The organism is Candidatus Zixiibacteriota bacterium (assembly GCA_040753495.1).
Taxonomy (GTDB): domain Bacteria; phylum Zixibacteria; class MSB-5A5; order GN15; family PGXB01; genus DYGG01.
The window spans coordinates 1-42,111 of record JBFMEF010000054.1 but is presented as its reverse complement, the minus strand read 5'-3'; the positions used below and the strand labels follow the sequence as shown (position 1 = coordinate 42,111).

The following is a 42,111-nucleotide window of genomic DNA, read 5'->3' as shown; positions in this document are numbered from 1 at the left end:
GGTTGAGATGTTCCTTCAGGTGCGCCCCGATTTTGATTCCAACCCAGCCCGGTATATTGGGACAGGCTCCGGCAACCTCTCCGGTGACATTGTTTATTATGCCGGGGGAACCGACACCTAGCCAGCGGACACTCATCTCTTCTTCCGCCGCGTGGAGAAGAAGATTCTCGCCGATATTGGTGACCAGATGCAATAAAGGGGTGGCTCCTTTTTCGACCAGAGCCGGTTTCTGGTCACGAAAGATGATTTTGCCGGTGGAATCAAACAGCCCATACTTGATATTAGTTGCCCCGATATCGATTCCGGCGTAGTGGTCAACGTTTTTCATGGGGAGTTGCTTAGTATATCTCTTGGTTTGTGCGGTTGATATTGATTGCTGTCAGGCGGGTCATATCCCCTTAGAATTATAGGCATCAACGCCCGCTTTCAGAAGCAGCATGGCGTCTTTAAGGTCATCAGTATTCAGCACATAGGCAATCCTGCATTCCTGCTGTCCCAAACCGGGGGTGGCATAGAATCCTGGTCCGGGGGCAATCATGACAGTCTTGCCATTGAGATGGAAATCAGTGAGAAGAAAAGAGGCGAATTTTTCGGCGTCATTCATAGGGAGCTTTGCCATAATATAGAAAGCCCCGCCGGGATTGATGCAAACGGTGCCGGGTATCTGCATCAAACCTTCATAGACGACATCGCGTCGCCGGCGATACTCATCGATAGTCTTGACAAAGTATCGGTCATCGAGGTCATAGGCGGCAGCGGCTCCGACCTGCTCCAGTGTTGGAGAGCAAAGCCGCGCCTGCCCGAGATGAAGCGCCGCTTGATAAACATCACGATTTCTGGTTACGAGATTGCCTACCCGGGCGCCGCAGGCGGAGAATCTCTTGCTAATGGAATCGAGCATTATGGCGCTGTCAGAGAGACCGTCAAGAGACATAACACTTCTATGTTTGCCTTCATAGATAAATTCGCGATAGACCTCATCAGCCAGTAGGAATAATCCATGCTTCAGGGCAAGGCGGCGAAGCATCTCCAGCTCTGAGTCGTAATAAACAGTTCCGGTAGGATTATTGGGGTTGCAGTAGAGAATGCCGCGGGTTTTGGCGGTGAGGGCGCTTTCAATTACAGATTCGGAAGGAAGATGAAAACCATCTTCGGCGCGGGTAATTAGGGGAACCAATCTTATTCCCGCCTGCACCGCAAAGCCATTGTAGTTAGTGTAAAACGGCTCAAAGACAATTAGCTCGTCACCTGGCTCGCAGATGATAGTCATGGCGAAGATTATCGCTTCGGAGCCGCCGGTGGTAACAATAATATTATCGGGTTCAATATCCAGTCCCCGCTGGCGATAATACTGCGACAGCTTCTTCAAGTAGTCAGCCATACCCTGCGAGTTGCCGTAGGCAAGGACTTTGTTGGTATAATTCTTGACAGCCGACCAGAATTCGGGCGGTGTTTCGATATCAGGCTGCCCGATATTAAGGTGGTAAATCTTTATGCCGCGGGCTTTAGCCTGCTCAGCAAGAGGAATCAGTTTTCGAATGGGGGAGGCGGGAAGCGCCTTGCCGCGGGCGGAGATATTTACAGCAGTTTTCAGACTCTTATTTTCAGACCCTACTGCCCCTCTCATATTTTGTTGCCTTTCATCTATTTGTCGCCAATCCGAAAAGGTCTATATTGTTCCTTCCAATCAGTTTGATGGGAACATAGCAACTGTTTGACAAGTTGTCAAACCGATTTTTCAGAACCTCAAAGGATGAAGTTGCTGAAAGTTGTCAGCTCTTGCCTGATTTTCTTTGAGAAGGAGGCTTATTGAATAGGGGGCTGCCGGAGATTTTCAGGTAGGCGATAAGAAGTAGAATCAGGTAAATGAGCGCCACCAGAAGCTCAAAGAGGGCAATGTCGAGGATTTTTTTCTGGACGAATACGATGAGATAGGCAGAGAAGGAATGGAGCGCAAAAAGGGCGATAAAAATCGATACGGTCCGGGGCAGAGAATGACACAGCGCCCAGCCGTACAGGGCTCCCGATGTCATTTGAAATACCAGAGCGGTGATTCGTTCGAACGCTCCCCAGGAGAGAAATTTCATTGCTCCCGCTTGATAGGCGTCGCCCGTCAGCGCGCCCGATTCAAAAATTCCGAAGCCGGCTCCGCAAAAGATGCCCAGGATATATAAGGGCGGCAGATTGGTCTTTCGGAGGTAGAAGAAGAGAATTACCGGCAAAATCTTAAGCAGTTCTTTTACAAGTCCCGTCAAAAGAGCATTGCCGACAGTGAAGGCATAAATTGAGCCGCCCTGCTGAATGGCCGGGAAAACGACACGATTGGAATACCATTCCTGCAAAGGGATATGGGTGACACCGACCAAAAGGTAAACAAGGGCTCCTGCTATAAAGGCAAAAAATATGCTTGTGTGGCGACGGTACCTGACCCAGAAGGGGGCGGTCAGGACGACACCGATTCCGAGAAAGAATAGATAAAGAGGAAGGCGGCGAACAAAATCGGATAGAGTGAAAGACTTCTTCGGCGGTCGCAGTCGGTCCAGGATGGTTTCATTGAGAACTATGGTGATATTCTGATATGGTTGCACCAATTTTATAAGCCGCCGGTCACGGGTGACATAGGCAGTCTGCTCCAGCGGTTCCAGAAAGCGGCATATAAAGGCGGAATCAACCATGTTGCCATATGGAATCCGAGCAAATCCCTCGACAATATAGCGCGCTGGCGAAAAGATGGCGGTCTGGGGAACGAAGAAGGAATCGGTGATGGTATCGCCAACATTAAGGTCGTGAAAAGCGAGGAAAAGCTCTAGTTGGTCAACCAGATAGTTATCCACGGCAAAAACGGGAAGGGGAACATCCCGTTCGATGTTATCTTTCTGGCGGTCACGTTCGAGATAGCCGGCAATTTTTCCATTCTTGTAACTGAGAAACAACTCCTGCGATACGTCATCTATTCGGAGGCTCATTTCATCACCCAGATATCGCCCTGAATCATCGCTGTAATGCTCATTCTCGATTGTGAGTTTATAAGGATTGGCGAAGGAAGAGAAGTCGAGATTCAGTTTTTCAATTAAGCGATGGCCACGGGAGCCTTTAAAGCGCGCCGTGCCGTCATATACCGACTCCAGAGTGCCGAACGGCTCCGAATTGAGAAGGAATTGATACGTGCGCCGGGAGTTTTCGGCGCGATATCGCTCAAATGACTTGACCCCTTCAGATGCCTGCGACTGCGCCAAATTCTGAGTAAAAATGAGTGGAAATATTGGTATCAGAAGCGACAGTAGTCGGAAGGTCTTTATTCGCATGGGTATATAATATTGCCCGAGTGGAAATAGTCAATGAAATTATAAGTCGGCAGTGAGAGCGGAGAGGGTCAATTCCACCAGAGTCAATCCTTTAATTTCGAAGAGGTCAAGGATGGAGGAGTGGTATTTATCGTTAAGGCTTTTCTCATCAATCTCATCAGAGCCAACCGCGACATCGATAACGGCGAAGGGAACGCTGTTGCGCCGACAAGCAAAGGCAAAGGCGGCGCCAGTCTCATCCGCCGCAATTATACCAAACTCCCGCTGGAGGTTTTTGACGCGCGCGGCGCTGACAGGGTCTGGTGTCGTTTTCGCGAAGGCGCCGAATATATGGGGGTTTCGTCCCCGCTGCGGAACAGCGCTTACAGTCCTGATTGTTGACAGCATTTTCTCATCGGCTTCAAACATAACGGTCCGGTCTGGTGAGGAACTTTCTATGAAATAATTGGCGATAATAAGGTCACCGTCATTAATGAATGGAGCCAGAGGAGATGCGATTCCGCTGAAAAATAGGCGGGTGACCTCAAAATGGTCCGCCAACAGTTGTGCCGCCAGAGCGGCTTCAAGTGGATTATTGGCGACTTTGGTGAAAATGATATTTTGCTCATTAAGGCGGCCGCGATAGAACTTAGCGCCGGCCCGCTTGATGATATCATCGACCAGGCTGTAGTCTTTGAGGGCGGCTAATTCATCATCGAAAACAGTGACTATGCCATTCATTTTCGCCTCCGTATCTATATGAGTTATCGGCAGAAACGGGGTAATAATGAGGCAGACAGAAGAGCGCTTATTGCGCCAGTTTTCGCTTGAGGTAAAGGATTAGCTGGGAGCGGTCAATCGTTTCCTGCACCTGCTCGGCCTTAAGCCATTCATCGCGGTCGGTCAGATTGCGGGCTCTTTCGGCGCCGGCGCGAAGGTCTTTAACCGTGACGGTGCCGGACTGAAATTCGTCGGAACCGGATATGACCGCCAGGGGAATACCGATACGGTCAGCATATTTGAGTTGCTTGTTCAAGTTCTTGGTTTCCCCTATAAAAAGTTCGGCGTTAATACCGGAGCGCCGAATTTCAGCCACAAGGGAGATATAGTCATCGATTAGCGATTTATCCATGGTAGTCACGAGCACTTGAGATGTCGCTTTCGTGAGCGTAACGGCATTAAGAGCGATAAGAGCGGCGAGCATTCTATCGACGCCAAAAGAGGAACCGGTGGCAGGAAGCGGTTTGCTGGAGAATCGCTCAATAAGGTTGTCGTATCGTCCACCGGAGAAAACAGAGCCATACTCCGGCAACTCCAGCAATGTGGTTTCATAAACCGGGCCGGTATAGTAGCCCAAACCACGAACTATGGTGATATCGATTCTTGTTTTATCAACCGGGACATTCATCCGAGAGAGATATTGCTCTATCTGACGCAATTCTTCCAAACCCTGTCGGGAAATTTCAATATCGCCCAATAGCTTTTCGACACTGTCGAGAAGGTCGCGAGGTTGGGTGGCGGCGATATCAATAAATCGCATCAAATAGTCAATCTGTTTTTTCTCAAGATTTAAGCCAGGAATTTTGTCGCCGGACTTATCGGTTCGACCAGGTCCAAGTTCAAGAACAACCGCCTCCCGTCCCTGTTTCTCCAGTTTATCGATGACACGGAAGACATCCTGCAGACGGCTATCGGGTATGCCGGCAAAGGCGGAGAGGCCGTTTATCAGTTTCCGATTGGAATAACGCACCAGGAAGTTTTTGATTCCGAGAGCGCTCATCACTTCGACCATAACGGCGATAATCTCGGCATCAGCCAGCATGGAAGAAGTGCCGACTATATCAAAATCACACTGCATAAATTCGCGGAACCGTCCCGGTCCCGGCTTATCGACCCGCCAGACCGGACCATATTGGTAGCGTCGGAACGGTAAAGCCAGTTCCGGATTGACCGCGATATACCGGGCGAGGGAGACGGTGAATTCATAGCGAAGAGCCATATCGACATCATCGGGACCGCGGAAACCGAAAAGTTCTTTGAGATTGTCGGCGGTATAGTCGGCGCCCAGAAGAGTCTCGGCATATTCCAGGGCTGGTGTTTGCAGCGGGAGAAAACCGTACCGCTCGTAAATGGAGCGGACTCTTGCAATGAGAGTCTGACGCGCCATCTCTTCTTCCGGCGGGTAATCGCGAAACCCTTTCAGCAGACGGGGTTCTATTTTGCGGTTTGATTTCAGGTTTCCCATACTTATTGCCAGTTTAAAAACTGGAATTTAAGAGATTTTTGGAAATCGGAAACAGTTTTTTTTGAATGATGGTGGGAAGTATGGAATCTCTGGGAAATTATTAACTACTGGGGGGGAGAGTCGAACTCCCGACCTCCTGATCCACAGTCAGGCGCTCTATACCAACTGAGCTACCCCAGCGTCTTGGGCTATTTTATACCGAATCGGCAGCAAAGTCAAGCGCTTTAAAGCGATTGGAAACGCCAGATAGAGCTATCGTCTCTGGCTGCGGATGAAGTTCATTAATTCCCAGGCCTGCTGGTCCTGGGGATTTAATTTGAGACCGGCTTCAATATAGACATAGGCGGAATCGAGTTGCCCAAGGCGGAGATAAGCCTGCCCAACGCTAAACATGGCGGGGTGAGCGGCCGGGTCAAGAGCCAGCGATGATTTGAAAGCGCTGATGGCGGCGGTATCGTTTTCGAGCCGGTAGTAAGCCTGTCCCAGAAGGTAGAAACTGCGGGCGGTCTGAGGACTCAATTCAACCGCCTTCAGAAGATGCGGTAGAGCTGAAGAGACGCTATCAAGGCGCATAAGGATAGTGCCGGTTACGGCGTGCAGAGCGCCGCTGCTGTCGAGCGGCAATCCCTCGCGGGCGGTCGCCAAAGCCTGATTGACCAGCCCCATCTCAAGTTGCATCTGGGCGATAGTTCCGAGAACGCGGGCGTTGCGTCCTTTCCCTTTAATGCTTTGGAAGAGCGCCAGCGCTTTGGGATTATTATTCAGTTTGTTACGATAATGAAAGGCGAGAAGTTCGGTGCCGTAATCCTGCCCCTTGGGACTCAGTTTTAGAATTGACTCGGCGCGCTCCAATTGCCGCGCTTCCGAGGCATTGACAGCGATCCAGAGAGAAAAGAAAAGGAGGGCAAAGTACCCAAGGCGGAACTGCTCCAATCTCCCCAGTTGACAACGATTGACCGCAAAAGCGATAACAACAAAAGCGAGCGATGCGGCGGGAGTGGCGAAAAGGTCCCAGTCGCGGGGCATGCCGAGTTTGGGGTCAACAAAGATGAGAAAGAAAAGAGAGCCAGCCAAAACTGCCCAGAGAAACCATCGAGTGCCGTCGGGCAATTTCATTTGGGAAGCGTCCCGCCGTAGCGCCAGATATATAAATAGTGGAGCCAGGGGAAATATCAGCAGGACAAGATTCGTCAGGTCGAGGAAGTGCATCAGTGATAAGGCAGGATACTCGCCCGAGAAAAGCGGCAGGAAATTCTCGCCAAAACTCTTGAGATATTCGGAATAATTAAGACGATTGTAAATTTCAAGCGCCAGCAGAATAATAAGAGAAAATGCAACTATAGCGGCAGGAAGAAGGCGGGGAAAAGCGGCATCGCTTTTTCGATAGTAGTGTAACGCCAGCAGGACGAAAGAAGGGAGAAGGAAGAGGGCGCTTTGATGTGAAAGAATGGCGATTGAGAGACAGACCGCTCCGGTAAGGATATTTCGTCCTCTCTGAAAATAGTTGAGCGAAAATACGAGATAGAGCAAGACGGCCGGATAATATAATGAATAAGATTCGACATAACCAAAAAAGAGGACAGCGCCGCACAATGTGGAAAGGAGAAAGGGAAATAGCAGCGTTGCCTGGTCTGATGACTTCACGGAAAAATACTGACGGTAAAGGACGAAGATAAAAACGGCGCCGCAGAGAATACTGAAGGCGACGTAGATTGATTCCGCGGACAGGGTTGTGAATAAACGAAAGAAACGAAAAAGCGCGGCATGAAGGAAAAAATCGAGAGCTTCAGTGAGATAAAAATAATATCCTCTCTCGATCTGATAGATTCGCTGATAGCCATCGCCCAGGGCATGAACCTTTACCCGCAGGAGATAGAAGAATCCCATGGCAGCCACTGTCAAGAGAATCAATCGCATTCTCAGGGAGAGAGAAGCAAATTTCCGTTTCAGAGATTGAAAGACGTTAAGCGTTGAGGACAAGGGGCTGTCAAGCACTCCAATCAGGATGGCCAATGCAAATATAAAAAGGGAGTAGCCGGGTAGATATTTAAGATGATTGACACCCCAGAGCATTTCCAGATGCAATGGTCCGGTAAACAGATATATCAGAGCAATAACCAGAATGATAAGTCGTCCGGTCGGAAAGCGGTCTTCTTTAGGCTTTTTCATCCTCTCTGATTATAGGTAAACTAAGCGCGCAATTCAATAACGATTATGAAAGGATAAGAAAATTGAATGAATAAGATGGACGACTGATTTTGACATTTGCGGCAGTATCGTATATAATAAGCAATCTTAAGAAAGGCGAATGATGATGGAGCGCGCGGATGCAGTACGCTTGATGGAATCTAAGATTGCCGGCAAGAATCTTCGGAAGCATATCTATTCAGTGGAAGCCGGAATGGTCCGCCTGGCGAGACACTTCGGCGAAGACGAAAACCTCTGGGGTTTGACCGGGCTGTTGCATGACCTTGATTACGATGTTACCGCCGAAAATGCTCCACAGCATACTTTCATTACCGAAGACTGGTTGAAGCCGTATAATTTGCCGTCAGAGATGATTTACGCCATCAGGTGTCATCCGGGGCATGCCCCCTGCCGTTCTCGTCTCGATTGGGCGTTGTATACCACTGACCCGACTACCGGGTTCATTGTCGCCTGCGCCCTCATGCACCCGTCAAAAAAACTGATTAATATTGATGCGGAGTTCATGCTGAGACGCAATAAGGAGAAACGGTTTGCGGCCGGGGCGACCCGTGAAAATATCGCCGCCTGTTCCCACCTGGGACTGGAACTGGCTGACTTTCTTATGCTGATTAGAGACGGAATGTTAAACATAGCGGATATACTCGAGCTTTGAGTCCATACAGAGATATTTTTCGCAAGGATGTAGTCGGCTGGTCGCTGTATGACTTTGCCAACACCATCTATTCGATGAATATCCTGTCGCTCTATTTGAAGCGGTGGATTGTGGAGGACCTGGGGCGCGAAGGGCTATATTATGATATTGCTTTTTCGGGTTCAATGCTTCTCACTGGTATCCTGATGCCGGCGCTGGGGGCTATCTCGGACCATTCCGGTAAAAAGAAACTGTTCTTGTTTCTGTTCACTCTTTTCTGCTGTCTGAGCACCGGCATACTGCCGCTGATTCCGCTATCAGCATTTGCGTTGCTTTTGATTCTATTTTCAGTCTCGAATTTCTTTTATGAGGGGGGGATGGTCTTCTATAATTCTCTGCTCTATTCGGTGGCGGAGGGAGAAAGAGCGCGGTTGATTTCAGGGGTGGGAGTGGCCTGGGGGTATCTTGGTTCGATTGTCGGAATGATACTGGTGCTTCCTGCTGTAACCGGCACAGTGTTTGGGCTGAAGATTCCGGGAATTAATGGATATGGGAAAGCCGGGGCATTTCTTCCGACGGCGGTATTTTTCTTTCTGTTCTCGATTCCTCTTTTTCTTTGGGTAAAAGAGCAGAAAAATCTCATCAAAAAGGGTAGTATCAGGATTAAAAAGGCGTACCAGGAGGTCTGGCAGGGAATTAAAGAGACCGGAAAATATCCCGGAGTGATGAGATTCATTGTTGCCGACTATTTTTTTGAAGATGCCGTCGCAACAGTGATATTGAATATCGGGATATTCTCGTCACTGGTGCTGGGATTTTCAGACGCCGATCTGACCGTCTTTCTGATTATTTCCACTCTATCGGCAATGGTAGGGTCGTTTCTTATAGGGAAGTTATCCCAGGGACGCAGCCTGAAGCGTATGATGTCCTCAATTATTTGGGGATGGCTTATGACCCTGGGGCTGTTTGTCGTAATTGAGAATCAGGTGGTCATTTACCTTCTGGGGTCGGCGTTGGGAATCTTTCTGGGTGGTTTATGGACTGTGTCGCGACCGCTTCTGGCGGAACGAGTGCCGAGGGAGGAATTAGGCAGGTTTTTTGGACTCTATTCTCTTTCAGGACGGGCCGCTGCGGTGCTTGGTCCGATAATCTGGGGAGTAACGGTCTATATCTTCTCGCCGGAAAGGACAGCCGGAAATGCCCTGGCAGCAATGTTTGATTTGAACGGAGCGAAGGCTGCCAAATTACCGTATCGATGCGCCGTAATTTCATTGATGATTATGATGGGTATCGGGTTGATAATCTTCCGGAAACTGCCGGAAAGGAATCAGGCGCTCCATGATAAGTAAGAGAAGCGACGGATATTTCGAGTACTGCGGCTGTATTCATATCCATACCACAGATTCGGACGGGACTAAGACTCTGGAAGAAGTGGCGGAAATCGCTTCCGCTACCGGGCTTGACTTCATCCTGGTGACCGACCATATGACCTTAAAGTCAAAGAAAGAAGGAAAAGAGGGGTATTACAAGAATACCCTGGTGCTGATCGGATATGAGCATAATGACCAGGAAGATTGCAATCATTACCTCTTGTTTAATACCGAAGATGTTCTGCCTTCCGAAATGTCTCCGCAGGAATATGTGGCGGAAGGGAGAAAACAGGGAGGGCTGGGGATAATCGCGCACCCCGATGAGATTCGCCCGAGACTGGGAAAATATCCCTCTTATCCCTGGCTCGCCTGGGACGCCGAAGGGTTCGACGGGCTGGAAATTTGGAATCAGATGTCGGAGTGGATGGAAAATCTGAAACCGTATAACAAGCTGAAGATGGTTTTCTCCCCGAGGAAGTTCATGCGTTCTCCGACCGACAGGATACTTCAGAAGTGGGATGACCTTAATCAAAAAAGAAAAGTGGCTGGACTGGGGGCAATCGATGTTCACGGGTACCCGTACAAAGCCGGTCCGATACGGATCACGATATTCCCGTACAAAGTCCAATTTCGCTCACTTCGGACACATATACTTCTGCCGGAGCCGCTTTCCAGGGACCTGAATCGCGCCAAACGACAGGTATATGACGCCATCCGAGATTGTCGGCTGTTTGTATCCAACTACCGCTGGGGAGATGCCACGGGTTTTGAATTCAGTGGTCATTACAGGAATGAGACGGTGATTTCTGGCGGCCGATTGGAGCCATCGCCTGACACCGTTTTGACGGTCAAACTTCCTGAAAGGGGAGGTATCCGGGTAGTGGTGAATGGAAGGACCATTTCGATGACCAATGGGAAGGCGCTGGAGCATAAAGCAACAGAACAAGGTCTATATAGGGTCGAGATATATAAGGGGGAACGGGGATGGATATTTTCGAATCATATCCGGGTGGGAATTTAAACAGCTGGCAGAGTCTTCTCGTAGATATTAGACGTTGAAATTGAAGATATATAAATTTGTGATTGTTAAAATTTTCACAAATAATTGTTGACTATGACAGGGCGCGATTTTATAATTGCCAATTAAATATTAAGGCGCATATATGTTTGAGACCCTTTTTCCGATATTTTTCATGGTTTTGCTGGCGACCATTTTGGCGGTCGCGATGGCTTTTATATCGGTAATTTTCGGACGGAGAAGTTCGGAAGGAGCCAAGGGGGAGCCTTATGAAAGCGGTATGAAACCAAAAGGGGATACCCGCGGGCGTGTGCCGGTAAAGTTCTTCATGATTGCTATCTTATTTATTCTATTTGACTTAGAAGTAGTCTTCCTCTACCCCTGGGCGGTCATTTACCAGAGTCTGGGGTTGTTTGGTTTTATTGAAATGCTGGTATTCATCGTAATCCTTTTAGTCGGTTACTTTTACATCTTGGGAAAAGGAGCCTTGAAATGGGAATAGAGGAGAAGATACCAGATTCAATTATACTAACCAGCCTTGATAAGATGGTAAACTGGGCGCGCACAAGGTCTATGTGGCCTTTGGGATTCGGGCTTGCCTGTTGCGCCATCGAGATGATATCGACATTTGCCTCGCACTTTGACCTTGCCCGTTTCGGGATGGAGGTTATGAGGCCCTCGCCGCGCCAGGCTGATTTGATGATTGTTGCAGGCCGGGTATCGGTGAAAATGGCGCCGGTTGTGAAGCGTCTCTATGACCAGATGCCGAACCCGAAATGGGTGATTTCGATGGGCGCTTGCGCTTCTTGCGGAGGAGTTTTCAACAATTATGCGATTGTCCAGGGAGTAGATAAGATTATCCCGGTTGATATATACGTGCCCGGCTGTCCGCCTCGTCCGGAGCAGTTAATGGAAGGGATTCTGAAGCTTTTTGAGAAGGTAAAGAAAGAATCGGTATCGAGCCGGAAATTGGAAAGGAAAGAGGCTTAATAGACCGGCTGGGCAGATGCGAGCGCTTCGGTGATTATTAACCTGATTTGTGAATTTTGGCACAAAGAACATGTTGGAAGATAAAGTTAGAGAATTTCTTAAGAAGAATTTTGAAGAGGCGATAGTCCGGGAAGATAATTTCCGGAATCAGCAGTCTTTTTATATCAAAAGAGATTATCTCTATGATATCTGCCGGGCTTTGAAAGCTGAGCCGGAGCTCGAGTTTGTAATTCTTTCCGATATCTGCTCTCTGGACTGGTTGGGGGATGTTGAGGAAAAAGAGGGACGATTTGAGGTTATTTACAATCTATACTCCCTCAAATCTAAATATCGATTACTTCTCAAAGTGCGGTTGGCGGAGAGCGATCCGACTATCGACACCGTGACGACTATCTGGCAAGGAGCAAACTGGATGGAGCGGGAAGTTTTTGACCTGATGGGGATAACTTTTGTGGGGCATCCTGACCTGCGGAAGATAGTCACGCCCGATGAACTGGAGGGATATCCGCTCAGGAAAGATTATCCGCTTACCTATGAAATGCCGCAGTTCTCCTACAACAAGAACGAACCACCGGAGGTGATATTGTGACAGAGACCGCCGGTAAGAAAACCATGACCCTGAATATGGGTCCGCAGCATCCGGCGACGCACGGAGTGCTTCGGGTGGAGCTGGAGCTTGACGGCGAAACGGTGGTCAAGGCTACACCGCATGTCGGATATCTGCATACCGGAATAGAAAAAACGGCGGAAGCGAAGCTCTATTACAAGGTGATTCCGATGACCGACCGGATGGATTATTTGGCGCCCATGTCGAACAATCTGGGGTTCTGTCTGGCGGTGGAGAAACTTCTGGGGCTGGAGATGCCGGAGCGTGTGGTATATGCGCGGGTCATTCTAACAGAACTGACCAGAATCGCATCACACCTGGTCTGGGTCGGAACCCATGCCCTTGATCTGGGGGCGATGTCGATGCTGCTTTATGCGTTTCGCGAGCGGGAAATGATAATCGACATATATGAGGCTTGCTCCGGTCAGAGGATGATGTCGACCTATTTTAGAGTTGGGGGGCTGGCATATGACCTTCCGGACGATTTTGAAAAGCGGGTGAAAAATATCCTAAAAGTGATTCCGGAGAGGCTGAAAGATTACGAGCGGCTCTTGAATGACAACAAGATTTTCCGAAGCCGGACAATCGGGGTGGGAGTGATATCGGCGGAAGATGCAATCAACTGCAGTCTGACCGGACCTTGCTTGCGCGGCTCCGGAGTTAATTACGATGTACGCAAAGCCAATCCGTACTGCGGTTATGAAAAGTTTGAATTTGACGTCCCTCTGGGAAAAAACGGTGATGTCTATGACCGGTACTTAATCCGAATGGAAGAGATGCGCCAGTCGCTGCGGATTATCAAACAGGCATTGGAAGGGATGCCGCCGGGACCTTATCGTGTCCATGCCCCGGGGATAGTGCTTCCGCCCAAAGAAGATGTCCTCTCGAAAATGGAGTCGCTCATATTTCATTTTAAGATAATCACCGAGGGATTCAAGCCGCCGCGGGGGGCGGTCTATCAGGCGATCGAATCCCCCAAAGGGGAATTGGGGTATTACATTTCCTCGGATGGAACCAATAAACCGCACCGGATGCGGGTTCGGCCGCCATCGTTCATAAATCTTTCGGCATTGCCCAAGATGGTAGAAGGACGGCTGATGGCGGATGTTATCGCCGTCATCGGTTCCATTGATATTGTGCTGGGTGAGGTGGACCGGTGATTCTTAATAAGACTTCGATAGCGGAGATAAAGGAGCGGATGGTGAAATATCCGCGACGAAAGTCGGCAATTCTTCCGGCATTGACCGTCGCCTACCGCCAGGTAGGGCATCTGAGTGACCGGATTTACCGAGAAATCTCGGAAATCATAGAAGTGCCCTATATAGAAGTCGCCGAAGCGGCCAGTTTCTATACCATGTTCCCCAAGGAGCCGGTCGGGAAATACCTGATTCAAGTCTGTCATAATATCAGTTGTGCTCTTCTCGGCGCCGATAGTCTGGTAGGTTACCTGGAACAAAAGCTGGGGATAAAGAAAGGGGAAACAACTCCGGACAATCTCTTCACACTGATTTCGGTGGAATGTCTCGGCAGTTGCGCCACGGCGCCGATGATGCAGATAAACGAAAAGTATTATGAGAATCTGACGCGCGAAAAAGTGGACAATATTCTGGAAGAGTTGCGGAGGCAGGGGTAAGATGGAAAAGCGGATTCTCTTCAAATATATTGATGACCCCGACCAGATTCATATCGACACTTATATCAAGCATGGCGGCTACAGGGCGTGGGAAAAAGCGCTCAAGAGTATGCAACCGGCACAGGTCATAGACGAAGCAAAAAAATCCGGTCTGCGGGGACGTGGAGGCGCCGGCTTTCCGGCCGGTATGAAATGGAGCTTTGTGCCTAAAGACAGCCCCAAACCGCGCTACCTGATTTGCAATGCCGATGAATCAGAACCTGGTACCTGCAAAGATAGAGTCCTGATGGAACAAGATCCACACGGCGTGGTGGAAGGGATGGCAATTGCGGCATATGCGATTGGGAGTCATCTGGCGTTCTGCTATGTGAGGGGGGAATTTGTCAAGCCGGCGACTCTTATGGAGCAGGCGATAAGAGAGGCGTATGACAAGAAAATGCTGGGGAGAAATATTTTCGGCACCGGTTATGATTTGGATATGGTCGTTCATACCGGCGGCGGCGCATATATATGTGGCGAAGAAACCGCACTCTTGAATTCACTGGAAGGGGAGCGGGGGATGTCGCGCATTCGTCCACCTTTCCCGGCTATTGAAGGGCTGTACGCCTGCCCGACCGTAGTCAACAATGTGGAGACGCTGGCGGCAGTGCCGCATGTCATCAACAATGGCGGAGACTGGTATGCCTCGATGGGGACGGAAAAATCAAAGGGGACCAAGATTTTTTCACTTTCGGGACATGTTAAGAAACCGGGCAACTATGAAGTGGAGATGGGAACACCGCTCTCCTACCTGATAAACGAATTGGGCGGAGGACCTCTCGATGGGCATAAGATTAAAGCGATTATTCCGGGAGGGTCATCAACACCGTTTCTCCTCCCTGAGCAAATAGATGTACCCCTTGATTACGAATCGATCGCGGCGGCCGGGTCGATGCTGGGGTCAGGAGCGGTAATTGTGATGGATGAGCGGACCTGCATGGTCTGGGTCATTGAGAGGCTGATACATTTTTATCGCCATGAATCTTGCGGTAAATGCACCCCGTGCCGGGAGGGAACCGGATGGCTGGAGCAGATGATTTCACGGATAGAAAAAGGCGAGGGAAAACCGGGAGACCTGGAAAAGATAGATTCGATTTGCGACAACATACTGGGGCGAACTATCTGCCCCCTGGGAGATGCGGCAGTGATGCCGATTCAGTCGGCGCTGAAGTTGTTCCGAGACGAGTTTCAATATCATATTGACCATAAGAAATGCCTGGTCAAATCGGAGTTTGAGTTTAAGTAATGTCTGATACGGTAGCGACAGTAACATTGACGATAAACGGCCGGGAAGTGACTGTGCCTAAAGGGACGACAGTGCTCGAGGCGGCAAAGTCGGTTGGGATAGAAATACCGACCTTCTGCTGGCATCCAAAACTGAAGCCGGTCGGGGCATGCCGAATCTGTTATGTCGAAATAGAAAAGATGCCGAAACTTCAAGTCTCCTGCGCCACTGAGGCTATGCCGGGAATGGTGGTGAACACCGAGAGTGAAAAGGTCAAGCAGGGACGCAAGGCGGTGCTGGAGTTTATACTTATAAATCATCCGCTCGATTGCCCCACCTGTGATAAAGGAGGGGAATGCGATTTACAGGACAACACTTTCGCGCACGGAATAGACGATTCCCGCTTTGACTTCAATAAATACCGCTTCATCCGCGACCGGAAATCGACCTTTGATGACTATCGCATCGGTCCGGAGATGATTAGAAATCAGAACCGCTGTATCTTATGTTTCAAATGCGTCCGCGCCAACAAAGAGGTATTCGGGGAATATGACTTGGGAGTTTTTCAGCGGGGGAATATCAGTGAAATAGATGCCGCTCCGGGGGAGAAGGTTGATTCCATTTACTCCGGCAATCTGGTGGAAATCTGCCCGGTGGGGGCATTGACCAATACTGACTGGCGGTACAAAATTCGGGTCTGGAAGACGCAGCAGGTCAAATCAATCTGCTCATATTGCGCCGATGGCTGCAATCTAACCCTCTGGAAAGAGCGCGACAAAGTCTACCGGGCGACCTCACGAAGGAATGACGCTATCGATGAAGGGTGGATATGCGATGTGGGACGTTATGGATACCAGATAGCGGCGGCGGAGGGACGATTAATGACCCCGCTGATAAAGAAAGGGGATAAGCAGGTAGCGGCGACCTGGGACGAGGCAATCGGACTGATTGCGCGAAAGTTCCGGGAGATTAAGGATAAAAAAGGGGGGGTCTGCATCGGAGGCTTGATTTCTCCACAACAGGATTGCGAGACCCTTGTGGCGTTCTCGAAATTTTTCCGGACGCAACTTCACTCCAATAATATCGATTTTCGCACCGAATATAAGATGCTGCCGGAAAAGGAAAATCCGTATTACGGCAATCTGACCTCCGCCCGATTTCGGATTGCCGATATAGAAAAATCGGACATGATTCTGGTGGTCGGTTCAAACTTGATAAAAGAGCATCCCATCGTTCATATCAGAGTGCGTAAAGCGGTCAGTCAGAGGGGCGCCAAGCTTTATACTATCAACCCCTTTGCGACCAAATCAGGGGACCTGTCCCAGGATGAAATGATTCATATTCCCGGCACTTTGGAGGCGCTTCTAAATGGACTATGTATAAGCATTGCCGAGAATGCCGCAAAGGAGACCAAGGTCCAGTTGGGAGAGATGAAATCCAAATTGGAGCCGCACACCATGACGAAAGCGGCGGAGATTTGCGGTATTCCAGAAACAAGGCTCCATGAATTGGCTGAGGCCTTGAGGAGCGCCAAGAATGTCAGCATAATTGTTGGTGAACTTGTCAGTGGCTCTCCGGCGCGCGAGGCGATTGCTGCCGCCATTCATAATTTGACGATAGTCTTAAACTTGAAGGGGCGGGGACAGGCGGCGATATTATCAAGGGCGGCCAACAGCAAAGGCGCCGAATTGCTGGGAGTCATGCCAAGTCTTTCAAAGGAACTCCAGGAAAAACTGAAGTCGTTGTGGGGCGCTTTCCCTGAGACGGAAGGGCGGGCGACCGACCGAATGATTTATGCGGCAAAGAAAGAAGAGCTGGATGCCCTTCTGATTATTGGCGCCAATCCGGTAGCATCATTTCCCGATGGTCAATTTGTCCGGGAGGGATTGGATAAACTCGATTTTACTGTCGTCGCCGACCTCTACGAAACAGAGACAACGGAAAAAGCCGATGTGGTGCTTCCGCTCTCAAGCTGGGTAGAGCAGAGCGGGCATTTCATCAATCTGGAAGGAACCATGCAGCATTTCGATGCGGCAATCAAACCGGTGGGGAATTCGCGTCCGGGACGACAGATTATAGAGGAAATCGCCCAGGAGTTCAAGGGGGCGCTATTTACTGACGTCAAAGATCTCGAGCGTGAGATGCTGGAGCTCCTGAAAACAGAATCGCTTCCGACTGTTTCGGATGCTTTGGCAGAAGTCAAATTTGTTGAAGAAAAAAGTGAAAAAGATTTTCCTTATGCGCTCTTTGTCGTGGATGAGATGCATCACTTCGGACATCTGACCGAGCGGACTCGTTCACTGGCGGCATTTGCCGCCGAGGCGCAGGCGGAAATTGCCCCGTCGCTGGCGGAAAAACTGCAGATAGAGAATGGTTCCCTGGTTCGTCTGGAATCGGAGACCGGCAAAATGGTATTGCCGGCGAAAGTATCGGAGCTGCTGGATAATGATGTGATTCTGGTAAGCAAAAATTTCTCGGGGACTGCCGCTAATATACTGCAGATGCGGAAGAAAAGAATCGACCGGGTGCGTTTGATTCGAGTGGAGGAAAAATGAGTTACACCGAAATCATGCTGATTTCCTCCATCAAGGTAATTGTAGTTGTGCTGGCGGTTCTGACCGGATGCGCATACAGCACCTGGTTAGAGCGGAAACTGGTCGGACATTTTCAGCATCGTATCGGACCCAATGTGGCCGGTCCGTTTGGCTTGCTGCAGCCGATAGCGGATGCGATAAAATTGGTATTCAAGGAAGATATAGTTCCTAATAACGTTGAGCGGATAACTTATGCTCTGGCGCCGATTGTGATGTTCATTCCTTCACTACTGTCCTTTGCGGTTGTGCCGTTCGGTGACACGGTAACGATGTTCGGATATCAGATTGATATGGTCATCTCCGACCTCGATATCGGCGTGCTCTTTGTTTTCGCGGTGACATCGCTGGGGGTCTATGGTATCGTTCTGGCGGGATGGTCGTCCGGCTCCAAATATTCACTGCTGGGGGGAATCCGGTCATCGGCACAGATGATTTCCTATGAAGTCGCCTATGGGTTATCTATTATCGGGGTTTTGGTTATGGCCGGGACTCTCTCGATGAAAGAGCTGGTGGCGCAACAGAGCTCGTTTTTTGACTGGTTCATATTCAAGCAGCCGGTTGGGTTTGTGCTTTATGTTATCTGCGCCATTGCCGAGACCAACCGCGCCCCTTTTGACCTTCCCGAAGCGGAATCGGAATTAGTGGCGGGGTATCATACCGAATATTCCTCAATGCGGTTTGCCATGTTCTTTATTGGGGAATATGCTAATATGCTGGCCGTTTCCTGTGTGGCGACGACTATATTTCTCGGCGGCTGGCAGGGTCCATTGCTGCCACCGGTGGTCTGGTTTGGAATCAAAGTGGCAATGTTTATGTCGTTCTATATCTGGCTGCGGGCGACTCTTCCGCGTTTGCGGTATGACCAGTTGATGAATTTAGGCTGGAAGGTCTTGTTCCCACTGGCGCTATTGAATGTGATGGTTACGGCGCTGATGTATCGTCTGTAGGACAATTATGGTTGATGTCATAAGAACAGTTTTTATCGCTCTACCGAAGGGTTTTTACACCACCCTCAAGCATCTCTTCAAGAAACCGGTGACGATTCAGTATCCGAAGGTGAAAAGAGAGATGGCTCCGCGCTATCGGGGACTGCACTATCTGGAAGTCTATGAGGACGGCACCGAACGGTGTGTCTGTTGTGGATTATGCGCGGCGGCCTGTCCGGCCGATGCCATTTACATGGAAGGAGCCGAAAATGAAAAAGGGGAACGATACGCCAAAATTTACGAGATAAATCTGCTCCGTTGCATTTATTGCGGCTTCTGCGAAGAAGCCTGCCCGGAGGAAGCGATTTTTCTGGGACATGAATATGAGTTTTCTAATGACAATCGGGATGTCTTTATATTTACTAAGGAGCAGATGTTAGCCAATCGCCCTAAGAAGGAGAAACCGTTCAAGCGGATTATCCGGCGCGTGCGAAGGATATTTTAATGCTTCTGGAACTGGTCATATTCTACATTGCCGCCGTCATGGCGATTGGGGCGGCGTTAATGATGATTTTGCAGCGCAACCCGGTGGCATCGGTGTTGTATTTGATTGTATCGCTTCTGGCGCAAGCCACTTTATATATTCAATTGAGCGCCATGTTTGTCGGCGCCATTCTGGTTATTGTTTATGCCGGAGCGATTCTGGTGCTGTTCCTGTTTGTAATCATGCTCTTGAATCTTCGGGGCGAGAGATTTGAGGAGCAACGTCCCCGGCTGGGGCGCGCCACCAAAATGCTGATATCCCTGGCGCTTATGATTGAGCTTCTCATGATAGTTAAACAGACCGCTTTTCCGGAGCGAATGGATAAGCTGATGGTAGAGGCGACGCCCGATTTTGGAAGTGTTAAGCCGGTAGCGGAGTTATTGTATACACAATATCTATATCCCTTTGAACTGACCTCAATACTGCTTCTGGTGGCGATTGTCGGCGCCGTGATAATGGCAAAGAGGGGTCGGACCGACCACGATGAGGAGGACAAATAAATGATACCGATGCCGCATTATTTGATAGTGAGCATCTTTCTGTTTTCCATCGGGGTCGCCGGCGTGATCCTGTCGCGCAATCTGATAATTATGTTTATGTCGATAGAGCTAATGCTGAACGCCGCCAATCTGGCGATTATTGTCTTTTCACGGTTCTTGAATCTGATGGATGGACATGTTTTCGTATTTCTGGTGCTGGCGGTGGCGGCGGCCGAGGCGGCGGTGGGACTGGCGATGATTATAACTATCTTTCGCAACAAGAACAGCATTGATGCTGACCGATTCAGCTTACTAAAATGGTAAGGCCGTAAACGGGATGGATTATTCGCTATATTTAATACCGATTTTTCCCCTGGCGGGATTTCTGCTCAATGGCCTGCTTTTGGGACGGCTGAATAAAAGGCTCATCTCCATTATCGGATGCGGTTCGGTGGGGCTGTCATTTATCTGGAGTCTAAAGACATTTTTCAATCTGCTGGCGCTTCCCGAGACAGAACGTCAGATAGAAGAAGTGCTTTTTTCCTGGATTCCATCAGGAGAGTTTTCCGTAAATTTCGGTTTTCTGTTTGACCCGCTTTCGGCGGTTATGGCGCTGGTGGTTTCGGGAGTCGGGTTCTTGATTCATCTCTATTCGGTCGGATACATGCACGATGACAAGGGTTACGGGCGATATTTTACCTATCTGAATCTTTTTGTGTTTTCGATGCTGACTTTAGTCTTAGCCAATAATTATCTGCTGATGTTTGTGGGGTGGGAAGGGGTTGGGCTTTGCAGTTACCTGCTAATCGGGTTCTGGTTTGAAAAGCAGTCGGCCAGCGATGCCGGGAAAAAAGCCTTTATCGTCAACCGCATTGGCGATTTCGGGTTTCTGCTGGGGATGTTCATTATCTTCTGGCAGGTCGGCTCCCTTAATTTCACGGCCGTCTTTGAGCGGGCGCCGGAAATATTTATTGCCGGAGGCGGATTGATTACGGCGGCGACGCTTCTGCTGTTTCTGGGAGCGACCGGCAAGTCGGCGCAGATTCCGCTATATGTTTGGTTGCCGGACGCTATGGAAGGTCCCACGCCGGTCTCGGCTTTGATACATGCCGCCACCATGGTTACCGCCGGGGTCTATATGATTGCGCGCTCCAATGTGCTGTATATGATGGCTCCGACAACTCTCATGATAGTGGCTATTGTGGGGATGGCTACCGCGCTTCTTGCCGCAACCATTGCCATGACTCAAAATGATATAAAGCGGGTACTGGCATATTCGACTATAAGTCAGCTGGGATATATGTTTACCGCCTGCGGCGTGGCTGCCTTTGCCGCAGGAATTTTTCATTTGATGACTCATGCCTTTTTCAAGGCGCTCCTTTTCCTGGGGGCCGGCTCGGTGATTCACGCCTTATCGGGACAGCAGGATATGCGATATATGGGAGGATTAAAAAGCAGACTGCGGACAACTTATCTCACTTTTCTGGTGGCGACTCTTGCCATTGCCGGTATTCCGGGACTGTCCGGCTTCTTCTCCAAGGATGAAATTCTCTGGAAAGCCTTCTCTTCCAGTTATGGCTCGCCCTGGTTATGGGTGGTGGCGGTCTTCACGGCGATGCTGACGGCGTTTTATATGTTCCGACTGCTCTATCTGACTTTCTACGGTTCGGAGCGAATGGATGCCCATACCAGAGAGCATATTCATGAGTCGCCCAGGATAATGACGGTTCCGCTGTCCATTCTGGCGGCGCTATCAATTATTGGGGGATATGTGGGGATACCGCATGTTCTGGGAGGTGGCAACCAGTTTGAGAAATTCCTGGAGCCGGTAATGGGCGCCAGCCATGCGGCGCCGTCGGAGGAGATTCATATGTCGGCAGGGCATAGCGCGACAACGGAGCTTCTTCTGATGGTCCTTTCGGTCGCATTAGTTCTCTTCTCTATATATATGGCGTACTACTTCTATTTGAAAAATACCGCCCTGGCCGGTCGGATGCAAAAGTCATTTTCAGGAATTTACCGGATACTCTACGGGAAATATTTTGTGGATGAATTATATGGAGCAGTGATTGTGCGACCTCTGGTAAGCGGGTCGATTTTCCTCTGGAAAATTGTCGACGTGATTCTTATTGACGGTCTTTTGAACGGTTTAGCCTATCTCGTGGGCGATATTTCCAAGGGATTTCGTCATATGCAGACCGGCCGGTTGCGAAGTTATGTTACCGTATTCGCGCTTGGTGTAATTATCATCATGGGGATTTTCATTTTCAGGTAAAATGGGTATAGATATACTGACACTGGTTACGTTTTTCCCGCTTCTTGGCGCGGCGCTCTTGGTGCTGGTTCCTAAAGAGGCAAAAGATTCCATAAAAGGGATTGCCATAATTGTCTCTTTCATCACCATGCTGATCTCCTTTTTCTTATATGTGCAGTTTGACCCCTTTGCCAATGGGATGCAGTTTGAAATCAATCTGCCATGGGTAGCCGCCTTTGGAATCAATTATCATCTGGGGATTGACGGTATTTCGCTGCTCTTGATTTTACTGACCACATTATTGGCGCTGCTGGCGATTGTTTCATCGTGGGGGGCGATTACTACCGGAGTCAAGGGGTACTATATATCGATGCTGCTGCTGGAGACCGGGATGCTGGGAGTCTTTGTCGCTCTCGACCTCTTCTTATTCTATGTCTTCTGGGAAGCGATGTTGATACCGATGTATTTCCTGATAGGTGTCTGGGGCGGACCAAGAAAAATCTATGCGGCAATAAAATTTGTTCTCTTCACGATGTTCGGGTCGCTTCTGATGCTGGTAGCGCTTCTTTATCTGTTCTTCATGTACCACGGCTATGCCGGGGAGTACAGTTTTGACCTGCTGAAGATATATCAGATGCCGATTCCGCTGGGAGCGCAGACCTACATGTTTCTGGCATTTGCGCTGGCGTTTGCCATCAAAGTGCCGGTCTGGCCCTTCCATACCTGGCTTCCCGATGCCCATGTGGAGGCGCCCACGGCCGGTTCGGTTATACTTGCCGGCGTGCTCTTGAAGATGGGAATATACGGCTTCATCCGCATCTGCCTGCCGCTATTCCCCGAGGCAACCTTAAAATTTGTGCCGCTAATATCGATTCTGGCGATTATCGGAATCATCTATGGCGCGCTGGTGGCGATGGTTCAGCGGGATGTAAAATCGCTGGTGGCATTCTCATCAGTGTCGCATCTCGGTTTTGTGATGCTGGGGATGATGGCGCTCAATGTGCAGGGGTTGGAAGGAGCCGTGATTCAGATGATTAATCATGGCATCTCCACCGGGGCGCTCTTCTTAATTGTCGGCATGATATACGAGCGGCGGCATACCCGGTTGATATCGGAGTTCGGCGGATTGGCGAAATCGATGCCGGTTTTTTCGGTGTTTTTCATGATTGTGGCATTGTCGTCAATAGGTTTGCCGCTGACAAACGGATTCGTCGGAGAGTTCTTAATACTCCTGGGAACCTTCAAGGCAAATGTCACTTACGCCGTTCTGGCGGCGACAGGAGTGATTCTTGCCGCCTGTTATATGCTCTGGATGCTGCAGAGAGTGATTTTTGGAAAGATTACGCAGACCGTAAATGAAAATCTTCATGACCTTTATGGGCGTGAAAAACTGGTCTTGATACCGCTGGTGCTCCTGATTTTCTGGATTGGAATTTATCCCAAACCGTTTTTTGTCAGGATGGAACCGGCTGTGAAAAATATTCTGGGTATGGTCCACCGCGCTGAGCGGTCCAGTCGGGACAGTGTGGATACCGCGGCGGAAAGAGTTGCTTTTCGCCTGGGAACGAAAGAGAGTTACACACTGAAAGTAGATGGAGGATGAAATGCCCGAGGTTACCATTTACACCAAGCCGGGATGCCCGTATTGCGCTGCTGCCAAGGAACATTACACCAAAGAGGGGATACCTTTTAAGGAGATAGACGTCTACTCTGTAAAAGGAGCAAAAGAAGAGGCAATACGAATTGCAGGCGGACAGGCGATTGTACCGGTCATTATTGAAGATGGAGCGGTCAAAGTAGGCTTTGGCGGAGGCTGAGGCATTTAGCAGGAACGCCCGGGTGGCGTTCTAAGGTAAAAGCGAATATGGATATAAAATCAGCGGCCCTCGATTTTGGAATTATTGCGCCAGAATTGGTGATTCTGGCAGTCGCCATGGCGCTGCTTCTCGCCGGCAATTTAATAAAGAATAAAGCGCTCATTGCCTATCTTGCCTTAGCGGGGTTGGCGGTGGCGCTTATATTGTCGCTGCAGCAATGGGATGAGCTCTCTTCAGGATTCTACGGCATGGTACAGGTGGACAACTTCGCCGTCTTCTTCAAGGTCATTTTCCTGATTGCCACGAGTGTCTCGCTTCTGATGTCGCGCGCCTATTTGATATCGCGCGGAATTGAGCGGTTCGAATTCTATCCATTGCTGCTGTTTTCGGCGATGGGGATGATGACGATGGCGGGAAGTTCCGACCTGGTGGTGATATTCCTGGGATTGGAAATAATGTCGGTGCCGCTATATGTGATGGCGGGCTTTGCGCGCCACAGCGACGAATCCAACGAGTCGGGAATTAAGTATTTCATGATGGGAGCATTTGCGACCGGATTTCTGCTTCTTGGGATTGCCTTCATCTACGGAGCAGCCGGAACCACTGATTTGCGCCGGATTGTGATGGATTTCGGTTTTCTGGCGACGCATTCGGGGCTCTTCCTGTATTCCGGGGCGGTTTTGGTGCTGATAGGATTTGGTTTCAAGGTGGCGGCAGTGCCTTTTCATATGTGGGTGCCGGACGTGTACCAGGGAGCGCCCACGCCGGTCACCGCCTTCTTCTCGGTGGCGCCAAAAGCGGCCGGATTTGCCGCGCTTCTGCGTATTTTTATTTTTGGTTTCGGTGGGATTGAGGAGCTGCAATGGCTCTTCTGGGTCGTGGCGGTGTTGACAATGACGGTCGGCAATATTCTGGCTATTTATCAGGATAATATTAAGAGACTTCTCGCATATTCTTCCATAGCGCACGCCGGTTATTTACTGGTGGCATTGACCGCCGGCGGCGAAGGGGCGGTCTCGGCCGCCATATTCTATCTTCTGGCTTATTCCTTTTTCAACCTGGGCGGTTTTGCGCTGGTAACGATGCTGGACAGCCGGGAGGGAAGCACGGCATCAATCGACGAAGTCAAAGGACTATCGGGGCGGCATCCTTACCTGGCGGCTCTCCTGGCATTCTTCATGCTCTCGCTAGCCGGTTTCCCACCGACGGCAGGATTTTTTGGGAAATTCTATATTTTCTCCGAGGCTATCAAGCAGGGTTATATCTGGCTGGCAATTATCGGCGTGATGAACAGTTTCATTTCAGTATATTATTATTTGCGGATTGTCGTGGCGGCATATTTTGGCAAGACTGACATGGAATTTATGCCGCTTTCGCTGAAGCCGGCAATGGCCGCGGTGCTACTGATTACAGCCATTGGCACCGTGGCGCTGGGATTATTCCCCCAATATTGGGTGGCTCTCACTCGCCTCAGTATCTTTTCCCTGATTTAATTTAAAGAAGACTAAAAAATCCGCCCACTTTAGCAGTGGGCGGAGATTTATATATCTGTCAATTCAGGAACCAGGCTTCAGTAATAGCATGGTTCAGCGCCGGACTTGTAGAGGTAACCAATCAGAGCGGTTACATCAAGAATATTAATCGCCCCGCTGCAGTTGACATCGCCCGCTTCCATCGGTATCGGCGCGGGACCACTTCGATACATATAGGCGAGCAAATAGGTGGCATCAAGAATATTTGTGATGCCGTTGTTATTGGCATCACCAGCCATAGCAAGATCCTGCCTCTCAAAGAGAACGGCATCGGCGTTCCCCACCAGGTGGTTCACCGGCACGGAATTGTCCAGGTATGGTGATGCCTGGCAGTCAATGGCGCTAAGGCCTATCAATGCAGTACTCTGCAGCCCCGAATTCCCGACCGAAAGATACTGAAACGTGATGTCGCCCCTCTTGGTGAGAATTATCTCAAAAGTTGTTAGAGTATCACTGGCGGAATTGAAGTTGCCGACTCGGTACCACTCAATGATGGCAGTGTCGTGCGTGGGGCTGAAATAATAGTAGATGTTTCCATGTCCCCCGCGCACGGAATCTATAGTCAGGTCATTCCAGAAGGCGGAGACAAAGGTGGAGAAAGGATTCCCCGGGATATTAAAACCGCTGAAATATCCGTTGCTGTTGACTTCCGAATCGGTGAAGGAAATGGCTCCATTCACCCCGACATAGAACTGAGTGTAGCTGCTCCCAAAGAATTTGAAGGTGAAGGGGAGATTGAATGGTCCAGCCGAGCCGTCATCCAGAGGAGTCGTCGGCGAAAAAGTATTGTAATAAGTATTCTTGGGAATCAAGGTCCCGATGCCGGTGATATCAACCCAGTTGAATGCCGGGCCACTGTCGTTGCTTGATTTGGCGGCGAAAGTGGTATCGGTGGCGCAGGGGACAGTCAAGAAGACCGGCAAGTACAGCATAGAATCAAGCGGATTGCCGCTTTGTCCCCAGGAGATTTCAACTATCCCTTTATATCTGGTCAGACTGGTAGGGATAACAGTGGCATCGATGGTTACGGTAATTACGACAGAATCAAGGGTAGGCACCGAGCCGACGCTGGGTGATGCGTTCAACCAGTTGCCGATGGTCATTTTGGGGAGTGAATCATTTCCGACCAGGTTGAAGTCGAGCGATGTCGAAGCAGAGCGGTTATGCAGCCAGACCGGAATATTGACCATAGTTCCGCCTTCCACAGAGGTGTCTATATAAATAGGACTGCTGTAAAGAGATGAAGGCGGGGCAATTGCCGGAAAGGCGGCAGCAAGGTCCGGTCGGGGACCGATATGCTGAGTAAGCAACCCCTGCTGTGGGGAACCGGTGGCATAAAGGAGATTGCGAGCGGCATCTGCCGTCATAGGAACGCCAAAAGTGGCTTTGTAGTAACCCTGCAGGCAAGCCACGGCGCCAGTCACAATGGGGGAAGCCGATGATGTCCCGGAAAAAGATGCCGTATAATGCTGATTGTAATCACCACCGCCATCAAAGAGCCCGCCGTAACCGGTGGTATAGACTCCGGCGCCATATCCCTGCAGATTAACTCTTTCGCCATAGTTGGAAAAGGAAAGGCGGGAGCGGTCGGTGCCATATGCGCCGCTGGGCGGAGCGCCGGCGCCGACGATAATGGCGCGGGAATTCCGATAGGTGGTATCAAATAACTGCCCGTAAAGCAACGGGTCATCAAAATTCTCGGCGCCGTTGCCGGCCGCCTCGACAACAATGACACCTTTCGCCCAGGCATATTGAATGGCGTCAAAATTATCCTGCCAGTATTCCATGCAGACATAACCGCGCTGGTCAGAACGAACCTGGAAATTGTAATGCGGGCCAGGGGCATGAAGCTCAATCAGAATCAGGTCGCCCGGCTGGAGATTGTCGGCGGCAACAAGAATCGCTTCGGCAGTGCTAATCGTCGCCACCGAGACCATGCCGATATCGGCGCCGGGGCAGATACCGGTGACGCCATAGCCGTTGTCTCCGGCAATCATTTCGCCAATCACCGCCGTGCCATGGTCGCCATAGGGAGCGCCTCCGCCGACAATGGTCCCGCCCAGAGCTTTCTCCAGGTCCTCATGAGTCTCGGTCCACTCAAACTCTATGTCGATAATCTTGACACCGGCGCCATCACCACCCGGCTGGGTCTTGGCATACTCGGCATCGACTCCTCCCGGGGCGGCAAAAAGATAATCCTGATAGAACTCATAATCAGGTGTTGGCGGAGCGATATCTCCGGCCGGTTCCGGAACCGGCTCGATATAGGCAATCTCCACAATATCGAGTTGATTGAGACGGTTGACTAAATCCTCCCCTTCCGCAGCCGAGTTCACCTGAATCCTATAATAGAGATTGAGGTCGGCAAGCTGGTGTTTAGAGGAAGCCTCGGCAATAATGCGGGCACGCTCAAGCTCATGCTCTGACTTTACCTTGAAATGTCTTTCAAATTGGCCGTTGATATAAGGCGCCAGCAGTCTCTCGGCTTGCCTGGCAGAGTTCAGATGGTTCGCCTCGGCCGTAAGATTATTCCCGCGCAGCCGAACCGAGGAACCCTCCTGAAACTTGACAACTACATAGCGGAAGGAGGCATCGGAGGCAATCTTGACGTTTTTCGGTTTTTCCGGGATAACACGCTGTTTAAGATAGCGAATCTCCCCCGTTGCCGGTCCCGTCGAAGCCATTTTGGGTCTGGCTGAACTTGAGAGTATGAGGACTGAGAGAAGCGCAAAGGCGAAAAACTGGGCGCGGTGTCTAAACATTATGCCTCCGGTTTTTATTCAGTAATACGTTTATATTCTTCCCAATGCTAAAGCAAACAGGAGTAAATAGATAACTTATTATCTAATATACCGAGATGTCAATTTCTGTCAACTATTCTTATTTTATCGGACAGGCAGGGAATTATTATACGCCAAAGTTGCGCAGCAGAATTGGCAAAAGGCGGCGATATTTGCTCGCCGCAGGACAGTAATCAACGATGCTGTCTCCGCTCAGAATGACTTGAGGGCATCCTCAACGGAGTCGTAAGACTTAAGAATCCTCTCAATCTGGACGATGTTAATCAGGTTTTGCACTTTTTTCGGGGTGTTGGCTATCCGCAGCTCCCCTTTGTTATTCTTGACGGTAGTGAGGATAGATATAAGCATGCCAATTCCGGAGGAGTTCATCCATTCCACATCACCCAGGTCAATCACAACTTTCTTCTTTCCGGCGTCGATCTGTTCATGAATCTGCCCGTGAAACAGAGTCGATTCTTCACCGCCCATGATTTTGCCGGAGAGGTGAAATACGACGGCGTCACCTTTAATTTCTGTTTTCACTTTCATCAGAAATCTCCTTATCAGATAATGAGCCAAATGATACGCTAATATATTCCCCGCCGTGATATTTGGCAATTGAGAATCAACTTAAAATTGAGACCGGTTGCAGGAGCTGTTAGACTTTCTCCAGACGGAGCTTGTCGTTTATCTTCTCAATCTTGACCGGATAGCGCCCGGAAAAACAGCTGACGCAGAAATTGTCGTGAGGGAGTGATGGCATAGATAACATCCCTTCAATGGAAAGATACCCCAGGGAGTCAACTTCAAGATAATCCTGTATCTCTTTCACCTTCTTTGATGAGGCGATGAGTTCCTTTTTGGTAGGCATGTCGATGCCGAAGAAACAGGGAGAGATAATGGGGGGAGAGGAGACGCGAAAATGAATCTCTTTGGCGCCGGCGGAGCGAATCAATTTGACCAGTTTCTTGGATGTGGTCCCCCGGACTATGGAATCATCAACGACTACAACCCTCTTGTCTTTAAGAACGCCTTTGACCGGATTAAACTTCACTTTAACATCCAGGTCGCGAATGGTCTGTTCGGGGTCAATAAAGGTGCGACCGACATAATGGTTCCGAATAAGCCCGATTTCGAATTTGATTCCTGATTTTTCGGAATACCCGAGGGCGGCGGTATTGGCCGAGTCTGGAATGGCGATGACGATATCGGCGTCAGCAGGATGCTCAATAGCCAGTTGACGTCCCAGTCGGCGGCGGACCTTGTCGACGTTTTCCCCGAAAATCATGGAATCGGGACGAGCAAAGTAGATGAATTCAAAAATACAGAAAGCGTGGCGCTGCTTTCTCTCAAACCGCACCGATTTTAGTCCCTTGGGACCGATTTCGAGGACTTCGCCGGGCTCGATATCGCGGACATATTTTGCTCCAATGATATCAAAGGCGCAGGTTTCGGAGGCGACAATGTAGCTTCCGTTATATTTGCCAAGGGACAGAGGCCGGAAACCGAATGGGTCGCGGGCGGCGATAATGGACTCATCAGTCAAAAACAGCAGGGAATATGCCCCTTCGACACGGCTGAGGGCTTCGCAAATCCGGTTGACCCAGTTTCGATTTCTGGATTGCGCCGCCAGATGAAGAATAATTTCAGTATCGGACGTTGTTTGAAAGATTGAGCCGGTTCGCTCGAGTTGCATCCGCAGGCTGTAGGAATTGGTGAGATTGCCATTGTGAGCGATAGCCAGTTTCTGACTCCGGTTAGTGATGAGCAAAGGCTGAATATTGGTCAGCGATGATGCCCCGGTGGTGGAATAGCGGGTATGGCCTATGGCAATGTTCCCTTTTAGACGATCGATATACTTTTTGTTGGCGAAGACCTCATTAACTTCACCCATCCCTTTATATATATATACCTGACCGTTGCCGGAGGTAACAATGCCGGCCGATTCCTGTCCGCGGTGCTGGAGAGAATATAATCCGAAGTAGGTCAGTTCGGCGGCGCGGTTATTTCCATAGATTCCAAAAATGCCGCAGTTGTCGTGCATCAGATGGGACTCTAACATACCACCCTACCTTTCCGAAAAGCGGACAATTTAATCGTCTTATAACGACTTGTCAAGGGTATCAATGGGTTCACTGTCATAAATGTGAAACAGATTGCACGGGATTTAAGTTTCCATTCATATAAACAAGACGGCGGCAAGTGCGCTATTTGTAACCTGTTGTATATTAATATAATATGGACTTGGTTGAATCTGGTAGGTCAAGTCCCGATAAAAAGTTGCTATTTGGGGCAAGGGCATATATTTTGCGGTATTACCTGCCAGGAATGATTATGCCCCGGGAATTTATGGAAAAGAAAGAGTTTCGCCAGTTTGAGATCATGCGCGATATAGCGCTGGCCGGCGCATCCGGGCGCAAGCCGCAGGAGACCGCCGAAGCGGCGCTCAAGGGAGCGATGAATCTGGTGGGGCTTTCGGCCGGCATGCTGACGATCTGGGATGAGAGCTTTACGCCATTATTGACAGTGACGCATTCGGAGACGCTTCAGGAGAGGGAAGCGTTGATGCAGTTGGAGGAGGAGTTATTTCTAAACTTGAGGCGAAAGCGACATCTGGTTTCGGCCTATCTTTCATTTGGGGGAGAGCGGCCGCTGGCGACTTTTACTTTGCCGTTAAGGAAAGGGGAAAAGATACTTGGGGCGGTGCTGGGGGTACAGCCGGGAAGCGGCACATTGGTGGGCGAAGGGGAATTTCTGGAGGCGCTGGCGGCAGCGCTTTCGCTGACTATGATTGCCGGTGGAGCGGTGGAGCCAAAAGCGACCGATATCGCTGCGCAAATCAGAAAAGAGCGTCTTGACGCTATCACCGAAATCGCGACAACTATAGCGCATGAAATTAATAATCCCTTGACGGCGGTTCTGGGGAATGTGCAACTGCTGTTGATGAAGCGGAACGACCTGGACGATGAATTGAAAAAGAAGTTAAAGGTGATAGAGGAATCGGCTCTCAGGATAAAGGATGTAACCCAGAAGTTGATAACTATAACGCAAGAGCGAGTGACGGAATATATCAACGGGACAAAAATGATCGACCTCACCGATGAGGAAAAGGCACCTTAGTTCCCCTCTTATCCCTACCTCACTCAGCGGGGCCGCTCGTTCTAGACGGGCGGCCTTAATTATTGGACTGCAGTATCACGGGCAGATGGGAGCGGGACCTCCTTTAAAGCGATAGGAGATGATGTAAGTGGCATCAAGAATATTTATAGTTCCGTTACCATTGGCATCCGCCGCCTCTACCGGATTTGGCGCCGGTCCGCCCTTAAAGCGATACGAGATAATAAAGGTGGCATCGAGAATGTTGACCGTGCCATTGCCGTTGGCGTCGCCGCAGACAAAGTTCTGGTATGGTCCGCTTTGATTGAAGATTACCGAAAATGTATGCGAGTCGCTATTTGCGACTGCCAAGTCGAAATCACCATCGCCATCGAAGTCAGCAGAACAAAGTGAATATGGGGTCAATCCGCCGGTGGAGTAAGCACCTTCTGACACAAACGCGCCGGTGCCGTTATTTAAGAGGATGGTGACGTCATCGGGCATCCTATTTGACGTTGCAATATCTATATCGCCATCACCGTCAAAATCAGCCGAGCAGCCGCCATATGCCCCGTCTCCCGCAGGATAATGAACCGGGGTTCCGATAGCCCCGCTACCGTCATTAAAGAAGATAGCGATATCATCGAGATTGGTATTTACCACAACGAGGTCAAGGTCGCTGTCTTTATCGAGGTCGGCGGAGAAGATGGCGGAGGGATATGAGTTTGATCCGGTTGAGTAATAAGATGTTGATGCAAATGTACCGTCGCCAAAATTAAGGGCAATGGCGATGTTATAACCCAAGAAATTCGAGGAAGTCAAATCAGGGTAGCTGTCACCGTTGATGTCAGCACAGTGAATACAGCGCGCCCCGTCTCCCGCCCAGTAATTAACGACAGATGCGAATGTACCATCTCCATAGTTGAACAGGAGAGAAAATTGGTCACTACTACTGCAGGAAGCGGCCAAATCAAGGTCGCCATCACCATCCAGGTCTGCTGCAAAGACGGAATAGGGATTATCCCCCACACCATAGTCGACAGAAGTAGCAAAGGTCCCGTCGCCATTGTTCATAAGGACGGATACGTTGTCTGTGGTCCGATTGGCGGTCGCCAAATCCTTGTCACCATCACCGTCCAGGTCAGCCGAAAAGACACAACCGGGATATGTTCCGACGGCATAGTTAACGGCCCCGGCGAAGGTGCCATCACCGTTGTTTTTCATAATGGAGACATCGTTAGTTCCGCCGTTTGCTGTTATCAAATCGAAGTCTGCATCACCGTCCAAGTCCGCTGCGGATATAAACCAGGGGAAGGTTGAAGCAGCGTAAATTGTATATACAGTAGCCATTCCGAAGAGCGGGTCGGGGGCGGCAGTTGCAGATGTTCCTATATCCTCTGCGGACACGGGAAAGATGACAGCAAACATTGAGGCGATAATGAGCTGAATTCCACAGGCTTTTGATAACAGTGCCATGCTGCCTCCTCAGAAGGTTGATGTTTTAGTGTGAGCAACGAAATTGCCTATTCAAACAATGAATAGATGATACATGAGCGAATTCCATGGGTTCTCGATACCATCTGCGTTCAATAAAATTTGAGCGTATCGGGTAACCGCCGGTGTGCTCGATCGGAATGCAAATTATATATGTCCTGCGGTGCTAATATATAACATAAATGGTGAAATTTGTCAATATTTAATTGCGGGGAAGCGTAGTGCATCGGTGGGATGATACCATGGTACAGGAAGTAATCATGATAGTTGCAGGGCGGGAGGAAATTGTGGTCCAATAACAAATTCACAGAAAGGAATTTATACTGCTGCGAAATTCGTCTGGGATGGGGCGGGATACTTTATCCTTGACTCTTGATGGTAGAAATCGTTAATTGATTGGCTATTATGATATTACATACAGTCGAATTTGTCGGCAGACCATAAATGAAAGGTGCGAGATGAAAGGGTTAGAATATATATTTAAACCTAAATCAGTGGCAGTAATTGGAGCCTCAACCCAGAAAGGAACAATCGGCCGGGAAATCCTTCATAACATCATTGTCAATGAATTCAACGGCAAGGTCTTCCCGGTCAATCCGAAAGCGTCGGTGATACATTCCATAAAATGTTACTCGACTATACTCGATGTTCCGGATATGGTAGATATGGCGATAATCGCCGTGCCGCGTGATTTTGTGCCGATGGTCGCGGAGCAGTGCGGGCAAAAAGGGGTGAAAGGATTGGTGGTTATTTCGGCCGGATTCAAAGAGGTAGGTGGCAGGGGGATTGAACTGGAGGACCAGCTGGTTGGAATTGTCAAAAAATATGAAATGCGGATGATTGGTCCAAACTGCTTTGGCATAGTAAATACTCATCCGGAGTACAGTCTCAATTGCACTTTCGGAAAAACGCGGGCATTGCAGGGAAGAGTGGGATTTATTTCTCAGTCGGGCGCGCTGGGGGAAGCGATTATGATTCATGCCCGGGAGTTGGGGTTAGGGTTCTCGATGGTGGCATCGATAGGGAATAAAGCGGATGTTTCGGCTAATGATGTCCTGGAATTCTTGAAAGATGACCCGGATACTGACATTATTCTGCTTTACCTGGAAAATTTCGGGAATCCGCGTCATTTCACCAAGATTGCGCGGGAGATTTCGCGCGGCAAGCCGATTGTAGCGGTGAAATCGGGAAGGACTCGACAAGGCGCGGCGGCGGCATCATCGCATACCGGCGCTCTGGCGGAACTTGATGTCGGAGTGGACGCGCTATTTGACCAGTGCGGGGTGATACGAGTATCCTCGATTGAGGAACTGTTTGATGTCGGCGCTGCTTTAGCCAACCAGCCGATGCCCAAGGGAAACAAGGTAGCCATAGTAAGCAATGCCGGCGGACCGGCGCTTCTGGCGACCGATGCCTTGATAAGCCTGGGGATGGAGCTTCCTCAGTACACTGGTGAAACAAAAGCCAAACTAAAAAAGGCGCTGACCGGTCAGGGAGAAGTGCATAATCCGCTCGACCTGGTGGCAGGCGCCGGCGGTGAGGCATTTAAGCGGGCTCTAAGCGTCGTAAAGGATGACAAGAATTTTGACTCAATATTCACCATTTGCGTGCCGCCGGTGACTATTAATCAGATGGAGGTTGCCAATTCAATTCTTGCCGGCATTGAAGGGTGCAAGAAGACCGTGCTGACATGTTTTATGGGGGCGGGCGAAGGGTCGGCGGCGGTGGAATATCTTAAGAGTCGCAATGTGCCGGTATATATTTTCCCTGAGGCGGTGGCGAAAACCTTGTCGTTGATAGACGGATATCGCAGGTGGCTGGAGCGACCGCGGGGACAGTTCAAGACTTTCCGAGTGGACAAAAAGCGCGTTCAGGAGATGATTGATAAAGCCCTGAAGAAAGGGGATAAGGCGATAGTCAGCCAGAATGCCCTGGAGATTCTGGAGGCGTATGGGATTCCCACCACCAAATGTGCCGTGGCATCTACTGAAAAAGAAGCGGTGGCGGCGGCGGAAAAGATAGGCTATCCGGTCGTCATTAAAATCAATACTCCGCAAATTCTGCATAAAACCGAATTTGGGGGAGTCATTGTCGATTTGCGAACGGCCAAAGAGGTTCGTGATGCCTTTAGCGCGCTTCGCAAAAAGCTTCCGGCGCTGAAAAAAGGGGAGAAGTATTCGGTTATCCTGCAGGAGATGGTAACCGGCGGGATTGAGACTGTAATTGGAATGACCACCGACCCATCTTTTGGGCCGCTGATAATGTTCGGATTAGGGGGAATTTATGTGGAGATTCTCAAGGATGTGGCGTTCCGGATTAATCCCCTGACGGACAACAACGTTGATGAAATGATGAAGAGCCTGAAATCATATCCGCTGCTGACCGGATTCCGCGGATCGGAACCGGTGGAGATGGATACGCTCAAAGAGTCGCTATTGCGACTGTCGCAGTTAGTGTCCGATTTTGACCAGATTTCGGAGATAGATATAAATCCCTTCATAGCCTGCTCGGCGAAAGGGAAGTCAAAGGCGGTCGATGCCAGATTCATATTGCGCGAGTCATAAACTAAGGATAGAGAGTTGACAGGAGGCGGCCATGAAATTCGAGTTGAAACATATCGGCTACTGGTCATTGATTAAAATCTCCTTTGTGGTGCATCTCATCGCCGGTTTTGCGATAGGGATTATTTTCGCGCTGTTCATTGGTTTGATGTTGTCGCTAATTGCCAATGTAGGGGAGCTGGGGGGAATGCCGCTTCCGATGGAGGAAATGCCGCCGCTGGGGATTCTTCTGGCAATGTATCCGATTATGCTCGGATTCGGCGGGGCGTTTTTCGGCACGATTTTCATGCTGATAATTGCTTTTGTTTACAATCTGACGGCGAAACTTATAGGAGGAATTGAGGTCGAATTAAGTCAGATGCCGGTGATGGTGCCGACGGCAGCGCCGCCGCAGGCATATGTGCAGTCTCATCTGTACCATCCGACCCCGCCGCCGCCACCGCCGCCGGTAGAGCCGCTGCCGCCTGATATAACACCACCGCCGGACGATAATGAACCGCGGAGACAGAGTTAAAGTTTGATGGGCCGGATTTTCTGTGACTGAAGTACGAGTAAGAATTGCGCCATCGCCGTCAGGATATCTGCATGTCGGCACAGCGCGGACGGCAATTTTCAACTGGCTTTTTGCGCGTCATCATGGCGGAAAGTTCCTGGTTCGAATCGAAGATACAGATACCGCTCGTTCTGACGCCGACCTGATTGGACCGATTATGGATGCCCTTAAGTGGCTCGGGCTTGACTGGGATGAAGAGCCGATATATCAGTCACAGCGACTGGACCAATATAAGATATATGTGAATAAACTACTGGAGTCGGGGCATGCCTATCGCTGTTTCTGCACGCCGGAAGAACTGGAAGCGGAGCGCAATAAAGCGATGGCAGAAAAACGACCGCCCAAATATGACCGAAAGTGCCTGAGACGCTCTGACGCCGAAATCAAGGCGTTGCTGGAGAAAAATACACCGTTTGCTATTCGCCTTCAAATTCCCGAAGGGGTGACAAGTTATAATGACTTGGTGCTCGGCAAGATCACTCGCCAAAACGAAGAGATTGAGGATTTGGTAATCAGCCGCGGAGACGGGCGGGCGGTTTACAATATGGCGGTGGTAGTGGATGATTTCGAGATGGGGATAACGCACGTAATCAGAGGGAATGACCATATCAGCAACACCTTCAAGCAGATTCATATCTATCGCGGATTGGGGCTGACTCCCCCGCAATTTGGACATCTGCCGTTAATCCTTCGCCCGGACCGGAAAAAAGTCTCGAAGCGTCTGGGGGATAAAGATGTCGCGGAGTACGGCAAAGAAGGGATTTTGCCCGAAGCGCTGTTTAATTTCCTCTGCCTTCTCGGTTGGTCGCCAAAGGATAACCGTGAGCTGGTAAGAAAAGAGGAACTGATTCAGATTTTCACTCTGGAAAATGTCAATGCCGCTAACCCGATTTTCAATGAAGAAAAATTGCTGGCGCTCAACAAGGAATATATAAAGTTGTATCCGGATTACAAGCTGGCGGAGATGGCCGCGCCGCTGATTGTCCAAGCCGGGCATACCTCCAAGTACTGGCTGGAAACAAGGTGGGAGTATTTCTTGAAGATTATCGGTTTGCTCAAGGAGCGGTGCCGCCGAATGACTGATTTTGTATCGCTCAGTGAATATTTCTTCCATGATGAGTTCAAATTTGAACCGGAGGCGCTGGAGAAGCAGAGGAATGAGAAGACCGCGGTGGCATTGAAAAAGCTTAAAGACCGCCTTGAAGCCGTAACCGACTTCCGAAAGGAAAAACTGGAAGAAGCTCTCGGCGAAGTTGCCGCGGAATTAGCGATAAAAAAAGGGGACTTGATTCATCCTACCCGGCTGGCTGTTTCGGGGATGACAGTAGGACCAGGGCTTTATGATATGTTGGAACTGCTGGGCAAGCTGGAGGTAATGAGGAGACTTCAAAGATTCATAGATACAATTGCGAAGTAAGGAGTTCAATTATGGATAAGAAGACCAAGCTGGAAAAAGAGATCGCGGAACTTGAAAAAAAGTTGGATAAAGACCACTTTGGGGGGCTTTTCGACCGCGCCACTCAGAAACGGAATATGAATCGGCTTCAAAAGCTCCGTAAAGAACTGGAAAATCTCGCCAAAAAGGGGAAAAAGTAAGGGATTTTGAGGGGGCGATTTGATATATTGAGACAGAATCGAAACATACATTCAGGAGTGGACTGATGCAGAGCGAGCAATATAAGGACAAAGCCGGGATACTCAAAAGCGCTATCAAAGGGGAGGAAGACGGTTATACCTTTTACAATCTCTTGGCGGAAAAGGCGACCAATCCGGAGGCAAAGAGACGTCTGGAGAATCTTCGCAACGATGAAAAACGGCATAAAGCGGTGCTGGTGAATCTTTATAAGAAGTTTGTCGGCGGCGAAATCGGGGAACTCCCGCCAAAGGGTATAAACGCTTTGGCGCAAGTATTTGAAAAGGGACGGCTAAAGAGACTTCGTTCCGAAATTGACTATATTAATCTTGCCATTGATGCCGAACTGGCGGCGACCAAGTTCTACAAAGAAGGAAAGCACTTAGTTGACGACAAAGATTTTAGGCAGATTATGGAGCAACTGGAGGACGAAGAGCACAGTCACTACGAGCTCTTGATGGCAGAACGGGAAGCGATGTCGGGAAACTACTACTGGTTTTCGACAGAAGACAGCGCTCCCATGGAAGATTAAGGGGGATGATGTTATGGAATGGGTTTGCGAAGTTTGCGGATATGTCCATAGCGGGGAGACCCCGCCGGAGAATTGCCCGGTTTGCGGTGCTCCATCCGATAAATTCTCAAAATTTGAGGGATAATTTTCCAGTGTTTGGCTTATACCGAAAAAAAGTGAAGGTGGGACAGAAAGCGCCCGACTTCACTTTGCCGTCCCACCTGGGTGGACGCGTTCGACTTTCGAGTTTCAGAGGCAAGAAAAACGTCTTATTGGCGTTTTACCCTCTGGACTGGACGCCGGTCTGAACTAACCAGATACCGTCATACGAGCGGGACTTGCCCGAGTTTGAGCGGTACAATACCCAGGTGCTGGGTATATCGGTTGATTCTATACCATGTCATCAAGCCTGGCAGAAAAGCCTGGGGGGGATAACCTATCCATTACTTTCCGACCAGTGGCCTTATGGAGAAGTCTGCCGCAAGTACGGGGTCATGACGAAGTCGGGATACAGCGAACGAGTCATAATCATTGTCGATAGGGAAGGAATCATTCGCGATATCGATGTCGTTGGGCTGGCCAATATTCCGGACAATTCCAGGACCATGGCGCAGCTGGCAAAAATTCAGGGGAGATAGCTGCCGACGGTCGCTATAAGCTCACTCCCCGGTTCTCTTTCCTGAGTATGAATACAAGGAATTTCGGGCTGAAGGTTTGCATCTGGAGGGGCACAATCGTATTATATGGAACCTCTCTGAAGCGTATAATGTTTACAGATTGAGGTAAAGAGAAATAAGTATGTATTTTGCGCTTCCCAAAGAGTATCGCGAGACCAGTGTCGAGGAATTGAAACTCCGGGCGCTGGCGGCAAAAGAACGTCTGGGGCAAAGGGCGATTATTTTAACCCATCATTACCAGCGTCTGGAAGTGGTGGAACTGGGAGATGCCGTGGGGGATTCGTATGGGCTCTCGAGGATTGCCGCTTCCCGTTCCGACGTTGACCTGATATTTTTCTGTGGCGTGCACTTTATGGCGGAAGCGGCATATGTGCTGGGGAAGGAACATCAGAGGGTCTTTCTACCCAATCCGCTTGCCGGCTGTCCGATGGCTGATATGGCGGAGATGGCTGATGTCTTCGAAGCCTGGGAAGTGCTGGAGAATTTCGGCGGCGACAAGAGGATAATGCCGATTTCTTACATGAATTCTGCGGCCGGACTGAAAGCGTTCTGCGGACGGCATGGGGGACTTATTTGCACCTCATCCAATGCCGATGCCGCCTACAAGTGGGGATTTGACAGACGGGAAAAGCTCTTCTTTTTTCCTGACCGTCATCTGGGATATAACACCGGAATCAAGTTTGGTCTTAAAGACTCCGATATGGTGGTCTGGGACTTTTCCAAAGAGAACGGAGGTCTCTCGGAAGAGCAGATCGAGAGGGCAAAGGTAATATTATGGAAGGGACATTGCCATGTCCATACCAATTTCAAGGAGGAGCATGTTTTTCAGGTTCGGGAGCAGTATCCGGGAGTTAAAGTAGTGGTTCATCCGGAATGCCCTTATGAAGTGGTCAAGCATGCCGATGCCGTTGGCTCAACCAGTTTTATTGTGAAATATGTCAACGCTCAGCCGCCCGGTTCAGTTCTGGCAATAGGAACAGAGATAAATCTGATTCATCGGCTGGCGCATGCCCATCCAGAGATGAAAATATTTGAACTCTCCGGACAGACCTGTCCGGTATGCGCCAATATGTATCGCACCACGGTGAACGACTTAACCTATTGTCTTGAAAACTTCGAGACGATGAAGCCGATTACGGTGCCGGACGACACCAAAACCTACGCCCTGATTGCCCTGGAACGGATGCTGGAAGTCCATTAGGCATCATCTAAGACGTCAAGTAATTCTCGTATTCTGATATATTGTAATATCTTACATTTTAGAGACAAAGGGCTTAAGCATCGCTCCGACTCTGATACGGGACAGGTAGTGGGAGAAGCTTACAAAAGTAGCGCCCAGAATGATTAAGCCACTGCCGAGCCATTCGGTCGGCGAGGGGAAAGTCTGCAGCAATAGAAAAGCGAAGAGGGCGGTGAAAAGCGGGGTGGTCTGGGTAATCAGGGCGGCGCGGGAGATATCAATCCGCTTAAGAGCCATCTGGTAAGTAGCCCGTCCGATAACCGGCAGAAGCAAGGAAGCCGCGATGATGAGAAGTAGAGTCTTTCCGTCAGGGACAAAGAACCGCTCGCTCTGGAAGAGGATGATGCCGAAAAGAATCGGAATCAGGAAGATATTGCGATAAAAAAGGAAACTTGCCGTCGATAACGAGGCGATATTTTTCTTAATGATTATCTCGGAAGCGGCGAAAAAGAATCCGGAGAGAATCATCAAGGTGGAGCCCTGTGAAATGACCAGATTAGTCTTGAAACGGAGGACGAAAACTCCAGACAGGGCAATAATGCCTCCCAGAATTTCCATGAAGCCCAGTTTCTCTCTCAGGATGAAGTAAGCCAGGGCGATGGTGAGAATTACTTCAAAGCGGGAAAGAAACGATGCGGTAGCCGGCTCCAGCAATTTCAAGGCGGTCATATTCAGGGTCAGGGCGGCAGCGAAAAGGAGGGAAAGGGCGAAAATCAGCGCCAGAGTCGTGGGCCGAATCTGGGCGATTTCGGCGCGGTAGCGGGCATTGAATAGAGGCAGGGCAGAAAAAACAGAGGCGGAAAGGAAGAGAAAGAAGTTGAACAGCTCGGGAGATACATTCTGGAGCCCCACTTTTGCCGGGATATTTCCAAGTCCGCAAGCCAGGGCGCATGTCAGAGCGGCCAGGTCGCCGCTTCGTTTCGGATTCATTTGCGCGGTGGCGTCCCCTTCGCCGGGGATTGGCGACTCAGCTTAAGATATAAAATCAATCCGGCCAAAAAGAGCGCAAGGGCTATGAGCTGATTGTAGGTCGGTTGAATGCCGTCAATTGTGAAATGCATCTCGCTCTCATAATAGCGGACATATTCAATGAAGAATCTGAAGACGGCTTCAATCATGAAGAATAGAGCCAGCACCTGACCGTCGAACCGTTTGTGCTGAAGCCGCCAGTGAAGAACCAGAAACAGCAGCAATCCATAGAGGGAGCTGTAGATTTGTGTGGGATGGAGATGCGCATCGCCGAAAATGTAGTATGGAATCGACTCCGGCGGGAAGGCTACACCCCATGGCAATTCGGTAGGAACGCCGAAACAGCAGCCATTCAGAAAACAGCCGACACGGGTAAACATTAAGCCAATACCGACCGTAGGGGCGAAGAGATCGAGTGTCTGAAGCAGCGGTAACTTCTTTGCCCGGATATAGAGGTAAGTGCAAATCACGGCAAGAACAATCCCTCCATACAGATTCAGACCGGCAATGCCAACCTGCCCTGATTGAAAAGGATTGATGGTATCAAGCCACCTCCCCTGGAATTCTTCGAGATGAAACAGCACATAAAAAAGACGGGCGCCAATGACACCGCTGAATATCATGATATAAGCGATGGTCATGAGCGGTTCAAAGGGAACTTTGTTTTTCCTGGCGGCGCGATAAACATAGTAAACGCCGAGCAAAAAGGAGATGGTCAGCATCAAGCCATAGCCGCGAATCGAAATCGGTCCTATATTGAAAAGCTCAGGATACATAAGGCGCAGTTTCCTTCATAATTGGGGTCTTAAGGGGAGAACTTTCGACTAAACGGTGGTGCCATCGCCTGGTAACGAATAAGACTCCCGCCGCGATAGCCGCGCCGACAACGACATCGGATACATAATGGAACCGTCCATATACTGTTCCGGCCGCAAGTAATATATTTATTGGGATGAGAAGATAACCTGCCACCGGTATATGTTTGAGCGAATAATAAAGGACAATGAGAGCGACGGCGACATGGGATGAAGGCATGCAGCCGCCATGGACCGCCCCTTTATTTATAGCCAGGTCAACCAGAGGGCGAAAGATGGGACCTGAAATAGTGTTAATATACTGTCCGGCAAAATGGTAGCGCGGACCTTCCAGAGGAAAAAGGGCGAAAAGAAGATAGGATATGAAAAAGGTAACACAGATAGCG

40 protein-coding genes and 1 tRNA gene are annotated in these 42,111 nt (G+C 49.7%); 27 read left to right on the top strand and 14 right to left on the bottom strand.

Going from position 1 to position 42,111, the window contains the following annotated elements; all coding sequences use genetic code 11:
• From AB1690_03510 to AB1690_03480, 7 genes are all read right to left on the bottom strand, one after another.
• On the bottom strand, positions 1 to 328 hold a 328-nt coding region (locus tag AB1690_03510; GenBank protein MEW6014371.1), incomplete at its 3' end, for an ROK family protein.
• A gap of 60 nt (positions 329 to 388) precedes the next feature.
• A complete protein-coding gene (locus AB1690_03505; protein MEW6014370.1) occupies positions 389 to 1,627 on the bottom strand; it encodes a pyridoxal phosphate-dependent aminotransferase in 1,239 nt (412 codons plus the stop codon).
• Between the two features lie 145 nt (positions 1,628 to 1,772).
• Positions 1,773 to 3,305: a hypothetical protein gene (locus tag AB1690_03500; GenBank protein MEW6014369.1), complete on the bottom strand. Its 1,533-nt coding sequence runs from the start codon at positions 3,303 to 3,305 to the stop codon at positions 1,773 to 1,775.
• A gap of 39 nt (positions 3,306 to 3,344) precedes the next feature.
• Complete coding sequence (locus AB1690_03495) at positions 3,345 to 4,025, bottom strand: hypothetical protein (GenBank protein ID MEW6014368.1); 681 nt, start codon at positions 4,023 to 4,025, stop codon at positions 3,345 to 3,347.
• A gap of 67 nt (positions 4,026 to 4,092) precedes the next feature.
• On the bottom strand, positions 4,093 to 5,529 hold the full coding sequence (gene hisS / locus AB1690_03490) for a histidine--tRNA ligase (protein MEW6014367.1): 1,437 nt from the start codon (positions 5,527 to 5,529) through the stop codon (positions 4,093 to 4,095).
• 105 nt (positions 5,530 to 5,634) lie between these two features.
• Positions 5,635 to 5,709: transfer RNA gene (locus AB1690_03485), tRNA-His, on the bottom strand.
• Between the two features lie 72 nt (positions 5,710 to 5,781).
• The gene (locus tag AB1690_03480; GenBank protein ID MEW6014366.1) at positions 5,782 to 7,698 is read right to left on the bottom strand and encodes a tetratricopeptide repeat protein; all 1,917 of its coding nucleotides are present in this window, start codon (positions 7,696 to 7,698) and stop codon (positions 5,782 to 5,784) included.
• Positions 7,699 to 7,870: 172 nt separating this feature from the next.
• Here AB1690_03480 and AB1690_03475 point away from each other — a divergent pair, with 172 nt between their 5' ends.
• The 18 genes from AB1690_03475 to AB1690_03390 all read left to right on the top strand — a co-directional run bounded on the left by AB1690_03475 (position 7,871) and on the right by AB1690_03390 (position 25,357).
• Positions 7,871 to 8,389 carry an HD domain-containing protein gene (locus AB1690_03475; protein ID MEW6014365.1) on the top strand — a complete coding sequence of 173 codons (519 nt, stop codon included), beginning with the start codon at positions 7,871 to 7,873 and terminating at the stop codon, positions 8,387 to 8,389.
• Positions 8,386 to 9,717: an MFS transporter gene (locus tag AB1690_03470; protein ID MEW6014364.1), complete on the top strand. Its 1,332-nt coding sequence runs from the start codon at positions 8,386 to 8,388 to the stop codon at positions 9,715 to 9,717. Before AB1690_03475 ends, AB1690_03470 begins: the two co-directional genes overlap by 4 nt.
• Entirely contained in the window at positions 9,707 to 10,759 is a 1,053-nt protein-coding gene (locus AB1690_03465; protein MEW6014363.1) for a histidinol-phosphatase, read from the top strand. Before AB1690_03470 ends, AB1690_03465 begins: the two co-directional genes overlap by 11 nt.
• Before the next feature lie 142 nt (positions 10,760 to 10,901).
• Complete coding sequence (locus AB1690_03460; protein MEW6014362.1) at positions 10,902 to 11,258, top strand: NADH-quinone oxidoreductase subunit A; 357 nt, start codon at positions 10,902 to 10,904, stop codon at positions 11,256 to 11,258.
• Positions 11,249 to 11,746, top strand: coding sequence for an NADH-quinone oxidoreductase subunit B family protein (locus tag AB1690_03455; protein ID MEW6014361.1), 498 nt, complete (start codon positions 11,249 to 11,251; stop codon positions 11,744 to 11,746). The genes AB1690_03460 and AB1690_03455 overlap by 10 nt, the downstream gene beginning before the upstream one ends.
• A 70-nt stretch (positions 11,747 to 11,816) precedes the next feature.
• Entirely contained in the window at positions 11,817 to 12,335 is a 519-nt protein-coding gene (locus tag AB1690_03450; protein MEW6014360.1) for an NADH-quinone oxidoreductase subunit C, read from the top strand.
• A 23-nt stretch (positions 12,336 to 12,358) separates the two neighbouring features.
• On the top strand, positions 12,359 to 13,513 hold the full coding sequence (nuoD, locus tag AB1690_03445) for an NADH dehydrogenase (quinone) subunit D (GenBank protein MEW6014359.1): 1,155 nt from the start codon (positions 12,359 to 12,361) through the stop codon (positions 13,511 to 13,513).
• Positions 13,510 to 13,986 (top strand): NADH-quinone oxidoreductase subunit NuoE, encoded by a 477-nt coding sequence (nuoE, locus tag AB1690_03440; GenBank protein ID MEW6014358.1) that lies wholly within the window; start codon positions 13,510 to 13,512, stop codon positions 13,984 to 13,986. The genes nuoD and nuoE overlap by 4 nt, the downstream gene beginning before the upstream one ends.
• Position 13,987: 1 nt before the next feature.
• Entirely contained in the window at positions 13,988 to 15,271 is a 1,284-nt protein-coding gene (gene nuoF / locus AB1690_03435) for an NADH-quinone oxidoreductase subunit NuoF (protein ID MEW6014357.1), read from the top strand.
• Positions 15,271 to 17,805 carry an NADH-quinone oxidoreductase subunit NuoG gene (nuoG, locus tag AB1690_03430; protein ID MEW6014356.1) on the top strand — a complete coding sequence of 845 codons (2,535 nt, stop codon included), beginning with the start codon at positions 15,271 to 15,273 and terminating at the stop codon, positions 17,803 to 17,805. Before nuoF ends, nuoG begins: the two co-directional genes overlap by 1 nt.
• Positions 17,802 to 18,791 carry an NADH-quinone oxidoreductase subunit NuoH gene (nuoH, locus tag AB1690_03425; protein MEW6014355.1) on the top strand — a complete coding sequence of 330 codons (990 nt, stop codon included), beginning with the start codon at positions 17,802 to 17,804 and terminating at the stop codon, positions 18,789 to 18,791. Before nuoG ends, nuoH begins: the two co-directional genes overlap by 4 nt.
• A 7-nt stretch (positions 18,792 to 18,798) precedes the next feature.
• Positions 18,799 to 19,275, top strand: a complete 477-nt coding sequence (nuoI, locus tag AB1690_03420; GenBank protein MEW6014354.1) for an NADH-quinone oxidoreductase subunit NuoI — start codon at positions 18,799 to 18,801, stop codon at positions 19,273 to 19,275.
• Positions 19,275 to 19,814 (top strand): NADH-quinone oxidoreductase subunit J, encoded by a 540-nt coding sequence (locus tag AB1690_03415; GenBank protein MEW6014353.1) that lies wholly within the window; start codon positions 19,275 to 19,277, stop codon positions 19,812 to 19,814. Before nuoI ends, AB1690_03415 begins: the two co-directional genes overlap by 1 nt.
• A complete protein-coding gene (nuoK, locus tag AB1690_03410; GenBank protein MEW6014352.1) occupies positions 19,815 to 20,117 on the top strand; it encodes an NADH-quinone oxidoreductase subunit NuoK in 303 nt (100 codons plus the stop codon).
• Positions 20,118 to 20,130: 13 nt separating this feature from the next.
• Positions 20,131 to 22,068 carry an NADH-quinone oxidoreductase subunit L gene (nuoL, locus tag AB1690_03405; protein ID MEW6014351.1) on the top strand — a complete coding sequence of 646 codons (1,938 nt, stop codon included), beginning with the start codon at positions 20,131 to 20,133 and terminating at the stop codon, positions 22,066 to 22,068.
• Between the two features lies 1 nt (position 22,069).
• Positions 22,070 to 23,650: an NADH-quinone oxidoreductase subunit M gene (locus AB1690_03400; GenBank protein MEW6014350.1), complete on the top strand. Its 1,581-nt coding sequence runs from the start codon at positions 22,070 to 22,072 to the stop codon at positions 23,648 to 23,650.
• Position 23,651: 1 nt separating this feature from the next.
• Positions 23,652 to 23,864 carry a Uxx-star family glutaredoxin-like (seleno)protein gene (locus tag AB1690_03395; protein MEW6014349.1) on the top strand — a complete coding sequence of 71 codons (213 nt, stop codon included), beginning with the start codon at positions 23,652 to 23,654 and terminating at the stop codon, positions 23,862 to 23,864.
• A 47-nt stretch (positions 23,865 to 23,911) separates the two neighbouring features.
• Positions 23,912 to 25,357 carry an NADH-quinone oxidoreductase subunit N gene (locus AB1690_03390; protein ID MEW6014348.1) on the top strand — a complete coding sequence of 482 codons (1,446 nt, stop codon included), beginning with the start codon at positions 23,912 to 23,914 and terminating at the stop codon, positions 25,355 to 25,357.
• 77 nt (positions 25,358 to 25,434) lie between these two features.
• On the opposite strand, the gene AB1690_03385 is transcribed toward AB1690_03390, so the two are convergent.
• From AB1690_03385 to purF, 3 genes are all read right to left on the bottom strand, one after another.
• Complete coding sequence (locus AB1690_03385) at positions 25,435 to 28,158, bottom strand: S8 family serine peptidase (protein MEW6014347.1); 2,724 nt, start codon at positions 28,156 to 28,158, stop codon at positions 25,435 to 25,437.
• A gap of 231 nt (positions 28,159 to 28,389) precedes the next feature.
• Complete coding sequence (locus tag AB1690_03380; protein MEW6014346.1) at positions 28,390 to 28,725, bottom strand: STAS domain-containing protein; 336 nt, start codon at positions 28,723 to 28,725, stop codon at positions 28,390 to 28,392.
• Between the two features lie 109 nt (positions 28,726 to 28,834).
• Positions 28,835 to 30,238 (bottom strand): amidophosphoribosyltransferase, encoded by a 1,404-nt coding sequence (gene purF, locus AB1690_03375; protein ID MEW6014345.1) that lies wholly within the window; start codon positions 30,236 to 30,238, stop codon positions 28,835 to 28,837.
• A 272-nt stretch (positions 30,239 to 30,510) separates the two neighbouring features.
• On the opposite strand from purF, the gene AB1690_03370 reads away from it, so the two are divergent.
• Positions 30,511 to 31,296: a histidine kinase dimerization/phospho-acceptor domain-containing protein gene (locus AB1690_03370; GenBank protein MEW6014344.1), complete on the top strand. Its 786-nt coding sequence runs from the start codon at positions 30,511 to 30,513 to the stop codon at positions 31,294 to 31,296.
• A gap of 75 nt (positions 31,297 to 31,371) precedes the next feature.
• Here AB1690_03370 and AB1690_03365 read toward each other — a convergent pair whose 3' ends face one another.
• Positions 31,372 to 32,748 carry a dockerin type I repeat-containing protein gene (locus AB1690_03365; protein MEW6014343.1) on the bottom strand — a complete coding sequence of 459 codons (1,377 nt, stop codon included), beginning with the start codon at positions 32,746 to 32,748 and terminating at the stop codon, positions 31,372 to 31,374.
• A gap of 476 nt (positions 32,749 to 33,224) precedes the next feature.
• Between AB1690_03365 and AB1690_03360 the strand changes: the two genes are divergently transcribed.
• The 8 genes from AB1690_03360 to nadA all read left to right on the top strand — a co-directional run bounded on the left by AB1690_03360 (position 33,225) and on the right by nadA (position 39,902).
• Positions 33,225 to 35,330: an acetate--CoA ligase family protein gene (locus AB1690_03360; GenBank protein MEW6014342.1), complete on the top strand. Its 2,106-nt coding sequence runs from the start codon at positions 33,225 to 33,227 to the stop codon at positions 35,328 to 35,330.
• Between the two features lie 31 nt (positions 35,331 to 35,361).
• The gene (locus AB1690_03355) at positions 35,362 to 35,841 is read left to right on the top strand and encodes a DUF3566 domain-containing protein (protein MEW6014341.1); all 480 of its coding nucleotides are present in this window, start codon (positions 35,362 to 35,364) and stop codon (positions 35,839 to 35,841) included.
• 22 nt (positions 35,842 to 35,863) lie between these two features.
• The gene (gene gltX, locus AB1690_03350) at positions 35,864 to 37,297 is read left to right on the top strand and encodes a glutamate--tRNA ligase (GenBank protein MEW6014340.1); all 1,434 of its coding nucleotides are present in this window, start codon (positions 35,864 to 35,866) and stop codon (positions 37,295 to 37,297) included.
• Positions 37,298 to 37,308: 11 nt separating this feature from the next.
• Entirely contained in the window at positions 37,309 to 37,476 is a 168-nt protein-coding gene (locus AB1690_03345) for a hypothetical protein (GenBank protein MEW6014339.1), read from the top strand.
• Positions 37,477 to 37,541: 65 nt separating this feature from the next.
• Complete coding sequence (locus AB1690_03340) at positions 37,542 to 38,045, top strand: ferritin family protein (protein ID MEW6014338.1); 504 nt, start codon at positions 37,542 to 37,544, stop codon at positions 38,043 to 38,045.
• 13 nt (positions 38,046 to 38,058) lie between these two features.
• Positions 38,059 to 38,169 carry a rubredoxin-like domain-containing protein gene (locus AB1690_03335; GenBank protein ID MEW6014337.1) on the top strand — a complete coding sequence of 37 codons (111 nt, stop codon included), beginning with the start codon at positions 38,059 to 38,061 and terminating at the stop codon, positions 38,167 to 38,169.
• The gene (locus AB1690_03330; protein ID MEW6014336.1) at positions 38,132 to 38,662 is read left to right on the top strand and encodes a redoxin domain-containing protein; all 531 of its coding nucleotides are present in this window, start codon (positions 38,132 to 38,134) and stop codon (positions 38,660 to 38,662) included. The genes AB1690_03335 and AB1690_03330 overlap by 38 nt, the downstream gene beginning before the upstream one ends.
• A gap of 160 nt (positions 38,663 to 38,822) precedes the next feature.
• Entirely contained in the window at positions 38,823 to 39,902 is a 1,080-nt protein-coding gene (gene nadA, locus AB1690_03325; GenBank protein MEW6014335.1) for a quinolinate synthase NadA, read from the top strand.
• A gap of 51 nt (positions 39,903 to 39,953) precedes the next feature.
• On the opposite strand, the gene AB1690_03320 is transcribed toward nadA, so the two are convergent.
• The 3 genes from AB1690_03320 to AB1690_03310 all read right to left on the bottom strand — a co-directional run.
• Entirely contained in the window at positions 39,954 to 40,871 is a 918-nt protein-coding gene (locus AB1690_03320) for a DMT family transporter (protein ID MEW6014334.1), read from the bottom strand.
• On the bottom strand, positions 40,868 to 41,686 hold the full coding sequence (lgt, locus tag AB1690_03315; protein MEW6014333.1) for a prolipoprotein diacylglyceryl transferase: 819 nt from the start codon (positions 41,684 to 41,686) through the stop codon (positions 40,868 to 40,870). Before lgt ends, AB1690_03320 begins: the two co-directional genes overlap by 4 nt.
• Positions 41,676 to 42,111, bottom strand: a 436-nt coding sequence (locus tag AB1690_03310) for a phosphatase PAP2 family protein (protein MEW6014332.1), incomplete at its 5' end; no start/stop codon positions are given. The genes AB1690_03310 and lgt, both read right to left, overlap by 11 nt.

Coding starts and splice junctions, on each gene's coding strand:
- AB1690_03505 (MEW6014370.1), bottom strand. CDS start 1,627: ATGAGAGGGGCAGTAGGGTCTGAAAATAAGAGTCTGAAAACTGCTGTA.
- AB1690_03500 (MEW6014369.1), bottom strand. CDS start 3,305: ATGCGAATAAAGACCTTCCGACTACTGTCGCTTCTGATACCAATATTT.
- AB1690_03495 (MEW6014368.1), bottom strand. CDS start 4,025: ATGAATGGCATAGTCACTGTTTTCGATGATGAATTAGCCGCCCTCAAA.
- hisS (MEW6014367.1), bottom strand. CDS start 5,529: ATGGGAAACCTGAAATCAAACCGCAAAATAGAACCCCGTCTGCTGAAA.
- AB1690_03480 (MEW6014366.1), bottom strand. CDS start 7,698: ATGAAAAAGCCTAAAGAAGACCGCTTTCCGACCGGACGACTTATCATT.
- AB1690_03475 (MEW6014365.1), top strand. CDS start 7,871: ATGGAATCTAAGATTGCCGGCAAGAATCTTCGGAAGCATATCTATTCA.
- AB1690_03465 (MEW6014363.1), top strand. CDS start 9,707: ATGATAAGTAAGAGAAGCGACGGATATTTCGAGTACTGCGGCTGTATT.
- AB1690_03460 (MEW6014362.1), top strand. CDS start 10,902: ATGTTTGAGACCCTTTTTCCGATATTTTTCATGGTTTTGCTGGCGACC.
- AB1690_03455 (MEW6014361.1), top strand. CDS start 11,249: ATGGGAATAGAGGAGAAGATACCAGATTCAATTATACTAACCAGCCTT.
- AB1690_03450 (MEW6014360.1), top strand. CDS start 11,817: ATGTTGGAAGATAAAGTTAGAGAATTTCTTAAGAAGAATTTTGAAGAG.
- nuoD (MEW6014359.1), top strand. CDS start 12,359: ATGACCCTGAATATGGGTCCGCAGCATCCGGCGACGCACGGAGTGCTT.
- nuoF (MEW6014357.1), top strand. CDS start 13,988: ATGGAAAAGCGGATTCTCTTCAAATATATTGATGACCCCGACCAGATT.
- nuoG (MEW6014356.1), top strand. CDS start 15,271: ATGTCTGATACGGTAGCGACAGTAACATTGACGATAAACGGCCGGGAA.
- nuoH (MEW6014355.1), top strand. CDS start 17,802: ATGAGTTACACCGAAATCATGCTGATTTCCTCCATCAAGGTAATTGTA.
- nuoI (MEW6014354.1), top strand. CDS start 18,799: ATGGTTGATGTCATAAGAACAGTTTTTATCGCTCTACCGAAGGGTTTT.
- AB1690_03415 (MEW6014353.1), top strand. CDS start 19,275: ATGCTTCTGGAACTGGTCATATTCTACATTGCCGCCGTCATGGCGATT.
- nuoK (MEW6014352.1), top strand. CDS start 19,815: ATGATACCGATGCCGCATTATTTGATAGTGAGCATCTTTCTGTTTTCC.
- nuoL (MEW6014351.1), top strand. CDS start 20,131: ATGGATTATTCGCTATATTTAATACCGATTTTTCCCCTGGCGGGATTT.
- AB1690_03400 (MEW6014350.1), top strand. CDS start 22,070: ATGGGTATAGATATACTGACACTGGTTACGTTTTTCCCGCTTCTTGGC.
- AB1690_03395 (MEW6014349.1), top strand. CDS start 23,652: ATGCCCGAGGTTACCATTTACACCAAGCCGGGATGCCCGTATTGCGCT.
- AB1690_03390 (MEW6014348.1), top strand. CDS start 23,912: ATGGATATAAAATCAGCGGCCCTCGATTTTGGAATTATTGCGCCAGAA.
- AB1690_03385 (MEW6014347.1), bottom strand. CDS start 28,158: ATGTTTAGACACCGCGCCCAGTTTTTCGCCTTTGCGCTTCTCTCAGTC.
- AB1690_03380 (MEW6014346.1), bottom strand. CDS start 28,725: ATGAAAGTGAAAACAGAAATTAAAGGTGACGCCGTCGTATTTCACCTC.
- purF (MEW6014345.1), bottom strand. CDS start 30,238: ATGTTAGAGTCCCATCTGATGCACGACAACTGCGGCATTTTTGGAATC.
- AB1690_03370 (MEW6014344.1), top strand. CDS start 30,511: ATGCCCCGGGAATTTATGGAAAAGAAAGAGTTTCGCCAGTTTGAGATC.
- AB1690_03365 (MEW6014343.1), bottom strand. CDS start 32,748: ATGGCACTGTTATCAAAAGCCTGTGGAATTCAGCTCATTATCGCCTCA.
- AB1690_03360 (MEW6014342.1), top strand. CDS start 33,225: ATGAAAGGGTTAGAATATATATTTAAACCTAAATCAGTGGCAGTAATT.
- AB1690_03355 (MEW6014341.1), top strand. CDS start 35,362: ATGAAATTCGAGTTGAAACATATCGGCTACTGGTCATTGATTAAAATC.
- AB1690_03345 (MEW6014339.1), top strand. CDS start 37,309: ATGGATAAGAAGACCAAGCTGGAAAAAGAGATCGCGGAACTTGAAAAA.
- AB1690_03340 (MEW6014338.1), top strand. CDS start 37,542: ATGCAGAGCGAGCAATATAAGGACAAAGCCGGGATACTCAAAAGCGCT.
- AB1690_03335 (MEW6014337.1), top strand. CDS start 38,059: ATGGAATGGGTTTGCGAAGTTTGCGGATATGTCCATAGCGGGGAGACC.
- nadA (MEW6014335.1), top strand. CDS start 38,823: ATGTATTTTGCGCTTCCCAAAGAGTATCGCGAGACCAGTGTCGAGGAA.
- AB1690_03320 (MEW6014334.1), bottom strand. CDS start 40,871: ATGAATCCGAAACGAAGCGGCGACCTGGCCGCTCTGACATGCGCCCTG.
- lgt (MEW6014333.1), bottom strand. CDS start 41,686: ATGTATCCTGAGCTTTTCAATATAGGACCGATTTCGATTCGCGGCTAT.